Annotated in this window: 47 protein-coding genes (1 of these 47 running past the window's edge); 25 read left to right on the plus strand and 22 right to left on the minus strand. The window is 34.5% G+C overall.

What is annotated here, in order from left to right; genetic code table 11:
- Positions 1 to 158: 158 nt before the first annotated feature.
- Positions 159 to 905 (minus strand): 3-oxoacyl-[acyl-carrier-protein] reductase, encoded by a 747-nt coding sequence (fabG, locus tag IC221_RS21520; protein ID WP_188170937.1) that lies wholly within the window; start codon positions 903 to 905, stop codon positions 159 to 161.
- Between the two features lie 249 nt (positions 906 to 1,154).
- Here fabG and pepT point away from each other — a divergent pair, with 249 nt between their 5' ends.
- The 9 genes from pepT (at position 1,155) to IC221_RS21565 (ending at position 16,011) form a co-directional block, all read left to right on the plus strand.
- The gene (gene pepT, locus IC221_RS21525; RefSeq protein WP_188170938.1) at positions 1,155 to 2,381 is read left to right on the plus strand and encodes a peptidase T; all 1,227 of its coding nucleotides are present in this window, start codon (positions 1,155 to 1,157) and stop codon (positions 2,379 to 2,381) included.
- Positions 2,382 to 3,208: 827 nt separating this feature from the next.
- Entirely contained in the window at positions 3,209 to 3,403 is a 195-nt protein-coding gene (locus IC221_RS21530; RefSeq protein ID WP_367397782.1) for a group II intron maturase-specific domain-containing protein, read from the plus strand.
- Between the two features lie 324 nt (positions 3,404 to 3,727).
- Entirely contained in the window at positions 3,728 to 5,101 is a 1,374-nt protein-coding gene (locus IC221_RS21535) for a hypothetical protein (protein WP_188170940.1), read from the plus strand.
- 55 nt (positions 5,102 to 5,156) lie between these two features.
- The gene (locus IC221_RS21540; protein WP_188170941.1) at positions 5,157 to 7,328 is read left to right on the plus strand and encodes a methyl-accepting chemotaxis protein; all 2,172 of its coding nucleotides are present in this window, start codon (positions 5,157 to 5,159) and stop codon (positions 7,326 to 7,328) included.
- The gene (locus IC221_RS21545; RefSeq protein WP_188170942.1) at positions 7,321 to 7,992 is read left to right on the plus strand and encodes an OmpA family protein; all 672 of its coding nucleotides are present in this window, start codon (positions 7,321 to 7,323) and stop codon (positions 7,990 to 7,992) included. Before IC221_RS21540 ends, IC221_RS21545 begins: the two co-directional genes overlap by 8 nt.
- A 3-nt stretch (positions 7,993 to 7,995) precedes the next feature.
- The gene (locus IC221_RS21550; RefSeq protein ID WP_188170943.1) at positions 7,996 to 9,411 is read left to right on the plus strand and encodes an EH signature domain-containing protein; all 1,416 of its coding nucleotides are present in this window, start codon (positions 7,996 to 7,998) and stop codon (positions 9,409 to 9,411) included.
- Positions 9,412 to 9,417: 6 nt separating this feature from the next.
- Positions 9,418 to 12,615, plus strand: coding sequence for a DEAD/DEAH box helicase (locus IC221_RS21555; protein WP_188170944.1), 3,198 nt, complete (start codon positions 9,418 to 9,420; stop codon positions 12,613 to 12,615).
- 207 nt (positions 12,616 to 12,822) lie between these two features.
- The gene (locus IC221_RS21560) at positions 12,823 to 14,988 is read left to right on the plus strand and encodes a 7TM diverse intracellular signaling domain-containing protein (protein ID WP_188170945.1); all 2,166 of its coding nucleotides are present in this window, start codon (positions 12,823 to 12,825) and stop codon (positions 14,986 to 14,988) included.
- Between the two features lie 108 nt (positions 14,989 to 15,096).
- Positions 15,097 to 16,011 (plus strand): oxidoreductase, encoded by a 915-nt coding sequence (locus IC221_RS21565; RefSeq protein WP_188170946.1) that lies wholly within the window; start codon positions 15,097 to 15,099, stop codon positions 16,009 to 16,011.
- A gap of 444 nt (positions 16,012 to 16,455) precedes the next feature.
- Here the strand turns inward: IC221_RS21565 and IC221_RS21570 are convergent, their stop codons facing one another.
- Positions 16,456 to 17,097 carry a peroxiredoxin gene (locus IC221_RS21570; RefSeq protein WP_188170947.1) on the minus strand — a complete coding sequence of 214 codons (642 nt, stop codon included), beginning with the start codon at positions 17,095 to 17,097 and terminating at the stop codon, positions 16,456 to 16,458.
- Between the two features lie 179 nt (positions 17,098 to 17,276).
- Between IC221_RS21570 and IC221_RS21575 the strand changes: the two genes are divergently transcribed.
- Both IC221_RS21575 and lepA read left to right on the plus strand, forming a co-directional pair.
- On the plus strand, positions 17,277 to 18,320 hold the full coding sequence (locus tag IC221_RS21575) for a dimethylarginine dimethylaminohydrolase family protein (protein ID WP_188170948.1): 1,044 nt from the start codon (positions 17,277 to 17,279) through the stop codon (positions 18,318 to 18,320).
- A 1,748-nt stretch (positions 18,321 to 20,068) separates the two neighbouring features.
- Positions 20,069 to 21,862 (plus strand): translation elongation factor 4, encoded by a 1,794-nt coding sequence (gene lepA, locus IC221_RS21580; protein ID WP_062617662.1) that lies wholly within the window; start codon positions 20,069 to 20,071, stop codon positions 21,860 to 21,862.
- A 385-nt stretch (positions 21,863 to 22,247) separates the two neighbouring features.
- Here lepA and IC221_RS21585 read toward each other — a convergent pair whose 3' ends face one another.
- Positions 22,248 to 22,607: a hypothetical protein gene (locus IC221_RS21585; RefSeq protein ID WP_188170949.1), complete on the minus strand. Its 360-nt coding sequence runs from the start codon at positions 22,605 to 22,607 to the stop codon at positions 22,248 to 22,250.
- A gap of 284 nt (positions 22,608 to 22,891) precedes the next feature.
- On the opposite strand from IC221_RS21585, the gene IC221_RS21590 reads away from it, so the two are divergent.
- Both IC221_RS21590 and IC221_RS21595 read left to right on the plus strand, forming a co-directional pair.
- Positions 22,892 to 24,505: a glycosyltransferase family 39 protein gene (locus IC221_RS21590; RefSeq protein ID WP_188170950.1), complete on the plus strand. Its 1,614-nt coding sequence runs from the start codon at positions 22,892 to 22,894 to the stop codon at positions 24,503 to 24,505.
- A gap of 1 nt (position 24,506) precedes the next feature.
- On the plus strand, positions 24,507 to 25,082 hold the full coding sequence (locus IC221_RS21595) for a phosphatase PAP2 family protein (RefSeq protein WP_188170951.1): 576 nt from the start codon (positions 24,507 to 24,509) through the stop codon (positions 25,080 to 25,082).
- 341 nt (positions 25,083 to 25,423) lie between these two features.
- Here the strand turns inward: IC221_RS21595 and IC221_RS21600 are convergent, their stop codons facing one another.
- The 4 genes from IC221_RS21600 to IC221_RS21615 are packed head-to-tail and all read right to left on the minus strand — an operon-like array spanning position 25,424 to position 28,479.
- On the minus strand, positions 25,424 to 26,263 hold the full coding sequence (locus tag IC221_RS21600) for a hypothetical protein (RefSeq protein ID WP_188170952.1): 840 nt from the start codon (positions 26,261 to 26,263) through the stop codon (positions 25,424 to 25,426).
- Positions 26,241 to 27,041, minus strand: a complete 801-nt coding sequence (locus tag IC221_RS21605) for an EI24 domain-containing protein (RefSeq protein ID WP_188170953.1) — start codon at positions 27,039 to 27,041, stop codon at positions 26,241 to 26,243. Before IC221_RS21605 ends, IC221_RS21600 begins: the two co-directional genes overlap by 23 nt.
- 1 nt (position 27,042) lies before the next feature.
- Positions 27,043 to 27,642, minus strand: a complete 600-nt coding sequence (locus IC221_RS21610; protein ID WP_044209607.1) for a YigZ family protein — start codon at positions 27,640 to 27,642, stop codon at positions 27,043 to 27,045.
- Positions 27,643 to 28,479, minus strand: a complete 837-nt coding sequence (locus IC221_RS21615; protein ID WP_188170954.1) for a S9 family peptidase — start codon at positions 28,477 to 28,479, stop codon at positions 27,643 to 27,645.
- A gap of 352 nt (positions 28,480 to 28,831) precedes the next feature.
- Here IC221_RS21615 and IC221_RS21620 point away from each other — a divergent pair, with 352 nt between their 5' ends.
- The 6 genes from IC221_RS21620 (at position 28,832) to IC221_RS21645 (ending at position 34,528) form a co-directional block, all read left to right on the plus strand.
- The gene (locus tag IC221_RS21620; protein WP_188170955.1) at positions 28,832 to 29,800 is read left to right on the plus strand and encodes an SDR family NAD(P)-dependent oxidoreductase; all 969 of its coding nucleotides are present in this window, start codon (positions 28,832 to 28,834) and stop codon (positions 29,798 to 29,800) included.
- Between the two features lie 8 nt (positions 29,801 to 29,808).
- Complete coding sequence (locus IC221_RS21625) at positions 29,809 to 30,726, plus strand: AraC family transcriptional regulator (RefSeq protein WP_044209602.1); 918 nt, start codon at positions 29,809 to 29,811, stop codon at positions 30,724 to 30,726.
- 228 nt (positions 30,727 to 30,954) lie between these two features.
- A complete protein-coding gene (locus IC221_RS21630) occupies positions 30,955 to 31,776 on the plus strand; it encodes an SDR family oxidoreductase (RefSeq protein WP_188170956.1) in 822 nt (273 codons plus the stop codon).
- A 196-nt stretch (positions 31,777 to 31,972) separates the two neighbouring features.
- A complete protein-coding gene (locus tag IC221_RS21635; RefSeq protein ID WP_188170957.1) occupies positions 31,973 to 32,932 on the plus strand; it encodes a hypothetical protein in 960 nt (319 codons plus the stop codon).
- 44 nt (positions 32,933 to 32,976) lie between these two features.
- On the plus strand, positions 32,977 to 33,774 hold the full coding sequence (locus IC221_RS21640; RefSeq protein ID WP_188170958.1) for a hypothetical protein: 798 nt from the start codon (positions 32,977 to 32,979) through the stop codon (positions 33,772 to 33,774).
- Between the two features lie 10 nt (positions 33,775 to 33,784).
- Complete coding sequence (locus tag IC221_RS21645) at positions 33,785 to 34,528, plus strand: CPBP family intramembrane glutamic endopeptidase (RefSeq protein WP_188170959.1); 744 nt, start codon at positions 33,785 to 33,787, stop codon at positions 34,526 to 34,528.
- Positions 34,529 to 34,884: 356 nt separating this feature from the next.
- Here IC221_RS21645 and IC221_RS21650 read toward each other — a convergent pair whose 3' ends face one another.
- The 8 genes from IC221_RS21650 to IC221_RS21685 all read right to left on the minus strand — a co-directional run bounded on the left by IC221_RS21650 (position 34,885) and on the right by IC221_RS21685 (position 41,978).
- Positions 34,885 to 36,750 carry a DNA topoisomerase IV subunit B gene (locus IC221_RS21650; protein ID WP_188170960.1) on the minus strand — a complete coding sequence of 622 codons (1,866 nt, stop codon included), beginning with the start codon at positions 36,748 to 36,750 and terminating at the stop codon, positions 34,885 to 34,887.
- Between the two features lie 161 nt (positions 36,751 to 36,911).
- Complete coding sequence (locus tag IC221_RS21655; protein ID WP_188170961.1) at positions 36,912 to 37,406, minus strand: C40 family peptidase; 495 nt, start codon at positions 37,404 to 37,406, stop codon at positions 36,912 to 36,914.
- A 216-nt stretch (positions 37,407 to 37,622) separates the two neighbouring features.
- On the minus strand, positions 37,623 to 38,258 hold the full coding sequence (locus IC221_RS21660) for a C40 family peptidase (RefSeq protein ID WP_188170962.1): 636 nt from the start codon (positions 38,256 to 38,258) through the stop codon (positions 37,623 to 37,625).
- Positions 38,259 to 38,430: 172 nt separating this feature from the next.
- On the minus strand, positions 38,431 to 39,174 hold the full coding sequence (gene rnc, locus IC221_RS21665; protein WP_044209547.1) for a ribonuclease III: 744 nt from the start codon (positions 39,172 to 39,174) through the stop codon (positions 38,431 to 38,433).
- A 200-nt stretch (positions 39,175 to 39,374) separates the two neighbouring features.
- Positions 39,375 to 40,628 (minus strand): beta-ketoacyl-ACP synthase II, encoded by a 1,254-nt coding sequence (fabF, locus tag IC221_RS21670; protein ID WP_188170963.1) that lies wholly within the window; start codon positions 40,626 to 40,628, stop codon positions 39,375 to 39,377.
- A gap of 125 nt (positions 40,629 to 40,753) precedes the next feature.
- Positions 40,754 to 40,990 carry an acyl carrier protein gene (locus IC221_RS21675; RefSeq protein ID WP_044209543.1) on the minus strand — a complete coding sequence of 79 codons (237 nt, stop codon included), beginning with the start codon at positions 40,988 to 40,990 and terminating at the stop codon, positions 40,754 to 40,756.
- A gap of 139 nt (positions 40,991 to 41,129) precedes the next feature.
- Positions 41,130 to 41,555 (minus strand): hypothetical protein, encoded by a 426-nt coding sequence (locus tag IC221_RS21680; protein WP_188170964.1) that lies wholly within the window; start codon positions 41,553 to 41,555, stop codon positions 41,130 to 41,132.
- Positions 41,556 to 41,567: 12 nt separating this feature from the next.
- Positions 41,568 to 41,978: a phage holin family protein gene (locus IC221_RS21685; protein WP_044209538.1), complete on the minus strand. Its 411-nt coding sequence runs from the start codon at positions 41,976 to 41,978 to the stop codon at positions 41,568 to 41,570.
- A gap of 233 nt (positions 41,979 to 42,211) precedes the next feature.
- Here IC221_RS21685 and IC221_RS21690 point away from each other — a divergent pair, with 233 nt between their 5' ends.
- The 4 genes from IC221_RS21690 to IC221_RS21705 all read left to right on the plus strand — a co-directional run bounded on the left by IC221_RS21690 (position 42,212) and on the right by IC221_RS21705 (position 49,213).
- Complete coding sequence (locus tag IC221_RS21690) at positions 42,212 to 45,754, plus strand: caspase family protein (protein ID WP_188170965.1); 3,543 nt, start codon at positions 42,212 to 42,214, stop codon at positions 45,752 to 45,754.
- A 96-nt stretch (positions 45,755 to 45,850) separates the two neighbouring features.
- Positions 45,851 to 47,818 (plus strand): 1-acyl-sn-glycerol-3-phosphate acyltransferase, encoded by a 1,968-nt coding sequence (locus tag IC221_RS21695; RefSeq protein ID WP_188170966.1) that lies wholly within the window; start codon positions 45,851 to 45,853, stop codon positions 47,816 to 47,818.
- A 7-nt stretch (positions 47,819 to 47,825) separates the two neighbouring features.
- Positions 47,826 to 48,434 carry a GDSL-type esterase/lipase family protein gene (locus IC221_RS21700; RefSeq protein ID WP_188170967.1) on the plus strand — a complete coding sequence of 203 codons (609 nt, stop codon included), beginning with the start codon at positions 47,826 to 47,828 and terminating at the stop codon, positions 48,432 to 48,434.
- Between the two features lie 203 nt (positions 48,435 to 48,637).
- Positions 48,638 to 49,213: a hypothetical protein gene (locus tag IC221_RS21705; RefSeq protein ID WP_188170968.1), complete on the plus strand. Its 576-nt coding sequence runs from the start codon at positions 48,638 to 48,640 to the stop codon at positions 49,211 to 49,213.
- Between the two features lie 255 nt (positions 49,214 to 49,468).
- Here the strand turns inward: IC221_RS21705 and eno are convergent, their stop codons facing one another.
- From eno to IC221_RS21720, 3 genes are read right to left on the minus strand one after another with little or no spacing between them, the layout of a single operon-like run.
- Entirely contained in the window at positions 49,469 to 50,764 is a 1,296-nt protein-coding gene (gene eno, locus IC221_RS21710) for a phosphopyruvate hydratase (RefSeq protein WP_188170969.1), read from the minus strand.
- A complete protein-coding gene (locus IC221_RS21715) occupies positions 50,754 to 51,758 on the minus strand; it encodes an aminoglycoside phosphotransferase family protein (protein WP_188170970.1) in 1,005 nt (334 codons plus the stop codon). The genes eno and IC221_RS21715 overlap by 11 nt, the downstream gene beginning before the upstream one ends.
- Positions 51,759 to 53,231, minus strand: coding sequence for an aldehyde dehydrogenase (locus IC221_RS21720; protein WP_188170971.1), 1,473 nt, complete (start codon positions 53,229 to 53,231; stop codon positions 51,759 to 51,761).
- 381 nt (positions 53,232 to 53,612) lie between these two features.
- Here IC221_RS21720 and IC221_RS21725 point away from each other — a divergent pair, with 381 nt between their 5' ends.
- Positions 53,613 to 54,110 (plus strand): Lrp/AsnC family transcriptional regulator, encoded by a 498-nt coding sequence (locus IC221_RS21725; RefSeq protein ID WP_367397781.1) that lies wholly within the window; start codon positions 53,613 to 53,615, stop codon positions 54,108 to 54,110.
- Positions 54,111 to 54,398: 288 nt separating this feature from the next.
- Here IC221_RS21725 and IC221_RS21730 read toward each other — a convergent pair whose 3' ends face one another.
- From IC221_RS21730 to IC221_RS21745, 4 genes are all read right to left on the minus strand, one after another.
- Positions 54,399 to 54,716 (minus strand): hypothetical protein, encoded by a 318-nt coding sequence (locus IC221_RS21730; RefSeq protein WP_044209516.1) that lies wholly within the window; start codon positions 54,714 to 54,716, stop codon positions 54,399 to 54,401.
- A 238-nt stretch (positions 54,717 to 54,954) separates the two neighbouring features.
- Complete coding sequence (locus IC221_RS21735; RefSeq protein ID WP_188170972.1) at positions 54,955 to 55,101, minus strand: DUF2256 domain-containing protein; 147 nt, start codon at positions 55,099 to 55,101, stop codon at positions 54,955 to 54,957.
- The gene (locus IC221_RS21740) at positions 55,101 to 55,739 is read right to left on the minus strand and encodes a flavin reductase family protein (RefSeq protein WP_188170973.1); all 639 of its coding nucleotides are present in this window, start codon (positions 55,737 to 55,739) and stop codon (positions 55,101 to 55,103) included. The genes IC221_RS21735 and IC221_RS21740 overlap by 1 nt, the downstream gene beginning before the upstream one ends.
- Entirely contained in the window at positions 55,726 to 56,844 is a 1,119-nt protein-coding gene (locus IC221_RS21745; RefSeq protein ID WP_188170974.1) for an FAD-binding domain-containing protein, read from the minus strand. Before IC221_RS21745 ends, IC221_RS21740 begins: the two co-directional genes overlap by 14 nt.
- A gap of 226 nt (positions 56,845 to 57,070) precedes the next feature.
- Between IC221_RS21745 and IC221_RS21750 the strand changes: the two genes are divergently transcribed.
- Positions 57,071 to 57,671, plus strand: partial view of a TerD family protein gene (locus IC221_RS21750; RefSeq protein WP_188170975.1) — the 5' portion only. The gene runs 23 nt beyond the window's last position; the window shows 601 of its 624 coding nt (coding positions 1-601); the start codon lies at positions 57,071 to 57,073; its stop codon lies beyond the right edge, outside the window.

Raw genomic sequence — 57,671 nt, forward strand, 5'->3', positions numbered from 1 at the left:
CTAAAAACAGCTTAATTTAGCATCCTTATATTTATACTTTTACCATTCGCAAATTTTTGGTGAGCGAAAGGTCAGTACTTAAATTAAAAAAATAAAGGTTTGATGAAGTACCAAAGTATATTCATCAAACCTTTTATATTTTTAGAAAACTAAAATTATTAGCTCTTCATACCACCGTGAATCTCAAGTGTTTGAGCAGTAATGTAAGTAGACATATCAGAGATTAAGAAGATACATAAATCTGCAACTTCTTCTGGTTTACCACCTCTCTTCATTGGAATATCAGCAATCCAAACATCCTTTACTTTTTCATCTAAAGTAGCAGTCATTTCAGTTTCAATAAATCCTGGAGCTACTGCATTACAGCGAACGCCTCTAGCTGCCAATTCTTTTGCTACTGATTGAGTAAACCCAAGGATACCTGCTTTTGAAGCAGCGTAGTTAGCTTGCCCTGCATTACCATGCACACCTACTACTGAACTCATGTTTACAATAGAACCGCTACGTTGCTTTAAGAATGTTCTTGTAGCTGCTTTTGTTAAGTTGAAAACTGACTTTAAGTTTACTCTGATTACATCGTCAAATTGCTCTTCTGACATACGCATTAATAACGTATCTTTTGTAATACCAGCGTTGTTAATTAAACCATCAAGAGAATCAAAATCAGTTGTGAAATCTTTGATTAATTGTTCAGCTGCAGCAAAGTCAGAAGCGTCAGAACGGTAGCCTTTGGCTTTTATTCCGTATGCTTCTAATTCAGCTACCAAAGCTTCACCTTTCTCAACACTTGAGAGATAAGTGAACCCTATATTTGCGCCATGCTCCGCGCAACGAATTGCGATTGAACGTCCAATACCTTTAGACGCACCTGTAATCAAAACGTTTTTGCCTTCTAGCAGTTTCATGGTGTGTGTATTTCTAAGTTGTTAGAATAAATTCAGGTCGCAAGTTACAAAAAAGTCATTATGAACAAGTTTAATTCTTATTTATCCTTTAGAAAAGGCCATTTTTTTTCAAAGTTTTATCAAGTATTGTAAATTCGAACTTCATAAATGAAAACAATACCTTATTAGAGCCTTTTTGAAATCTATAATTTGGAGAAGAAAATACGCTTTTAGGTAGATATATAAGCATAAATTATTAATCAAAGATTCATGGAAAAGTTATTAGAAAGATTTTTACGTTATGTAAAAATTGACACGGAGTCTGTTCCTGGTATTGAGCAAATTCCTAGTACAAAAAAGCAATTTGACTTAGCAAACTTATTGGTAGAAGAGTTGAAAGAAATTGGAATGCAAGACGTAACTATTGATGAAAATTGCTACGTAATGGCTACTCTTCCTTCGAATATTGAAAAAGAAGTGCCTACAATTGGTTTTGTAGCTCACGTTGATACGACTCCTGATTTAACAGGTGCCAATGTAAACCCTATTGTTTGGGAGAATTATGATGGTAATGATTTGGTTTTAAATAAGGAGAAAAATATTGTACTTTCTACAGAAGAGTTTCCAGAAATTAAAGCTTACAAGGGACAACAGATTGTAACGACAGATGGTACTACTCTTTTAGGTGCAGATGATAAAGCGGGCGTTGCAGAGATTGTAACTGCGATGGATTACCTTATTCAACATCCAGAAATTAAGCATGGTAAAATCAGAATTTGTTTCACTCCTGATGAGGAGGTAGGAAAAGGAGCAGATTTATTTGATGTAGAAAAATTTGGTGCAGAATGGGCTTACACAATGGACGGAGGTCCTATGGGTGAATTTGAATACGAAAACTTCAATGCAGCTTATGCTGAAGTAACTTTTAAGGGACAAAATGTACACCCAGGTACCGCAAAAGGGAAAATGGTCAACTCGATGAACATTGCGGCAAAGTTTGCTACAAAGTTCCCTGATAACGAAACACCGGAGCAGACAGAAAAATATGAAGGTTTCTACCATTTATTGACTATGAGTGGCTCTGTGGAGGAGTCTAAGTTACAATACATTATTAGAGACCACGATGGCGAGCTTTTCAAAGCAAGAAAAGCACACGTGGAGGCGTTAGTAAAAGACTTCCAAAGAGAATTCGGAGAAGACAAAGTACAACTTTCTCTAGTAGATCAATATTACAATATGAAAGAAAAGGTAGAGCCAAATATGCATATTGTTGATATTGCTTTGGAAGCAATGAAAGCTTTAGAAATAGAGCCAGATGTAAAAGCTATTCGTGGAGGAACTGACGGTGCAAGATTATCATTTATGGGCTTACCTTGTCCTAATATTTTTGCAGGAGGGCATAATATGCATGCTCGCTATGAATACGTTCCTGTTCCTACAATGGAGGCAGCGACAAAAGTAATTGTGAAAATTGCAGAAATTGTTGGAAGAGGTTAGTGATAAACTTCAATAATAGATGATCAAATCGTCGTAGCGTATTCGAATCATAACAATAAAAAAGGCCGAAACATTATCTTTAGTGTTTCGGCCTTTTTGTTTGCCCTGCATGCAAACTATCCCAACAGTTTAAAAATAAAGTTGTTTTGCCCCTCGGAGGGAAGAAAATGAGGCTTAAAGTGTGAAGGAAGAATTAGCAAGTTTACTGTACATAGCGAAAATGTACTTATTTTGGCGTGTAGTAGTAAGTGAGGTTGTAAAATATGCCGAAGCCCTAATTTCAAGATTACTCTATACGGTATAACAGATGTGTTAGTAAACAGGGAAGTTTATGAAGCCTTTATTGTTCATGTTTTTTAGTATGAGCTAAGGTTTAAGGTAAGTCTGAACTTATGGAAATGAAGGTGGCAGATGAACTCTTAGTAGTTAAAAAGTCCTTGCAAGAGATCTTCTGGTAACAGAAGTTAGGATAAAACTTGGATGACTCTTGTACATGAATGGCACATCAGCTACACAGACAGTTGTTTCACAAAAGGATGCAACCTATGCGAAGGTGTGAAGTTAGAACTGAAAGTGAAAATGTATACACAGTTATTGTTAAAGTATAAGTAAAAAAATAGCTGTTGAGATACAACTAGGAATTTTTAGTGAAGAAGCTTCCTCTGTAAGAATCTTACCACTTTTAATCCGCAGGAGTACTCAGTAAGCGAGTTTTCTAATCGATCTTCAAGGAGTATCTGGGAGCCCTAAAAGTATTACAACCTTTAAGGTTAAAGTAAGGAAAATGACAAGACGTAGCCAAGGTCACTACCCCACTTAAAATCTATATTTTGGATTTATCTCAGTTGATGCAAGGTTATTCGATGTATTATCGATTAGGGTTGAATAAGCGTTTATTTGGTACTCTTCAAGGTTGGACTCTTAGTCGTCTTCGTATGATAATCATGAAACCTTGGAAAAGACTCAACGAGCAACTATGGTATATGAATCATAAAGGAACATTTGGGTTGCTAGTGGTGTAATTAAAGCTGTTATCTGATTCATCTAGCATTACTTGATAAGTGGTTTAGTGATCAAGGGTTATTCGATTTGAGCAAGGTAATTACAAATACAATACACCAATTTAGGGATAAGGTTCGTATTCAAGATTCTATGAGAGGGTTAATATGGAATGAAATTTATTTACTATTCATTCGTTTGATTTTTTTTATGTAACGGATAGGGTTTCTCTCTATTTCTTGTCCTTATATGTATATAGATAGTTCATGTATAAGAAGTAATGATTTTGATAAAGTCGATAGCCTTCTGTAATACATTTAATTTTGATTAAGCTTTAAATTACTGCGATGCAAAAAATTCAATCTTTTGATGTCAAAACGTATAAAGACATCTTGAAATACAACAAAAACCTTTATATCCCATTTCGAAAGAATGCCTTGGGTCAAAGGGAGTATTTGAGTGTATTACAAATCAAGGTAGACCTTCTAAAAGATGAGATGTACAAGTACAGAAGAGATCTGAATAAGGAGGAAATGAATCAACTCACCACAATAGGCAAAAGACTTCAGGAAGTACTATTAAGAGAAAAAGTGGCAGAAGTAGAAGGTGCTCCTCTGAAAGGTGGCTATTTTATCACTTCTTCACCTTTTAATGAAAACTTATATTCAGTTTCAACTTTCTTAGACAAGTACTGCCCAAGGAAAAGTTTTTATGATCAGGTAATTTCATCAACTGATAGGTCTTATAAAGATAATTATGATGACGTAGAAATAAATTTCTGCTTGGATGCTTCAGCCTCTTACTGCGATGATGACATTATTGATTTACGAAATGAATATCGTAAACAGGAATATCTAGCGATTCATCTTGGAACCGGAGCTTTTATTAAAGTGACAAAGGAAGAAGAAACCTATAAGTACCTAAAAGAATTAGATCCAGTTTCAGATATTGAACCGTTAGGTTTAGAGTACAAACTGAAAGTTCCAAACCAAGAATTCAATGGTCTTTTAGTAGAAGAGAGCTATTTGAAATTCTTCAATAAATATGCAGAACAAGTTTTTAGTACATACAGAGATGATGAAGCGGTATTTTCAATTTACCTATTCTCTGAATCATTTTTCGAAACTTTATTGAAAGGAATAGAGGTACTTGATGAAATGCATTCGAGAGGTGAAATCCATGGTAATTTTTATGCAGGGTGTATCGATTTTCAATCAGATCAATGGGTTCTGAAAGATAGTTTAAACATAAAAATTGGAGGTGTTAGCCCTTCAAAATATGATAAGTACTTTGCTCCAGAACAACTTCTTCTTCAAGGTTTGGATGAGAGAACAGATGTTTATTTTATAGGTCTTGTAATCCTAAATTACATTGATGCACTGCAATTTGGGAAAACTTCTGATTACTATATTCCCGATACAAATGGGAATGTAAAGCATCAAATTTTATTAGATGAGCCCCATGTTTTCATCTCACCAAAAACTAAAATATTTGAGGATGGAACCGAAGGTAGAACGAAATGGCGAGTCTTCTTAGAACAATGCCTTGCATTTGATAAAAACGATAGATTTAACTCCATAGAAGAGCTCAAGTCGGAATTAACCACACTATTGGAACATTATCCGATTAGTAAAGTAGACCAACGTTCTTTGGCTTCTTTAGGGGTGATGACTGATGTGGCTATGCTTGAAGGTGAAGTGGTGTATGGGTATGATGTGTAGAATTTAAATTTTAACAAGACTTATTTCAGATACAATTTAATTGATTTAATATATTATGGATATCACAGTAGGTTTATGGATTACCATAGCTTTCATTACTTTTATCATATCCGTTGGACTATATGGATATAAACAAATAAGTTCAAAAATAACTCCGATAAAAGAAGATTTAGAGAAGATAAATGAAAACTATGATGAAGAATTTTTAATGAATAGTTTACTTCAAAAATCTTGGCAAAATTATGAAAGAACTTTTATCAATAGGAAAACTCATTCTTCAGCTAATAATTTCTTCAATGAATATGATATAGTGCTAGATAGGTCGAATCTAGCTAATTACACCAATATTTTAGTTGGGTTAGGTATTATTGGAACTTTTGCGGGTTTAGCTTTTGGATTATCAGACTTTAATATTGATAGCGTTAAAGAAATTACTAGTAGTATTCAAGGTTTATTAACAGGTGTTGATACAGCATTCTGGACTTCAATAGCAGGTATGTTATGTTCACTCTTATATGGTTGGTATTTTAAAAGAACAATGTCTTATACCAATAATTTAATAGGAGAATTATGCCATTTTCTAGATGCTAAATATAAATTTACAGAAGAAGATAAACTTCGAAGAGAGTTTGAAACTTATTACAAAGTACAGAAAACGATTGTAGAGGAGTACTATTGTTCTATGGATGAAAGTGGAAATATTATTTACCCAAAGGATAGATTAAAACATATTCATGAACAACTTACCCATAACACTGCATCAATTAAAAGTATGTCAACTGATCTTAATGGAGTATTAGAAAATGGATTAGAAGTCATGGTTGAGGGGATAAATAATTCCTTAGAAGAAATGCTAGATCGTTTAATGAAAATGACAAGTGGTCAAACCGATGCAAGTCTAAAAGAAGCATTGGAATCGATTAAACTGTTATTGGCGAATTTTAATTCATCCCTTGCAGAACCTTTAAATGAATTAGCTAAAAAAATGGATACGGTAGGTAGCTCTGTTAATGAACTACCATCAATTGTGACACAAATGAAGAGTTCTTTTGATGATATAATTATAAAATTTGAGCACTCTATTTCAAAGTTGATAGGAGAGAATGAAGAAGTATATAAGAAGACAGGTGAAACAACTGACAAAATAATAGGAAAAACTACTCAAATAACGGAAGAGTTAACTGTATCATTTGAGAAGTTGTTAGAAGAAATCAAGGGCGTAATTGATTCTACAAAATCGACAACAAAAGATATGAATGATACGGCAGGTAAATTCAATGATTCAGGTAAAACTATTTTGGAAGCTACTAATGGTTTAACAACTACATCTAAAAGCTTTGAAAAAACTTCAGAGCATTTAGAAAGTTCGACTAATGATTTTACTTCTAAGATAGAAAAAATTTCAGACAAGCAAAGTGTAGTTTTCTCCCAATTAAACTCTCTTACAAGCGAGTTCTCGAAAGTGGCTGAAAGTATAGATAAATTGCCAATGACAATTGACCTTTTAAAGGCAACTGTTGAAGATATCTTAAGTAAATTTGATGCTCAAACGACAAAGGGTAGAGTAGAAGGAGCTAAAATTAACCAAGAAACAGCAAATCAATTAAGAGAAATAGGAAAGTTATTGGGAGATACAAAAGGATCATATCACTCAGAAATTAATAAAGTGATGGGTGAGTTTAATAAGATGTTGGAAAACACGAAGAACGTCGCAAAAGAGATGGGATCTAGTGCAACAAAATTTAATTCTTCAGGAGAACAGTTTAAGTCATTAACTAATGATATGTTGGGTTCTGCTGGATTATTGGAAGAGTCATCATCAAAATTGAAAGATTTTGGGGAGATTGCAAATCAGACAATTCAAAAACAGGCAGATATAACAGAGAAAATTACAGCGAATGTCAATTCATCTATTACAAACATGAAAAATGCAGGAGAGAAAGTACAGAATAATATTCAGACTTCAGTAGATGGAATGAAAAACTATACTGAAGGGTTGTCATTAGCTGAGCAAAAAATGGGAGAAGCTTTTACAGTTTTGCATAATAATATAGAAAACTATAATGCTGCAACTAAAGATTCTCTCAATGATCAATTGACAAACTTCACTCAACAGTTTACAGATGCGACTTCAATACTTCATGATGCTGTAGGTAACCTTACAGAAATTTTAAGTGAAAAAGGTGAAACAATTTCTAGAAAAAAGATAAGACAATACAATGAGTAAAAATACAGTTGAAGAAGGTGTTTTCTCCCTTTCCTTAGGTGATTTGATGGCTGCTTTACTTTTGATTTTTATCTTAATGTTATCGGCAACTCTTTTAAAATTGAAAGATCAAGATCCTACAGGAGTTTATTTTAATAAAAGGGAAAGTCTTATTGATTCCTTAAATCAAGAATTTAAAGATGATTTACCTAAATGGGGAGCAGAATTTCATCCTGAGAAAATATCTATTGTTTTTACCTCTCCGGATGTATTATTTGAAACAGGTAAAGCAACAGTAAAGCCTCATTTTAAGAAAATATTAGATGATTTTATTCCTCGATATTTAAAAGTGTTATCCGATGAAAAGTTTAAAGAATATATCGATGAAATTAGGGTTGAGGGTCACTCATCATTAGGCTTTGGTAAACTTACACAAATAGAAGCCTATTATATGAATATGGATTTGTCTCAAGAGAGGACAAGGAATGTATTGAGATATATTTTGACAAACAATGTAAAAGCAACATTGTTGGAGTGGACTAGAGCAAATATTACAGCGAATGGATTATCATCAAGTAAACCGATTTTAATCAATGGTGAGTATAGTGCTAAATATTCCAAAAGAGTAGAATTCAGAGTGAGGTTAAACGCTAATTCAATATTAAACGAAGCTTTAGAAAATTAGAATATGAAAAGTTTGGAGGAAAATATTATTGGTTTATCAAACATTACTTTGCCTTATCGACCTGATTTTAAAGAAGAATCTAGGAGGAAGATTAATGATCAAATAAAAAAACTGGGTAAAATAATCACATACAGTCCTAAACCTCCCAAAGTAGATAAAAAGATTAATATTGAAACTGTTAATCGATTTAATTCTGATACACTTCTGAGCAAAGATATTAGAGTCTTTTCATGGAACTTAGAGGCAATCTTTTTTAATGAAAAACTCTTATCTAAAGAATATATTGACGAAGTATTAGCTTTGATTGATGATAATTGGAGGTTGACTTATTATAACGGAATACTGAACTCTTTATTAGGTATTTGGGAGTGTAATACAACAAGAAAGAAAGTACAATCGCTCATCAGGTCAAAAGTAATTAAAACCAATAGTGAAATTGAAAAAGGTCTTATTAGAACTAATTCTAGATTAAATAATCAGCTAGAAAGTTCTATTTACTTTTTGGATCAAAGTGGAGCAAATAAATTGGCAAAGGAAGTTTTATTAGGTAAGTTAGATATAAACAAAATCACAGAATTTATTCAGCTTCCTCCGTCTTTATTTAGTAGCACCTATTTTGATAAAGTGCTTATTCACTATGTAGACTGTTTATTTTATGTTGAGAATGCTTCTTTAAGAAATAAAGATCAAGTAAACCAGATTATGGACTTTATAAAGTTTAGAAGGAAAAGAGTCAAGGTTCTTATCATTTCTAAATTGATACTAGAGGTGAATAAAGGACATTTTAATGAACATAAATCTGAACTAAAATCCTATGCGTTTACAGAGATTGGAGATCCAAATATTGAGACTAATTGGATGTCGATACATTTCAATGAAAAAGAACAGGAAAGAGCTGATGAGGCAAGAAGAATGGTTCTTTACTGGATAAATCAAGAATTTATTGAGTCTTTTTTCAGCCTTATTGATGATGCTTCAAGAAGATTGTATTGGTTGAATTTCTTTAAGAAGAAAGGAGGGTATATGAAAGACTTTAAAATGCTTTTGGATCACGATCATAAATCTGATTTAAGAAAACTGTTAAATGGTTTGAGACCTCATATCAGTAAAAGAATTTCTCATTTCTCTAAAGATTGTGCTTTGACTTTTGTTATTAATGGTTACCGATTTATAGAATTTGGAGCTTATGGGGGAGGGACTTTAAATGTTCATAAAGTTGATAGTCGTAAAGAATTTAGGATTCAAAATGTATTAAAAAGATCATACATAGATAAAGGAGATATTTATTACAAACAAGGGGAAATACCAGAACTTGTAGATGGTATGCATTTTAGTTCGGAAGGAGGTAGATTAGCTCATAGAGGTGAAAAATGGAAATCGGATTTAGATAAATGGTTACGTAAAATAGCAAAAGTATAGTAGAATATGGAGGGTATAAAAGTGTTCAAAAGCGATATACGAGCTTATCAAAAAAATAAAACGTATATAGAGGAATATTTAGAAAATGGTCAATTAGAAGACCTAGGAGAACAACTCTTTATTCCAAATAAAACATTAATGTTTTTCTCCTCAAAAGACAGACAAATGTTTCAGCTACCCAATTTGTATCATGGAATCATTCATATAGAAGGAAAAGGGATTCTAGGTAAACCAGATTTTAGGTATCATTTAAAGTATTATAATTTTTTTAATGGTACAGAAAAATTCTTAGAACGTAAAGGTTTTTTCTTATTTGAGAATGGTAAAATAAGGTATATTTTGTCAGAACATTTTTATCAATTACATGAGACTGTAGATAAACTTAATCAAGATATTATTGATGGTGAAAATTCCCTTATTACTTTATGTCATTTAAAGAATAATTTTGCCAATCAGAAAAATATTTCATTAGATCAATATTTACAAAATGAAAACGTCAATGTTCCTGATGCATTGAATCTTGAAATTAACTCTTCTGAAGAGGGTGCGATTACCCTACAACCACAACTAAAAGGTGACTTTGTTGGTATAGAAGAGCTAAATGAAGGCTTTCAACAATCATTTGCTAAATCTCGCAGAGTAAAAAACACCTATTCAATGCGAGATGAAAATGGACATAGAGAAAGAATTTATATAAAGGATAAAGTAAAAGAAGGATTGTCTCAAATTTTACCTTACGCAAGAGGAGAGAAAACAGAAGAAGAGATTCAAAAGGTATTTAAACATCCTCAGATTTATTTCGATCCTAATATTATTGATTTAGACCGGTTCTCGGCAAGGGTATTAGAACTAGGGTATTACCAACCAGAATATCAAGGTATAGTAATCAAAAAAGGGAATGATTGGGTGCCCGGTTTGATTATAGAAGAAATGGATGGAGAGAGAAACCAAATTTTAATTACCACTCTCGATGCATTAGAACACTTTGAAGGAGAGATCCAAGAAGCGGAGATCAATCATAAAGATCATATTGAAGCGCAAGCCAAGAAAATACCTTTATCAGAAGCTAAAAAAGCTGCAGAAATAGCTAGAGAAGTCCTCACTTTTGAACCAAAAGAAGGGGATAACGAATTACCCCAATCACTAAAAGATAAAGGAGTAATCCTTATCATTAAAGAAGAGTTTGAGGTACAAGAAACTAAATCTTTAAAAGACTTTGAATATCATGCTCCCCCTAATTTAAGGAGTCATATTCAATTGTATAATTATCAAAAAGAGGGGATTGCATGGATGCAGGCCTTATCGAACTCATCTTCAAACATCGGAGGTTTATTAGGTGATGATATGGGTTTGGGTAAAACACTACAAGTTTTGTCGTACATAGATTGGCATCAACAGTTACAGGTAAATCAAAGTACAAATTTGCCTTACCTTATTGTTGCTCCTGTCACTTTATTAGAAAACTGGCAAAATGAATTCTATAAGTTTTTCGATTCGGATATTCATTTCATCCCTTTTTATGGAAGCGATGCGAAATCAATCAACCTAGAAAAATTAACGAACAAACATGTACTTCTCACTACTTACGAAACTTTAAGGAGCAAACATATCATCTTAAAAGATGATGGCGAACCAGACTACACTCAGAGTTTAAGTTCAGTAAAATGGGCTGGGTGTTTTTTAGATGAAGCACAAAGAATTAAGACCCCGGGAACATTAATTACTAATGCGGCTAAATCGCTTAATGCACAATTAAGAATTGCCATGACCGGCACCCCCGTAGAAAACTCCTTGGTCGATTTATGGTGTATCATGGATTTCTTAATGCCGGGTTTATTAGGAAGTAAAAACGAGTTTAAAAAGACTTTTAATAAGAATACCGACGATGAAAGTGAGTTTGCCAAGCTAGGTGAAGCCCTTAGACAAAAGATTGATTTCTATTTAATCCGACGATTAAAATTAGGCAACTTGGAGGGACTTCCGAAGAAAAACTTATATCCTTTGATGTACTTGAACGATGGTGTGGTTAATGTAGAAAACGATGAGCTTTCTATGATGCAACAAATGCCAGAGTTACAAAAAAAGAAATACCTAGGGTATATTAAAGCTGTATTAACCGATAAAGAAAACAAACAAAATAAAGGCTTGAAAATGATTTGGGGTATCAAACAAATTTCTGATCACCCCTATATTTTGGATCAGAATATTCAGAGTATCCTATCAAAATCAAGTACTGATTTAATAGAAAGTTCTGCAAAATTAACATCTACGATAAAGATTCTAGACAAAATTCAATTGAATGACGAAAAAGTAATTGTATTCACCGAATCAGGGAAGATGCAACGTCTATTGAAAAAGGTTTTGGAGGAAAAATATCAATTACCTCATATCTCTATCATCAACGGTCAAACCTCTACTAGAGGCGAAGAAAGTCGTCAAAAAACAGTAGATAAGTTTCAATGTATTGATGGTTTTAATATCATTATCATGTCTCCTATTGCGGCAGGTTATGGTCTGAATGTCACTGGGGCAAATCATGTGATCCATTATACAAGGCATTGGAATCCGGCCAAAGAAGCTCAAGCGACAGATAGAGTATATAGGATTGGTCAGAAGAAAGAGGTTCATATTTATTACCCGATGTCAACGTTAACCAATACAGAATCTTTTGACCTAAAATTAGCCAAGCTTTTAGGTTTCAAAATGATGCTATCAGATTCATCAATGTTTCCTTCAACAAAATTAGATATCAAAGAAGAACAATTAATTTCTGAAGATATTTCTATTGAAGAAGGAGAATTAGAAAAGGTGAGAATAACTTCAAAGGATTTAGGAGAGAAAGATGATGTAAATAAGAAAAATATTATTGCATTAATTCTTCAAAAGCAGTTCAATTTGTCCCATTTAAAAGTAAAGAAAAGAATGGGGAAAGTGCAGATTTATGGAACAAATATGGATGGTTTAAATTTGGGTTTTGCATTACTAGGAGATGAATTCAATGCAGTGAATAACCCTGAAAGTTTAAAAGAGTTGTTATTGCAACAAGAAAATCAAAAAGAACAAATTTTGGATAAAGTAGTTTTGGTATCAACAACGTTGACTATTGATGATGACATTTCTGCACCCGATATTAAATATGTCGATCTAGAGAACTTTTTAATGAAAAATGAAATTTATGATGAAGACACTTATGTCTTAATATAAGAAATCATAACAACCGAAATACAGCAATTGATTTCGGTGCATCATACAGAGTTAATATAAATAACCGTTATCACCCACTAAAAAAGTAAAGAGTTAGGAAAGATTTTTGATTGCTATTATTTCACCCTCATTACTGCTTTTAAAATATTTTTTTTGAGGGACATTTTTGCTTTCTATTATTTATAATTACCAACTTGCACTTAGGCTATGAATCTGACTTTACTTAAGGTGAAGAAATTGTTTACACTACTATTAATTATCAATATCTATACGCTGTTTGCTGCACATGCTCAGGAGAATAGGGTTGTGATAAACGATAAGTTAGATATTCGAAATATCGAGAATGAAATGTTATTTCTTCCTGTAGAGAAGGAATATAAAATTGATGACATTTTAAGTCAATACCATAATAACAACTTCATTAGTTATTCGAATTTAGATTTTCCGGAGGGAAAGTCTACAATTTGGTTTTCTGTTGTTTTGGAAAATACTACCGATAAAACAAAAGAAATATTTATTGGAACAAGTCTTTTTGACTTTATGGAAATGTATGTTCCAACCGCCCATTCTTTTGAAGTATTTAAGGGAGGAATACTGGAGGAAAATGAAATGAAAAAGTTCAAGAAAGGGAGTTTTTCATTTGGTAGGGTGAAGCTTGATGCATTATCTACTAAAAGAGTTTTTATCAGGGGTGAGTATGAGGATGGAAAGTATTTTCAATTTACGGCATTACCATTTACCGTCTATGGTGCTGAAGAATTTCATAAACTACATGAACCTCAAGACATGTTTCACTTCCTCTTTATAGGGGCGATGCTGATTATGACGTTTTACAATCTGTTTTTATTTATGATTGTAAAGGATAAGACTTATCTATACTATGTGGGGTACAATATTTCAATTACGATTTACTGTTTAGGCTTATCCGGTTTTATTTCAGAAAAATGGCTTTCCTCAGCATACCTTCAAGAAGATTTGGTCAATATTCCAGGTATGTTTGGGTATCTATTTTATATCTTTTTTGCGCAGTCTTTTTTAAAATTCGGTAAGCATTTTCCAAAGCTAAACCAATTGCTTAAGATCAGTCAAGTTGGTATTGTAATCTCCCTTATATTATTTGTTTCTGGATTGAGAAATATTTCGATAGGATATAATTTTATAGCTGCTGGTTTAGGGTACTCTTTGGTAATTGTTAGTGCATATCGAGTTTCAAAATATTCTGTTTCAGGTCGTTATTTCTTCATTGCAGGAATCTTTTACTTCTTAGCAATGGGAATTTCTATTATGCAGATGTTAGAAGTTTTACCTCCATATTTTTGGTTGTTTAATTCCGCCAATGTTACAGAGTTAGGAGTGGTGTTGGAGCTTTCGTTATTCTCATTGGGTTTAGGCGAGAGAATCAATGAAGCGAGAAAAGCTGTACTGAAAAAAGAAGAGGAGAAAAAGGAATTGATAGAAGCTCAAAATAAAGAATTAGAAAAAAAAGTAAGAGACCGAACTTTCGAACTAGAGGAGATGAACAATGAGTTGGCAACAATGAATGAGGAATTGAGCTCTACAATGGAAACGGTATTTGAACAAAATAAAGTCATCGAGCAAAAAAATGAGAATATAACACAGAGTATCAACTATGCTAAAAGGATTCAAGCTGCAATGATGCCTGCGGATGATTATCTTGGGAAGTTTCTAAAAGATCATTTTGTGTTTTACAAACCAAAAGATATTGTGAGTGGTGACTTTTACTGGGCTTCTCATCTTGAAAATAAAACAGATCTATTTATTGCTGTAGTGGATTGTACAGGTCATGGAGTTCCTGGAGGTTTTATGTCAATGTTAGGAAGTGAATTACTAAGAGAGGTGATAGAGCATAGAAAAATAACAGATCCAGGTGAAATTCTTAATTGTTTGAATGATGGGATAGAACAGGCATTAAAACAATCCGATTCTCAGAATAAAGACGGCATGGATATGTCTTTGTTAAGGGTGAATTTAGTAGAAAGAAAAATCTATTATGCAGGAGCAAAAAGGCCATTGGTGATTATAAAAAGTAATGGAGATACACAAGTAATTAAAGGCTCCAAATTATCGATTGGTGGAATGGTAAGAACTGACCTGTATTCATATGAAACTACTATTATCGATGTGGCTGATGGTGATAAGTTTTATGTTTATTCTGATGGTTTCCCAGATCTGATTGGAGGACCGGACATAAGAAAATATATGAATAAAAACTTTAGGGAGCTATTGAACAATATTAGCCACTTACCAATGAAAGAGCAATCACAAATTTTAGATAACACGCTAAAAGAATGGGTAGAAACTTTCAAATACGGGCAGATTGATGATATAGTTGTTTTAGGGTTTGAAATATAGATTAATAAATAAAGTAGGCCGAAACATTCTCCCAATGTTTCGGTTTTTCTTTTACGAACAATCTAGAAATTCAGTATCTTAAAGAACACAAACTAAATCACCCTAAAAATGAACATCCAAGATATCAAAAACATGCCTTCTCAGAAAGGTCGAGTAGCTATTGTCACAGGAGCCAACATCGGGTTGGGGTTAGAAACTTCCCGTTTTTTTGCTTTGAAAGAGATGAAAGTAATTCTTGCTTGTAGAAATATGCAAAAGGCGGAAAGTGCCATTGAAGAAATCAAGAAGACAACACCAAATGCCGATTTACTAGCTATGCCTCTTGATTTAAGTGATCTACAATCCGTAAGAGATTTTGCCCAATCCTTTACAGAACAGTTTGACAGGCTGGATATTTTAATCAATAATGCGGGTATTATGGTACCTCCATTTTCAAAGACAAAAGACGGTTTTGAAAGTCAGATGGGGGTGAACTATTTTGCTCATTTCTTGTTGACAGGATTATTGTTGCCGTTACTTGAGAAGACAGAAGGTTCAAGAATAGTGGCATTAGGAAGTATGGCACATAAAAGTGGAAAGATAGATTTTGATAATCTGAATGCTGAAAAAAAATATTCCAAATTTGGGGCCTATAGTATGAGTAAATTATCGTGTATTATGTTTGCTTACGAGCTACAAAGACGTTTGACGGCTCATAATTATCAAGTAAAAGCAGTGGCTGCACACCCGGGAGGATCGATGACCAATTTGATGCAACATATACCAAGCTTTATGGTACTTTTGATGGAAAACTTATTTTCTGGGTTGTTTAATACAGCACAAATGGGAGCGTTACCGACTGTTTATGTCGCGTTAGGAGAAGATATAAAAGGAGGAGATTATACAGGACCTGATGGATTTAGAGAAGTAAAAGGAAATAATGCCATCAAAGTTCCTTCAACAGATTATTCACACCGTGAAGATTTAAGTAAGACTTTATGGGAAGTTTCTGAACGATTGACACACTTTAACTATTCATTCTGATAAATTTTTATACTTTTGCAATCCTTTTATCATAATGGAGGGAAGAAATGTTGATAACTTTTTTATTTTGAAGGTTTCACAGTCCTTGTTTTTAGAAAGTTGTCAACATAAGTACGTGGAAAGAAGGAAAAGGATAATTTTAGATTGTTATTTTTATTCTAATTGAGGCAGATTTGCAGAGCATAGTCCTAGCTACGTGATAAAAATCTAACGATAAGTAGGATAAAAAAGATAAGATAAAATATCCATTTACTTTATTCCAAGTACTTTAAGACTTGAGAAGTGTTTTTTGGTACTTAAGTCATAAAAGACGAAAGAGGTTTTCAACATTATATTCACAATCAACATAGTTTGTGAATAAATAATGAGTGAAAACCTCCTTTTTTGAATAAACTTATCTGCAGATGTTGATAAGTAATTACCAAGATAAATTTATTTAATCTCTTAGTTTAGGTTTGGCTGAGGAGTTAACCTTAAATAGGGTTTCACTTCAGTATAACCTTTAGGGAAGATTGCTGGAATATCTTCTGTTTTGACAGCAGGAACAACCACACAGTCGTCACCGTTTTCCCAATTGGCTGGTGTAGCTACTTTATGATAAGCTGTTAATTGAAGCGAGTCGATAACTCTTAAAAGCTCATCAAAATTTCTACCTGTAGAAGCAGGGTAAGTAATAATCAATTTTACTGTCTTGTCATTTCCAATCACAAATACAGAACGGACAGTCAATTTGCTATCAGCATTTGGGTGGATCATATCATACAATTCAGATACTTTTCGATCTTCATCTGCTATGATAGGAAAGTTGACAGTAGTGTTTTGTGTTTCATTAATGTCATTGATCCAACCTTTATGAGATTCTAACCCATCAACGCTAAGTGCTGCCACTTTTACGTTTCTTTTGTCGAATTCGTCCTTGTACTTTGCTACAGTACCTAGTTCAGTTGTGCACACTGGAGTGTAATCAGCCGGGTGAGAAAAAAGGATTCCCCATCCTTCACCAAGCCATTCATGAAAATTGATTTCCCCTTCTGTTGTTTGAGCCGTGAAGTCGGGTGCAACATCACCCAATCGAATAGTTGCCATGTTATAAATAGTTTAAGGTGTATAAAATATGTATGCATGGACGCATACAGAGAATAGTCAGAACTTTTTGTTTAACTACCGTAATTTAAAATTTTAAAATAAATATTTAAAGCGGATAGGGTTTTTCATTTCCATTTTCCCTTCTAAGAGTGAATCAGGAAATTAAAAAATAAACTATTATGAAATATAGAAGCAACTTAATCGCTATTATTTGTTTATCAATTTTCGCGTTTGTAGCGTTCAGTACGGTTGAGAAACCAAATACAAATAAAGAAATACAAAATAATCATGAGTGGGATCAAGTAGAAGAAATCGTTGTTGGTCGTTGGGTAACAGATGCATTGGAAGTTCCTATGATCAATGAGAACGTGAAAAATTTATATCCTTATATCTCTGATAGTTCTTTTAATTATATGGGAAGAGCACAAGGGCATATTTTGTCTGATATCTATCCTCAAGATGATCAAGAGTTTTATGCAGAGCAAGAAAACTTGGTCAAAGTAGTAGAGTCTTTAGGAGTGAAAGTAAGAAGACCTGATGAGTTGGAAGTACACTCAATCGCTACTTCTCAGCCTTACTCTAGAGATCCAATTATTACTATTGGTAATAAAGTAATCATAGCCAATATGAACTTGGAGGCTTGTAGATTAGAGACTGCAAACTATAGAAGAATTGCGTTGGATTTGGCCAAAAACTACAATGGTGAAGTAGTGGATATGCCTGCTAACAAAGCGGGTTTACATGAAGACAATATCTACTTAGAAGGTGGAGATGTATTTGTAAACGGAAAAGAAATTTATGTAGGTCTTTCTGGCAACGCTTCTAATGAAGCTGGTGTAGAGTGGTTACAGAAAGAACTTGGTGACGATTATAAGGTATATGGCATTCAATTACAGCATCATGTATTGCATTTAGATTGTGCAATGATGCTACTAAATGATCACCAAGGAGTGGTTTGTAAAGACGATTTTGTAGACTTCGACGCATTACCAGAGTCATTAAAGAATTATGAGTGGGTGGAGGTGAAACCTGAAGAAGCCCAACGTATGGCAACAAATGGTATGGTGATTAATGATCATACAGTTATCGTTTCAAATGAATTTCCAGAAGTAAATAAAAGAATTAAAGCTTTAGGAATTGATGTTATTGAGATCCCATTTAGAAAGGCAAATTACTTCGGAGGTGGTATTAGATGTAGCTATCAACCGATATACCGTCAGTAAGTTTTCTGAGTTTATTATTAATGATGTAGTTAACGAGGTGTGATTTTCATACCTCGTTTTTTGTATGAAAGAATTTAGTACTCTGTAAATATATTGTAAACTAAATTATCGTTAATTACAGTAATTCCTTTTGTGAAGGATAAATGGTAGTGTATTATGGCTCGTGCGGACGTTTTACTAAAACGTCTCCACAAAACTGCATTTTAGAAGATAATTACAAAACCTTTTTCTTTTGTAATCAGGTAATCATTTAGTAGTATCTTCTTCGGCCTTGAAGGGAAAAGCGTGAAGAATTTCATGGATTGAGCCGTTAAAAATGATTTTGTTGTTTGAGCGCAGCGAGTTTAAAATCATTTAGGTGAGAGAAATGGAATTTAGCTTTTGACTTCTAAGCCTTGAATTTTTTGCTTCTTTTTGTTTCAAGACAAAAATGAAGAGGAAAGAACCTTGAAAGTAGACCCTATAATTACTTGTAGAAAGATCGATTGAAAGTTGGCGATAATTTAGTTGATCAAAATTTAGCTCTAAAATAGTATTATTCTTTGATGTGTTTCCGTTTTCTTTCTGATTGCTAACAAATGTAAATATCTAAAATATTAAAAAATAAAATGTAACTAATGTAATATTTTATATAAACTTATTAATGAAATGATATAAAAATAATGCAATGTTTTGGAGTAGAAATTTCTTTCACAAACCTTTGTAGTGCAATAAATAATTGCAGCAAACGCAAAAGCAAAAACTTCAAAAAAATCAAATGATATAACTAAAAATAAAACATATACAGAGCAAACTATTGTAATAATTTATCACACATTTTTAAATGGTATAAGGTCATAATCTAAAATTTAGAATTAGGATCTTATAAATACTCTATAAATCTAAATACTTAGATTTATTGCTCATGTAATATAGCTCATGAACAGTATTTCTATTTTAAATTAAAGCTTAAACTGTTGTTTTTTAGTAGTTTAGTGATGAGCTAATTACTAATATTTAAATGAAGGACGATAGCTATACAATAACAAAATAGACCAATTAACTTAAACGTTAGGGTTCTATTAGTTAGTACTAAAACCAGACAAGGTGAGTAGAAAGAGGGGGAGTGCCATAATGGTATCCCTTCTATCACCTTTTTTGAATTGATTAACCGATTACAAAAAAATATTTAGAAACAAATTCCTTAATATATATAGGTAATAACCTAAATTATACAACTATTACTCGATGGATAAATGCTATACACATTCAAAATCTTATAGATTCTTGAAGTGTTTTTAAATGAGAAGTGAAATGGCTTAATACTTCTATTTTGTATTAGTAGAGTGCTTTCCTTGAAATTGGATTTATTTTGGTTGAAAGGGGATAAAGTTCAATCATTATAAATTAGTCTCTACCTAATATCGGATGAAGACATCACTAAGACTTTTCACTTATTTTGCTTTTTAAAATTATAAGGCACATTCTAATTTGTTAAGAGTGTGCCTTAATTGTATCAATACGGTTACATGATTTTTCAAACAACAGATGAAAGTTTGCATTTCTTGGTACTTCTTTAAAACATTTATGATAAAGAAGTACTTAAAAAGATATAATACGTTTGAAGAAATAATGAGTAATACATCATTTTACTCTACTTTTGTGATTATTTTTGCGGTCCTAGTCAATTTTTAATAAAAACATTGTTAGATATTTACTAAGGATTTAAGAGTTATAAGAATTAGAAGTAACTTTGTCATATGGACAAGATGGAAAATATTCGCAACTTCTCGATTATTGCTCACATTGACCACGGTAAGAGTACGTTAGCAGACCGTCTGTTGGAATCGACTCAAACTGTAGCTCAGCGTGATATGCAGAGTCAGTTGCTAGACAATATGGATTTAGAGCGTGAACGTGGTATTACGATCAAGTCGCACGCTATTCAGATGAATTACCTCCAAGATGGAGAAGAGTATGTATTGAACTTAATTGATACTCCTGGTCACGTGGATTTCTCTTATGAGGTATCTAGATCAATTGCAGCATGTGAAGGTGCATTATTGATTGTGGATGCGTCTCAAGGTATTGAAGCACAAACCATCTCCAACTTATATTTGGCAATGGAGCACGATTTAGAGATCATTCCTGTAATGAACAAAATCGACCTTCCTCATGCCAACCCAGAAGTAGTAGCGGATCAGATCATGGATCTTTTAGGTTGTGAAAGAGAGGATATCGTTGAAGCTTCAGGTAAAACTGGTTTGGGTGTAGATAAGATTCTTGAAGCAATTGTAGACAGAATTCCTGCTCCAGAAGGAGATCCAAAGGAACCACTACAAGCATTGATCTTTGATTCAGTATATAATTCATTCCGTGGAGTAGAAGTATACTATAGAATTTTGAATGGTACACTTAATAAAGGTGACCTTGTAAAATTCGTCAACACTGGAAAAGAATATAAAGCAGATGAAATTGGTGTTTTAAAGTTAGACCAAGAGTCTAGAAAGTCAATTTCTGCAGGTAACGTAGGTTACATTATCTCAGGTATCAAGGAAGCGAAGGAAGTAAAAGTAGGTGATACTATTACTTTAACGGAACGTCCTTGCGAGGAAGCGATTCAAGGTTTCGAAGATGTGAAGCCAATGGTATTCGCGGGTATTTATCCTGTTGATACAACAGAGTATGAAGATCTTCGTGCCTCTTTAGAGAAATTACAATTGAACGATGCCTCTTTAGTATGGGAACCTGAAACATCAGTAGCCCTAGGTTTCGGTTTTAGATGTGGTTTCTTAGGGATGCTTCACTTGGAAATTGTACAGGAACGTTTGGAGAGAGAATTCAACATGACAGTAATTACTACTGCTCCTTCCGTACAATACCATGCATTTATGAATAATGCAGAAAAGGAACAAGTAATTATCAATGCTCCTTCAGATATGCCTGACCCTAGTAAGTTAGATCATATTGAAGAACCATATATTAAAGCCAACATCATCTCTAAAGCTGAATACGTAGGACCAATCATGTCATTATGTATGGAGAAAAGAGGTGAGTTGAAAAATCAGGTTTACTTAACAACAGATAGAGTAGAGTTGATTTTTGAAATTCCTTTGTCAGAAATTGTATTTGACTTCTTCGATAAGTTGAAAACTATCTCTAGAGGTTATGCTTCATTGGATTATGAATTGATTGGATTTAGAGCTTCTAAGTTAGTAAAACTAGATATTCTATTAAACAATGATCCAGTAGATGCTTTCTCAGCAATTGTGCATAGAGATGGTGCATATGATAGAGGTAAGAAGATTTGTGAAAAACTTCGTGAAGTGATCAATCGTCAGCAATTCGAAATTCCAATTCAAGCGGCAATTGGTACGAAGATTATTGCTAGAGAAACAATCAAAGCCCTTCGTAAAAACGTAATCGCGAAGTGTTATGGTGGTGATATCTCACGTAAGCGTAAGCTATTAGAAAAGCAGAAGAAAGGTAAGAAACGTATGCGTCAGTTGGGTAACGTAGAAGTGACTCAAGAAGCATTCATGTCAGTATTGAAAGTTGACTAGTCTTACATTCTAAGATATAAATAAAGGTTGCCTTATTTCGTTAGGGCAACCTTTTTTATTGGCGAAATTTTCATCAAAATTTTATACTTATGACTGTAGTTACACTCTCATTAGTGGCCTTTTTACCAATTTAGTTGCGTAGAACTTCTAATGGCCTTGAAGGGAAAAGCGTTAAGAATTTCATGTATTGAGCCGTTAAAAATGATTTTGCTGTTTGAGCGCAGCGAGTTTAAAATCATTTAGGCGAGAGGAATGAAATTTAGCTTTTGACTTCTAAGCCTAGATTTTTTGCTTCGTTTTTCATCAATGGAAAAATGAAGAAGAAAGCCTCTTGAAAGTAAGGCCTCGAAAGTTGGTAGAACTATCGTTGATTACAGTACAAAACTTATAACCCTTTTGGAGCTGTAAAAATAATTTCAGCACTATCTTGACCAATAGGAATAATGTACAATTCTTCAGGAATAGCATATTTTTCATCCGTCACTTTAGGGTTTTCCTGTACAATCAAATTACCTATTACACCGGGTACAACATCTGATTTATCTTCATTACCAAGAAAAATACGCATCAATCCAGCTTGATGAGATATTTGTATAGTACCAGAATCTAATCCAGCAATATTCGCCTCTTCCCAATTGTAAATTAGAGTTACCTCTCTTGGTGGAATCTTATCCACATCATCAACACATGAAGATAAAACGATGCCTGTAAGTAGAGCGAATAGGAATGTTAATTTAAAATTCATATTTACTTTTTTCAAATTAGTAATGCTCAGTACCGAATTAGAGTTCGATACCTAGTAGACCTGTTTTTATGGGCTACAAATAGTATTTTATGATAAAAAGACCTAATACTAAGACAATTTATCACTACTAAAAAACGATGAAATGGGAGGAGGAGTTCTAAAAACAACATTATTTAGTATTCCCCGAAAAATAACTTAATAAGAGCAATAAATAGTTAAGTTATTTTTGTTTGTATACTTAAGACTTTATTCATGAAATAAAGTACATTTGCAGCATGGAACAAATGAGTATTACAGAAAGTAGAGCAACTAAGATTGTTTTACGGATAATTGTTATCAGTTCCATTGTGCGTGCATTTATTGGGGGTACAATGGAGTTCAGTAATGACGAGGTTTATTATTGGACATATGCTTTATACCCAGAACTTAGTCATTTTGATCATCCTCCGATGGTCGGTTGGGTAATTCAGTTATTTACCTTAAACCTTCAATTGCCTTATGAATTATTTATGCGATTGGGAGGGGTAGTTTTTGCGGGTATAAACACTTTCTTAGCTTATAAAATTGCTTCAAAACTAAAAGACAGTATAGCAGGGATTTATGCTGCATTTTTATATACATCTTCTATTTATGCATCCATTTTAGCAGGTATTTTTATTATACCTGACACTCCACAAGTTCTTTTCTGGATGCTGAGTATTTACTTTTTACTAGAGTCACTTCCGGTAGAAAAAATCGATAGCCGAGCGAGAAAAAACCTTTTACTAGCAGGTTTGATGATTGGTTTGGCAGGTTTGTCAAAGTATCATGGAGCTTTCATTGGTTTAGGAGTAGCCTTGTATGTATTGGTATGCGATAGAAGATGGTTTGCGGATTGGAGTTTATGGGGTGCAGGAGCCATTGCAGTGTTGTGTTTATTCCCTGTTGTGTATTGGAACTATGCGAACGATTTTATTAGTTTCACTTTCCATTCTGATCGTGTGACACCTACGTTGGAGCTTAGATTGGATTATTTCTTTAGAGAATTTGGCGGTCAAATAGCTTATAATAACCCATGGAACTGGTACCTCATCGTAGCTGCTTTAGTAGGCATTGCTAAAGGCAAAAAAGTAATGGACAAGAAGTCTTTACAAGTCCTTTTATTCAATGGTCTACCACTCATCTTGGTGTTTACCTCTTTCGCTATTTTCAGGGAAACATTACCGCACTGGTCAGGGCCAGGGTATTTACCACTGATTATTATCGCTGCGGTTTATTGGAGAGTAAAATTAATTGACAGTAAAGCTAGAAATGCTTGGAGACTTTGGAAACCGAAAAGAATTGCGGGTTCTACAACTTTCCTTGCAGTAGTTTTAGCATTAGCGTATTGGCTAATTAATTTTAGTCCTATCAACTTGGGAAAAACGAATTTGGAAGATCCTCACAACTTTGGGGAGTGGGATTTTACTCAGGATATGTATGGCTGGAGACAAATCAATAAAAAATTGAAGCCAATTATTGAAAAGGATGTTCAAGAAGGGAAAATGAAACCTAATGCCAAGTTTGTCGGCTTTGAGTGGTTCCCTGGTACCCATATCGATTTTTATGTTGCACATCCTAATAATCACCCAATGATCATGATGGGGAATTGGGATCAGATTCATAAGTATGCTTGGATCAATCAATACAGAGGTGGATTAGAAAAAGGAGAGGACGTTTACTTTGTCAATGTGACCAATTGGGGCAGAGATGTAAACCGACAGTTTGCTGAATACTTCGAAGCCATTGAAGAGGCAGGAAGAGTAGAAGTGACAAGAGCAGGGAAACTGATGAGGTATGCCTATTTGTATCGTTTGAAAGGATATAAAGACAACTATCCTTTTCCAGATCCTTATGAAAAAACGCATAAAATAAATTAATATGGAGCCATTCGGTTGGGAAAGAGAATTATTTCTCTACTTAAATAGTCATCATACAGCATTATCAGATACGTTTTTTTGGTGGATTACTACGCCTATTAATTCGTGGCCCTTATACTTGTTCATCATTATTTTTTCTTACTTGAAGTTTGGTTGGAAAAAAACAGTATTTTGGTTGGTAGGTTTAGGTATCGCAATTGGATTAGCAGATGTGATTGCTTCTCAAATTTTCAAGCCTTTGGTCAATAGGCCAAGACCTACACATGATCCAGTAATTAAGGATATGGTACATTACCTCAATGATTACCGAGGTGGACCTTTAGGTTTTGTTTCCTCACACGCTTCAACCTCTATGGCTATTGCTTTATTTTTCTTTTTAGAATGGCATAAACAAGTGAAGTGGTCATGGATCTTTTTTATTTGGACCGCTTTGTATTCTTATAGTAGAATTGCAGTAGGAGTTCATTTCGTTGGAGATATTTTCGGAGGGTGGCTTGTCGGAATATTGTCAGTTTACCTAGCTAGAGAAATTATTTATTGGGTACAAAACAAGTATCAAATTCAATTGGATAAATAATCTGATGATTGAAAATAAAAGATAAGCCGATGCATGAAAGTGTATCGGTTTTTTTCGTTTTTATGTGTCTATGCTACTTAAAATGGGGTTTTGTAGTGAAAATGTAGTAATAAAAACGAATTAATGTGACTTGCAAAGCAGTGAAAATATCCAGTAAGTTAGCCATCTTTGAAATGACGATAGATTAAAAAATAAGTAGAGCTTTATAAAAGCAAGTAATTCACATAGGCGAACTTTTTATAAGCTGAATAGGTGAACAAACAGGTAATCTCATTAACGATAACAACAAATTTCTTACAATTGAAAAACAAGTCAGGGTCTTTTCCCTGGCTTTTTTTTATTTAGAAAGGAGTGATGTTATCATAATAGATATTATGGATCACTTGTTTGACAGGATTCTCATTTTCTCTATAGATCATTGAAATTGAACTGGGGTATCCTTCATCATTAAAGACCGTGCGGTAATCGATACTACTATTATTGACTCCCTCACTTGAACCTAAATTTACTTTAGAGTTGGAAGTTGTTATATATTGAGTCAATGGGAATTCATCAATTTCATCTAATAAAAATAGAGTACTGACTGGTAGAATTGATGAAAATAGAGCACTACCAAATGGACTATATGAAAAGTTGATGATCGATGAAGGAGTACCGTTTGTAAGAGTTTCACCGTTATCAAAAATTCGTTTTACAGACAGTTCACTCGATTCATATGTAAAGTAACTGATTTGTTTTTGCTCAAAATTTTCGATGCTATAGATAAATTGGTTGCTATGAAGTACTGCCTCCACCAATAGTACATTATCCTTATACATCAGCACTTTTGAAGAGTCTCTTGAAAAGGTATAGACTTTTTGGGTGATATTATTTTTCTTGATTTCTATTTTGGTGATGTTGCCAATAGCATCATATTGAAATTCCAATACAATGATTTCATTATTAGTAAGTAGACTATTAATCGAAGCTATTTTGTTCTCCTCATAGATGAACGTCAAATTTTTAGGATCTTCTGGCTGAGGCTCCACAAGATTGTAAAGGAAACCGATTTCAGAAGGAATCAACTCTTCCTGAATATCTACTTCAGGTGTATTTTCTTCATCAATAAAATTACATGAAGTACTAAATAGAATAAGGAAAGAAAAAATGAAATAGTATTTATACTGTGTGTACGTCTTCATAGACATCAAGTTCTTTGAGAATAAGTCCACCAGCTGTCAGGCTGATGATAGGTGAAAAAATACCTCCTATTATAGGGACAAGTGACAGCAGACTTCCGCCAAAACCAATACTGATAGAAAGAGATTTATGATTAGTAATATAGCGCTTACTATCTTTCACCTTAATATCCCAATTTTCAAAAAAGTTGTCTACAATGTCAAATCCGCTGTAATAACTGTTGATGACTAAACTGATAAATAAGAAAATAGGCCCCACAAATGGGATAAAAGTAAATGGTAATAACAGTAATGTGAAGAAAATACTTTTGAGTGCATTGGGTAAGGTAATGGACCAGGCCATCTTGAATAATCGACCTAAATCGAAATTACTGCCAGCATCTTTATCAAATAAAAGGAGATTGATTTTCTCTGTTAAGCGATCTAGAATAGGGAAGCTGAGTAAGTTCATCAGTGGTCCAAAAAGCAATAGACTGGTGATGAGTACCGGAATTTCAACAAAAATAAAGAGTACCCAATACAGCGAGTTTTCTGAGCTTTGAGTATCCACAAATGGAATGGAATTTACTACTGAATGAAAGCTTTCAGTAGTCTGAACCCATTCCATGATTTGATGGCTTACGTACAATCCCCCTCCCAATAAAACGACAGAGAGCATTAAACCAAAAATACCAATGAACCAGAAAAAAGACATCAGGTTGTTCTTTTTAATAAAGCTGAAGGCATTGAGGTATTGCTGAAAACCAGTTTTGTAAATCCGGAAGGAGGAATGCTTTTTCATTTTATAATTCTTTAAAAATAAGCGCTTCTACGTCTTCAAGTTTTTCCTTTACTTGCTCGAAAAGGCTATCTCTTACTAAAAATTCAATATGACATAATTCATCGAAACTTTGATTACCAAAGTCCAACTCATAATTTTTGGCTACTTTCATCACATCGTTCATCTCAGGATAGGCAAATGTGATTTTGATCTTTCGCTGTACAAATAACTCTTCAATTTCACCATTTTCAAGAGCATCTGCCGCTGAAGTTTTGTAGGCATGGATAAGACCGGGAACACCAAGCTTTGTTCCTCCAAAGTAACGAATCACGACAATCAAAGTATCCGTGACGTTAAAAGACCTTAGTTGTCCTAAAATCGGAAGACCTGCTGATCCACTGGGTTCGCCATCATCATTGGCTCTTGTTTTACTCTTATCCGCTCCAATGATATAAGCATAACACCAATGTCTGGCATCATAATATTCTTTTCTATATCCTTTGACTATGGCCTTCGCCTCTTCTTCGGTTGTAACATGATGGGCTAGGGCAATAAATTTACTTCCTTTCTCTTTGTAGATACCTTCGCTGGTACCTTTTAGGGTTAAATAGGCGTCTTCCATTTATTCTGAAAAATGATCTAAAACGTAATCAATTGCAGTTTGCATATTTTCTGACAAAGTATCCTCCGTCCAAGGGTGTTTTGTATTAAAAGTATGCGATGCTCCTTCAATTGTTTTACAGATAGATGTAGGGTTTAATTGATGTAAAAAGTCCATAGCTTTGATTGGTACCGTCTCATCCTGATCACCATGAATATGAAGAATAGGCTGCGTAACTGTTGGTAGTACTTTCATCATGGATAAGCGCTCTTCATGAGCATAATAATCTTCCACTGCTTGATAATACAATGGTAACTCCTCATTGGTTCTTCCGTTGACAACATGAATCACACCTTCCTTCTTCCAATGTTCCACTGTCTCTTCTGAGAAAGTATTGACTTGAGGAATAGAAGCCAAAGTAGCCACCTTTTTGATACGCTCATCTTCGGCAGTTTTCAGTAATACTACACCACCACCACGGCTATGTCCTAAAAGATAGAGTTTTGATAAATCAATGGTTCCGATAGGACATTCATCACTATGCAACCAATCAATCAACACGCCTAAATCATCCAATTCTTTGCTAAAATTATTATTACCAAAAGCTTCATGATCCGTCACTTCAAAAGGGTAATCTACCGTAGTGCCATCAGAACTGAAGTTTAATTTGACACAGCAATAGCCATTGTTCGCAAATTGGTCAGCGATTACATTAAAGGCACCCCAATCTTTGAAACCTTTAAAACCATGAACTAGAATGACAGTTGGCTTTTTAGTATGATTAGCAATCCATCTTGCGTCTGCCACAAAACGTCTGTTGTTATGCTTAGAGGTGAGTACAAATTCTATCTTTTTCATATTCAAAAATAGGAAAATCTTAATGCGGATAAAAGAATGAGAACTTTTCTATTGGCAGGAATTGAAAAATATTATGACTGACAAAAATCAAGAGAACTGTTGTTTTAAAAGAATATCATGTGTCAGTTTTTCAGCTAATAACATTGTGAATTTATGGATTAACCACCCCTTTTGTATTAGGGGAATAAGAATTCTTTTTATGATATTATTTGAATTTTTGGTTGTAATAATAAGGTAATCAATGAGGTATGAATTATCTCTTCGGTGAAATTGTTACAATTATCTGTAATTGTGTTAAGGAGAAAGCTATTAAAAATAGGACCTTTGAATTAGACAAAAACAAAAAATAAAAATGGCAAATAAAAACGTAATCTTTTGTGATCCAAAGTATTTGGAAAAGGACCTAAGTGGTAAAACATATATAGTTACAGGAGCAAATTCAGGAGTTGGTTTCGAAACTACCCAGCAATTGGTAAAACAAGGTGCTCATGTAGTAATGGCATGTAGAAGAGTGGATGCAGGAAATGAAGTGGCTCAACCTTTTTCAACACTAAAAGGAAGTTATGAAGTGATTAAGTGCGACTTAGCAGATCTTCAATCTGTTCGTGATTTTGTTGATGCCTTTCTTTCCAAACATTCTAAATTAGACGGTTTAGCTTGTAATGCTGGAATGGTCAACATGGAGAATACACCAAAATATACCAAGGACGGTTTCGAAATCACTATGGCAGCAAGTTTTTATGGACATTTCCTTTTAACCGAACTATTATTAGAGACTTTAAAAAATACTACCAATTCCCGAATGTTGATCTTGTCTTCAGTGGTACATGCAGGAAGTAAAAAGAAAAGACATCAGCTTCATTTTGATGATTTAGAGTGGAAGAACAGAAAATACAATAATTTTGATGCCTACAGCGAGGCAAAATTGGCATCAATATTATATGCCAAAGAACTAGCAGAGCGATTAAAAGAGACAAGTGTGACTACTTATTCTGTTCATCCAGGCTGGGCAAGATCAAATTTCGGGTCAGGAGGTAGTGCATTGATCAGAGGGATTATGGCACTTACAAAACCATTTGTGACCATGTTAAACTTCAGTGATAGTAGTTGGGAATCAGCACAAACATCATTACATTGTTTATTGTCTGATGAAGCTCCAAAACATTCAGGAAGATACTTTAGCCAACATAGTGTACTATACAGTGATAAAGAGTGTAGAAAAGGAGGTTGGCCAATGCAATCACCTAACCCTAATGCTGATAATATGAATGATGCTAAGAAAATGGTAGGAATTACAAGAGGGTTAGTAGGTCTAAATTAAAAAATGATATGTCTGATATTCTAAAAATTAAAAGTATTTCTCAGTTTCATGAAATACTAGGATTGCCAGCCCCTGAACATCCTTTGATTAGTTTTATCCATGAAAAGGTATTGCATAGAGATGATTTGGATGAGTCATTGTTTGGTATACGTTTCTCTTCATCCATGTATACTATTATGTACAAGGATAAGGTAAGTGGGTCTTTAGGTTATGGTCGTAATTCATATGATTTTCAGGAAGGGACATTGATTTTTTCTAGTCCTAACCAAGTATTCACATCGCCCGAAAAAGAGGATTTGAACGGACACGATGGCTGGACACTTGTGTTCCACCCTGACTTACTCCTTAAATCCAATTTATCGGATCAAATGGATAGTTATACTTATTTTAACTATGAAGTGACTGAAGCACTTCACTTATCACAAAAAGAAGAGGAGTTTATATTTCATATCACCAAGCAAATACAATTAGAATATTCTCAGAACATTGATAAACATAGTCAAAATCTTATTATCTCTAATTTAGAATTACTTCTTAATTATTGTATGCGATTTTATGACAGGCAATTTTATACTAGGTCAAATATGAATAACGATTTGGTATCAGAATTTGAATCAAAGTTAAAATCGTATTTCAAATCTGAACAAATCATTAAAAGTGGTCTTCCTACTTCCAATTACTTTGGAAAAGAACTGAATATGTCACCTAACTATTTAAGTGATTTATTAAAGAAAGAAACAGGCAATGGTATTAAGGAACATATTGATGCCTATGTTGTGAGGAAGGCTAAAAATATACTATTAAGTTCAAGCCAATCTGTTGGTGAAATAGCTTTCAGTTTAGGTTTTGAATACCCTCAGAGTTTTACGAGGATGTTCAAAAAGAAAACAGGCTATAGCCCCAACGAATATAGAGCGATGAATTAATCAAAGAGCTTGACACTTACTCATAAGAAGAACAGTGTCTCCTTGAATCAATCAATAAAAAGGCCTTTAACTTTCATGAAAATGAAGTTTTGGCCTTGCTTCTCACGTTAGAGTTTATGTAAAGTTAGAATTCAAGACTTATAAAAATGGATTTTGTTAGTTAACGAAAACTTAGTTTGCAATATACTTGGTGTGGAATTTTTTTAATTCATATTAACCATAGTTTTGATGGGGAAAACAATATTAATCACGGGTTGTAGTACCGGAATTGGCCGTATGGCAACCAAATATTTTCATCAGAAAGGGTGGAATGTGGTAGCAACAATTCGATCAAACCCTGAAAAAGATGAAGAGTTAAATGCATTAGAAAATGTACTTGTTGTAACCTTGGATGTTACGAAGGAGGAAAGCATTAAGGAAGCTGTAACTACAGCCATTGATTGGTTTGGAAAAATTGATGTCTTGGTCAATAATGCCGGATATGGCTCTTATGGACTTTTGGAGTCAACCCCTGAAAAGGCTATCAAAATGCAATTTGATGTAAATGTATTAGGAACGTTATTGGTTTCAAAGCATGTAATTCCTCATATGAGAAAGGAAAGTGAGGGAACAATCATCAATATATCTTCAATGGGAGGAAAAATAACATTTCCGTTAGGTACGTTATACCATGGTTCCAAATTCGCCGTAGAAGGATTGTCAGAAGCATTATCTTTTGAATTGGAAGCTTTGGGAATAAAGGTGAAAATGATTGAACCAGGAATGATCAATACTAATTTTGAAAAAACAGTAATGAGAAACCTCCATTTTGATCTGTCACTTCAAGAATATGGAGAATTTGTTCAAAGGGTACTATCAGGGATGAAGTATGTAGGAAGCAGTAGTTCTGAACCTATTATCGTCGCAGAAAAAATATTTGAAGCAGCTACAGACGGAAAAAAACAGTTAAGATACATCGCCGGTCCAGATGCTGAAGAAATTATTGCCACACGAAAACAATTAGATGATGATGCATATATGGTAATGATGAAACAGCAGATGGGGCTATAGATGGATAGAGTAAGTCGTGATTATATATCTGCCTAGTTCGTGTCAAAACGGACTAGGCTTTTTGTCTTACATTTATTTTTGTAAATAACATTGCTCTACATTAAAGACTTTCCTATTTTAAAGTCTAAATAGTAAACTAAAAGTATGATAAGATTTATTTTTGTGTCGATCTTTTTATTTACTTCTTACAGTAATTATGCTTAGAAACTTATTTTTGGAAGTCTTCTTCATTATCATCATACTCCTATTGATAAGTAATTCGGTGTATTCTCAAATTATTAAATCAGACTCATTAGACCTTAAAAAAATAAGGTTGATTGATGAACTGTTTTATGAATACTATAAAGTACTCATATCAGATCAGCAAAATAAAGTTTTCATCAATAGAAAAATTAAGGCCTATCAAGCATTTTTAGAAAACAATAAAGGTTCATGTTATACACCTTATGTATTGTATGAATTAGGAGCTTATTACAAATGGAATCAAGAAACTGAAAAAGCAATAGCATACCTAAATAAAGCAATCACAACAACAACGGATTTTAACTATAAAGTAACTGATAATTATCCTATTCTAGTGTATTGGCAGAATAGCTCTCTTCGTAATTCTTTTGAGTATAATTTACCGAAAGTCAAACATCAATCCTATTATACTTTGAGTCGGATATGTATTGAAAATAAGCAGTTTGAAGAAGCCCTAAGTTGGTTAGATTCTGCCGATTTATATCCAACTTTAAATCCAGATTGTTATCGTGATGAAGTTTCTTTTATAGAGGATAAAATTGAGATTTATTATGGTTTGAAAGACTTTAAAAAAGTAGATGAATTATTACAATACAAATATTTTGATCTTATGTTTGAGGAAGCCGATACCACTAATATTATAGCCGGTAAAACACTAAAAGAAGTATATCCTAAAGCATACTTGAAAAAGCATTTTATAGACCCGATTCAGAATATAAGTGATGTAAAAGAGGATTTATCTCTTTTAGGTGAAGAACAGGACCTTTGGGATAATTTGCATATTTATTATTCAGATGAGACTGATAAAGTGAAATCAATCAAAGAGTTAAATGAAGTCTTGAAAATTTGTAAGAGAGATCTGATCTCTTCTTATTTATATAAAACTATTGAGGAATATGTTTACAGTAAATGAAATTTCAGTGATTTATTCTTCTCCAAAAATTAACATAACAAACAATGAAACAAACTTTTAAAATATTCCTTTATTTCCTCTTCATTATTTTCCTTACAGCTATTACACAAATAGGAGGAATCGTTTACCTGCTCTTTTTAGTAGTGATCTATTTTTTGAAAACGAAAAATACACTTTTGAAGGTAGTTGTATTCAGTATGCTCTACTTATTTTTTATTTATGTGATCGTACCGCCAATAGCAAGATGGCAGGGCAGAGAACCAGTAGTTACTACTGAAAATATTTCTCCAACAAATTATATGACGGTGCTGTTGAACAGGAATTATGTAGTGCCTGAGATGAATACACTTTTATTGAATACTGCCAAACAATTAGAAGGAACAAAGATTAAAATAAAGTACCTAGATGCTTGTTTTCCTTTTGTCAACGGGTTTCCGTTATTGCCTCATTTAAGTCACAATGACGGAAGAAAGTTAGACCTTTCATTAGTCTATGAAAACCAAGAAAAAAAGATTACAGATTTACAAAAATCAATCAGTGGTTATGGTGTGTACGAAGAGGTCAAAAAAGGGGAATGGGATCAACCTGCAAAATGTTTAGAAGCAGGTAATTTTCAATATGATTTTCCACAATATCTCACCTTTGGAAGCATCAATAAGGAGCTGGTATTTTCAAATAGTGGGAATAGAAAACTAGTTAATATTTTATTAGCTCAGCCTAATTTAGGTAAATTGTTTATAGAGCCTCATTTAAAACAACGTCTGAAGTTGAATCACCCTAAAGTACGTTTTCATGGTTGTAGAGCAGTGAGGCACGATGATCATATTCATATACAATTATAATATTTAAGTAATGAACACAACTCCAAAACTAACAAGAAACCCCAATGTCAAATTAAACTGGGCGACGGGATTGACTTTGGTATTATTTATCTGTGTATCTCGGTTTATTTTGGTGCTCAATGCCAATGAAACCGCCAACTACAGTGCCATTGGAGGAATTATGTTTTTTTCTGCTATTCTTCCTTTTATGACCCTAACCAAGCAAGGTTTGAAAGCGATAGGTATCGTAAAGACCAATAAGTTTGGGATGCTGTTTCTAGCTTTGATTTTAGGAATTGGAGCAAGTCTGATATTGTATGTTTTAGGGGTGATGTTGTATGGAGGAAGTATCGAAAATTGGTATGTGTACATAGGAAAGTCTTACAATATTCCAGTAGGAATTTCGGGTGATGATAAGCTGATTTTGTTTACAGTAATGGCGATAACAGGAATGATTTTTAGCCCGATTGGTGAAGAGTTCTTCTTTAGAGGAATAGTGCATTATGCCTTTGCTCAATCATTAGATGACAAAAGAGCCTCATATATTGATAGTTCAGCTTTTGCCTTGACGCATATTTCACACTTTGGATATATCTATTACAATTCAGAATGGATATTCTTACCGTTCCCTACTCTTTTGTGGGTAATCAGTATGTTTTTGGTGAGTCTCTTATTTTTTCAAATGAAAAAGAAAACCCAATCGATATGGGGAGCAGTGCTTTGTCATTCTGGGTTTAATTTAGGGATGATATACTGTATTTTTTATTTGTTATAGTAGGTTAGCTGAAATTGTTCATTAAAAACCGTCCATAATCGAACAAAGTGATTGGAATCGATACATTAAAAATAAGATTAAAAAATTAATTAAAAGTGTAATATATTGATAGTTAGGTGTTTGTGGTTTTTAGGTCCGTTTTTGAATTATAATTGGTACAGTGTCAAATATATAGTATTAGTAGTTTAGCATTAGAGAACATTACGTTTATAATGTAAAAATTAAAAGTAATAAATAGTTACACGTTATTAGAAGAAGGGATGAGTGTTTCACCAAACTTTCTTAATTTAGTCCTAAAAAAAGAGGTAGGTATCTTTTAAGATTCCTACCTCTTTTTGATTGTAGTGGATTGCAATTTAGCTTGCTTCCTCTACTTCATCTCTTTCCACGCGAAGGTTATCAATGATAAAGCGTTGACGGTCCATGGTGTTTTTACCCATATAGTACTGAAGCAATTGTTTAGTATTGCTGTCCTCACTCATAATTACAGGTTCCAATCGGATGTCCTCACCAATAAAACCGCTGAACTCATCAGGGGAAATCTCACCAAGACCCTTAAAACGAGTAATCTCAGGCTTGTTTCCTAATTCATTGATGGCTTTAACACGCTCTTCATCAGAATAACAGTAAATGGTTTTCTTCTTGTTTCTAACTCTGAAAAGTGGTGTCTCAAGGATATAAACGTGTCCTTTTTCTACCAAATCAGGAAAGAACTGTAGGAAGAAAGTCAAGATCAACAAACGGATGTGCATACCGTCCACATCGGCATCGGTAGCAATCACCACTCTGTTGTATCTTAATCCATCAATTCCGTCTTCAATATTCAAGGCGTGTTGCAGGAGGTTGAATTCTTCGTTTTCGTACACCACTTTTTTAGTCAAACCAAAAGAGTTTAGTGGCTTACCTCTCAAACTGAATACTGCTTGAGATTGTACGTCACGAGATTTAGTAATACTACCACTTGCTGAGTCACCCTCGGTAATAAACAGTGTTGTATTTCTTTTATCTTCTTCCTCACCTTTTTTATCGTTGAAGTGCTTACGGCAATCTCTCAACTTTTTATTGTGAAGATTGGCCTTTTTCGCTCTTTCGTTGGCAATTTTCTTTACACCTGCAATTTCCTTACGCTCACGTTCCGATTGTTGGATACGCTTTAATAAAGCTTGAGCAACTTCAGCATTTTTATGTAAGAAGTTATCCAGTACTTTATGAACATATTCATTGACAAATGTTCTTAATGTAGGGCCGTCAGGAGCAATGTGAGTAGAACCTAATTTTGTTTTAGTCTGAGATTCGAAAACAGGCTCTTGTACTCTTACAGAAACAGCACCTACAATAGAGGCTCTGATATCAGCCGCATCAAAGTTCTTTCCGAAGAAATCACGAACAGTCTTTACAATCGCCTCACGGAATGCAGATAAGTGCGTACCGCCTTGCGTTGTATTCTGGCCATTGACAAAAGAGTGGTAGTTTTCACCGTATTGGTTAGAGTGTGTGAAAGCAAACTCTATGTCCTCTCCTTTGAAGTGAATGATAGGGTAGCGGATTTGTTCCGCATTTGTTTTTCTTTCTAAAAGATCACGAAGACCATTTTTAGAAAGATACATTTTATCATTAAGTTTTAATGATAAACCCGAATTAAGGTAAGCGTAGTTCCAGAATAAATCATCTAGGTAATCTGGAAGGAAACGGTAGTTTTTAAAAATAGTAGGGTCAGGTTTGAAGTAAACCGTTGTGCCGTTCTTTTCATTTGATTTTGCTATTGGAAAATCAGTTGTCAATTTACCAGCCTCAAACTCGGCCACTTTTTTCTCTCCATTTCTTACTGATTGTACTCTAAAGAAATTAGAAAGAGCGTTGACCGCTTTTGTACCCACACCGTTCAAACCTACAGATTTTTGGAAGGCGTTGGAATCGTATTTTGCACCTGTATTGATTTTGGACACACAGTCGATCACTTTCCCCAATGGAATACCTCTACCGTAATCTTTTACCAAAACGGCACCTTCGTCAACGGTAACATCAATCTGCTTACCGAATCCCATCATGTGTTCGTCGATACTGTTGTCCACCACTTCTTTAACAAGGACGTATATACCATCATCAGGAGCCGAACCGTCTCCTAATTTACCGATATACATACCCGGTCTTAAGCGTATATGATCACGAGGGTCCAGTGATTTAATACTGCTCTCGTCATAATTATGTGTAGTATCTGCCATATCTCGTTATGCTTTCTCCACAATAATAGTTCTTAAATTAAACAAAATGAACCTATGATGGTTAATTTGTCTTATTTTTAATCATTCATGATAGTAAATTATCAAAATTTGATCAAAAAAAGTATAGAACTTAAAATTATGCTGAATTTAAAAAAAAGCTTTTACTCTCCCAAACGTCTGATATCAACCAATCGGTCTTTCCAGTAAGGAGAATAGGCCACTTCTTTTACGCCATCTTTTGAAGAAGTATAGATAAAGTTGAAACCTTGTTTTGTGATTTTAGAAATAATGCCACAATTCGATACTTGATTACTTCCTTTACGTTGGCTAAAGAATACAAGATCACCCGCTTGAGGTTGATCCGCTGCTACTTTTGCACCTTGTCTTGCTTGTTCACGGCTGATTCTAGCTAATTTTACACCTGAAGCTTGCCACGACATCATCGTTAAGCCACTTGCGTCAATTCCTTCTTTTGAGTTACCGCCTGATTTGTAAGGAGTACCAATAAAGTCTCTTGCTGTAACTACTGCTAATTCTGCTTTTTCTGTTTGTGATTTTCCGTCAGTATTAGCTTCGCCCTCTTGCGAAGAAGTGCCACATGAAATGATAAATAAGGATAAGCAGAGGGAAATAATAATTTTTAAATGCTGATTCATTGTTCGATTGTTATATTAAAAAATTTGCTTTAAAATGTATAAGTACTAAGACAAAAGTATTTAATACTATGTTTATTGTTTTGTGATTACTTCTTTCCAAAAAAACTAAATAAAACCACTGTTCATACGTTTTTTAGCATTGTACTCACAAAAAATAAATTAGAATTAACTATGATCTATTTTTGATTTACTACTTATGCAATTTTTGTACATAGTTTAATGTATTCTTCTAGCTCTACTGAAAATACCTTTCCAGTAGGCACTAGTCAATTCACTTTCCATTACACCACGGGAAGTAGAAGCATGTATGAAATACATTTTGCCATCTTCCACCTCAGTGACCATTCCTACATGATTGATTCTAGTTCCTCCGTGCGGATGAAAAAAGACTAAATCACCAGGCTGTAGATTATTAAAGGAAACAGCCTTTCCCTTTTTTGCTTGTTCAGATGATACTCTTGGTAACTGTACATTGGCCGCTTGCCACGAAACAAGCATTAGACCAGAACAATCCATTCCTTTTTTGGTAGTACCTCCAGTAGCATACTTTACGCCTTCAAATGACCATGCCGTTTTAATAGCAATTTTAGCTTTACCTTCTGCTTTTACTGTTTTAACGGCCATTTCTGTTGCTACTGCAGTTGCTGTTTGAGCATTGGTATTCTGTAGTGCAGAATTTGCGGCCGCCGCAGTACTTTGTTGAGAGACACCCAATTCACTTAACTGCTTTTGTTTTACTTTGTCTAGGCGGTCTTGTCTGTTGGCGTAAGTATATTGTTTACCGAATTCGCAGGATTGAAAGGCGAAAGAAAAAAGTAACAAGATCAGTAATGTATATTGAGTATGTTTCATTTCTTCAAGAGTAATCTTATTGAAAATTAGGTGTTATGACCTCAAAAAGTGAATAGGAAAAACATCAAATCGTATTTAAACAATTTGAAATTTAATTAAAGATACGAAAAAGATAAAAGCCCTCTTAGAATTTTAGTTCTAAAAGGGCCTTTTTTAATGTGGTTGACAACAATTAAGCGAGTGTCAGCGCTTCACAAGTCTTACGGGCAGCGTCTTGTTCGGCTTTTTTCTTACTATAGCCTGAACCTACTGCTTGCACTTCTCCGTCAATGATTAAGTTGACTTTGAATTGTTTTCCGTCTTTTCCTCCTTGTTTTGAAATAGTAAAATCAACAGTTTTACTATTCTTCTGAGCCCACTCAATAATGAGACTTTTAAAATTGGTTGTTGTCGAGATGATTTCTTCAATGTCATAGTGCATCATCAATAATTTATGAATGATGAACCTGCGTGTGAAGTGAAATCCTCTGTCTAAATAAACAGCCCCAATGAAAGCTTCCATTGCATCACCATAAATTGATTTATGACTTAATGCAGAGTTTTTTCGACCTTCAAAAGCCACCATTTGACTCAAACCAATCTTAACAGCCAAGCGGTTAAGAGATTCTCGGTTTACAATTCTAGAACGAATTTCAGTTAGGAAACCCTCGTCTTTGTAAGGGTAGCGTTTGAAAAGATATTCTGCTACCACTGAACCTAAAACGGCGTCTCCCAAGTATTCAAGACGTTCGTTCGATTCTTTAAAACCTTTCATTGCTCCACTTTCAAAAGCAACAGATGTATGTTGCATTGCGAGGTGGTACAATTTGATGTTAAAAGGTTTTCTTCCGATAATTCTTGTTACAACCTTGGCTAATTTTTTCTCCTGCTCATTATAAGGCGTGACCCATCGTTTTAAGAATTTTCCTAAAATCATTGATCAGTATTATAGTCTCGATAAATTCGAGGAGTAAAAAACATTCCCCAAAAATGTAAAAAATATCTAAAACAAAGGTGTTTTATTTCAATTCTTTTTTTTGTAGGGAATACTAAAGATAACAGAGTTTTTTTTAAGGAAAACAAAAAACCCGTTAGAAATTAGGCTTACTAACGGGTTTCTGCTAAGAAAAGTACAAATTATTCAGCGTACTTTTTGAATACCATTGAGAAGTTATGACCTCCAAAACCAAACGTATTCGACAAGGCAATATTCACGTCGCGCTTTTGTGCCTCATTGAAAGTACAATTTAATTTAGGGTCCAATTTCTCGTCTGGAGTAGTATTGTTGATCGTTGGAGGGATCACACCTTTATTAAGAACTAATAAACATGCTAATGCTTCTACTGCACCTGCAGCACCCAAAAGGTGACCTGTCATAGATTTAGTAGAAGAGATACTTAAGTTATAAGCATCTTCTCCAAAGACTTTTTTGATTGCGTTTACTTCTCCGATATCACCAAGTGGAGTAGAAGTACCGTGAACGTTGATATAATCAACATCTTTCGGCTCGATTCCAGCATCTTTCATTGCCTCAGCCATTACTCTGCTTGAACCTTCTCCCTCTGGGTGAGGAGCAGTCATATGATAAGCATCAGCAGTCATACCACCACCAATTACTTCACCATAGATTTTTGCACCTCTCGCTTTTGCATGCTCTAATTCTTCGAAGATAAATGCACCGGCACCTTCACCAAGTACAAATCCATCTCTGTTTGCATCAAAAGGTCTTGAGGCAGTTGCAGGATCATCATTACGTGTTGATAATGCACGCAAAGCATTGAAACCACCGATACCCGCTTCGCAAACTGCAGCTTCAGAGCCACCAGTTACGAATAGGTCAGCCATTCCAAAACGAATATAATTGAAAGCATCTACCATTGCATTAGTCGCAGAAGCACATGCTGATACAGTCGTGAAGTTAGGTCCTTTTAGTCCCCAAGTCATAGAAATATGACCAGGTATTAAGTCAGGAATCATCTTCGGAATGAAGAAAGGATTAAAACGTGGTGTCCCGTCACCCAAAGCGAAGCCAGAAACCTCGTCTTGGAAGGATTTTAGACCACCGATTCCTGAACCCCAAATGACACCAAAACGCTCTTTATTAACAGCGTCTAAGTCCATTTCAGAATCTTCAATGGCTTGTTTAGCTACCGCAACACCATATTGGCTTACGAGATCCATTTTACGAACCTCTTTACGGTCAATATAATCAGTTGCTACGAAGTCTTTTACTTCGCAAGCAAATTGAGTTTTGAATTTCGAGGCATCAAACTTAGTGATTGGAGTAGCACCGCTAACCCCTTTTTCTAAATTTGCCCAATACTCTTCAACAGTGTTGCCTAGTGGTGTTAATGCACCAATTCCAGTTATTACAACTCTTCTAGCGTTCATAAGATTTTGATTTTGGAAGATCCCAAAAAAACAAACCTGACAGATTTAGCACCTAGAAAAAACTGAGGTACTTGCACTATCAGGTTCGCTAGCGTCTGATTCGCTTATTTTAAAGGGAGTGTAAATTACTTTACGTTCTCTTCAAGGTATTCGATTGCGTTACCTACAGTTGTGATGCTTTCTGCTTGATCATCAGGAATAGAAGTGTTGAATTCTTTTTCAAATTCCATGATTAACTCAACAGTGTCAAGTGAGTCTGCACCTAAATCGTTTGTGAATGAAGCCTCTGGTGTTACATCTGATTCTTCTACACCAAGCTTATCAACGATAATTTGTTTTACTTTTTCTGCAATTTCGGACATCTTAATAACTTTTAGTTGACCAATTTAACTGCAAAGAAATGAATTAGAATTTATAACTGCAAGTATCTTCATCATTAACAGATCGTATAAGTTATGCAAGCATACGTATACATCGTTAAGTATTTGAGAGTGAGTTACTTTATTTCTTCTTTTTTTCTTTGCGACTTTCTAAATAATTCAAAATTTCTTCTTTGGCCACTCCCATAAGGAAAACTGTGGCCTCTTCACGAAGCATTTTTCCAAAAGATGGAACCCTGCTTTCGTGCGTATCAGTACTTACAATTTTCTTACCTTTTTTGGTAGGAACTTCAAGTTTTGAAAGTTTTTTTAAGTATTTCTTTTGACTTCTACTTTTGTGAATACGCAGTGCCCATTGTGATAAGCCATAGGTAACTACTAACGCTGCACCGTACGTAAAAATCTTTTTTATATCTTGTTGTGTCTCAGAAACGGTTCCTTGTGCTAAATCTACTAATTCTTGTTTAGCTAATTTAGTTTGCTCTTTGAGCTGGATCTTTTCTGCTTTTAATTTTTCTCTAACTGTATTTGTTTTTTGCTCGCTCATAAGAAATATAGGTTATTCATTATTTTCTTCTTGCAATCTATCAATGGCTTCATCGATCCAAATAAGGAACTGATTACGCAAATGGGTAGTGTAATAAAGTGCTAGACCAAAAAGGCCTACACAAAATACCCCTACAATCGTAAATCCTGCAAAGGATGGCCATGAGAAAATGTAATTGACAAATAAAGCAAACCCCAATGCAAAAAAGGCAAAGGCAAGCGTTAAAAATGTCAGCATAATCACAAAAATTGCAATGACCGAAAGTGTTCCAGCCAAGCCTGTTTTAATCTGAATACTGAACAGTTTAGCATAAGTCTCTATCAGTTTTACAATGGCACTGATGATATTGTCAAACCGTTCTTTCTGACGGGCTTGTTCTTCTTCGGTAAATATTTTATTGCGTAATGAATTCCTTCTAGACATATAAAAAGATCAACCCTAAATGATGGTAGGATAAAAAATAATCTTAAAAATTAAAAGATAGACAAATATAGAAGAATACAGCTAATTTTATTGTATCATGACATAGTTTCTCGGTCCTTTTTAAATAAATCACCTAAGAGGTGGATTGATAGTGATACATGTGTTTATTATTAAGACCAAAGTTGTACATTACAAATACAAATGCAATCTATTTCATTTAAATACTTCTTCTTTTGAAAGTACGTTTATTACTCTTATTCCTTTTCTTTTATAATACGCTACATTATGCTCAAACGCTTCAATTGACTTTGTCAACTGGGCATTTAGGAAAGGTCAAGGATTTGGCGATCACCAATGATGCAAAATTATTGGCTACCGCTGGTGAGGACGCAGCAGTAAAAGTGTGGAATATTGATGATAAAAGACTACTTTATTCAGTTTATCCTCATGAATCTGGAATTACAGCACTATGTTTTTCTCAAGATAATCAATATTTAGCTACTGCTGGTATGGATGGAAAAGTAAAAATTATACATCTCAACTCACAGGAAGTAGTTTATGAATTTGATAACGTAGAAGGGGAAGTTTTTAAGATCAAATTTGTGACAGAGTTTCTTCTTTTTATAACAAAAGGTGGAATGATTTACCGGTTAGATTGGCAAAATAAGAAGTTGGCTCCTGACGGTTTAGAGATTAAATCTGACTTAGGTAATTTTTCTTCTTTAAACTATTCTTTTAAAATGAAATGGTTGACTGTAGGGAAAATGGAAGGCGATATTGTGGTATGGAGAGGGTATGATAGACCCAATGTTATTAAAAAGGGTTTGCATACAGATTGGATTTCGGCAATTGATTATATTCCTTCTGATTCTCTCATTGTGACAGCATCATGGGACAAAACGATCAAGATATGGGATATCAACGCAGATACTCTTGTAGATCAGATGACTTCTCCTGATAATACGCCTATTGTCGACTTAAAATACTCCTCCTTTTTTAATGTATTGGTTTTTGCTACTAAAGCACAAAAAATTTATTTCTATGCTTTTGAAAATGGAAAAATTAATAAAGAACCTTTGGGTGTTAGGCACGACTTTGAGAAAATGGTATTTACTGAAAGTACGCAATACGCCGCTTTCTCCAATAAAGATGGATCGATATCGGTTTGGAAATTAGAAGTTGGTAATTCTCAAACGAATGTAAGGTGGAGGCCTGTTAAAGGACACCTCGTAGATGGAGAGATCAATCTTTCTACCGGAGCGATTGCTTTTGTGTCAACGGATGGAATTTTTTATTCATGGGAACCCAATGAACACGTTGTTACAAGAAGCTGGAAAGTGCATAATGAATTTGCTTCAGCATTAGAATATACACTCAATGGTAATAAGTGGATTACTACCGGAGCAGATAGTTTAGTGAAAATATGGTCTGATCATGGAAAGTTATTAGATACATTACGGCTAGAGCATAAAGGAATGGCACTAACTAATATACCAATCATTGGTCAAGTGGCCATAGGAACAAAAGGTGGTGATGTATTATTGTGGAATAGTAAAAAATCGACTAGACGATTACTTTATCAACACAATGGAGAGGTCGTTTGTGTAGAAAATGATAGCGATGCTCAAACCATAGCTTCTATTGGCAGGGACCGGAAATTGATAGTATATAGTTTAGAAAAACAGAAAATCATTTTTGAAACAACAGTTGCTGATTTATGGCTAAATGATTTGAAATTTTCAGAAGATGGAAGGCAGTTAGTAGTCAGTGGTAAGAAAGGAATTTATGCTTGGAATTGTGAAGATTGGTCAGTCATAGAACATAACATACCTTCTGAGGATATTTTGGAAATTGATTATTTCTCCAAAAAACAGCAATGGATTTTCGGTAAAAGAGCGGGAGATATTAGTATTTGGAACGAACAATTGAATAGTAAAATAGAACAGTTTAAAGACTCTTCTATTCCAATGGTCGATATCATACCTTATATAGATCAAAATATATTTTTCACAATTAGAACCAATACCACCTTTGAAATATGGAATATTGAGAAGAAGAAGAAGGATGGTGAAATCATTGTGACAGATGAAGGGAAGTGGGTCATTGAACATCATTCGGGCTTGTTTGATGTGGGGGATCTCAACATGAGTGAACTTTATTATGTGTATGGTACAGAGACGATTGATTTTGATCAATTGAAAGATAAGTATTGGGAGCCGGGTTTGGCTTATGAAATTCTGCAAGGTAATCCTTTAAGAAAAGTGCCTCCTTTGAGTAATTTATCACTTTTTCCAAAAACAAATACTTTTGAAAGAGAGGGAAAACTATACATAGAAGTAATTGATAGAGGTGGAGGAATTGGAGGTGTAAGTCTTTATATCAATAATAAGGAAGTAATCACGGATGTGTTGAAGGAAGGTCAAAAAGAGATTTATGAGGGAAAAGAATATTATACTATCCTTTTGGATAAAGTGAAAATACACCTTATTCCTAATCAAGAAAATGATATTATGGTGCTTACTTCCAACAAGGCAGGAACACTGAATGGAAGAGGAATTAAACTAAAGTATAAGGGAAAGGAAATAGAATTGGAAGCTCCTCCAACATTGTACGGAGTCATCGTGGGCGTTTCGGATTACAGAGGACGTTTGTTGGATTTGAAGTATGCAGCAGAAGATGCCAAAGCAATGTATGAGGCCATTGATGTGGGAAGTGAAAAATTATTTGGTGTAAAAAATTCTGTCGTTCAACTGCTGACGACTGATGCCGAGGAAGAAGTGCTTCAACCTACAAAAGAAAATATTAAAGCGGCTTTTGAAAGCATTCAACAAAGAGCAAATTCTTCTGATATTCTATTTGTCTTTCTTGCTGGGCATGGAGCTGTTGCCGAAAACAAAGAAGGGGATAACGATTTCCATTTTCTAACCAAAGATATGAGTAACAGTGATCTTTCTGACCCTGATATCAAAAACAATTATACCATTAATGGAACTGAGCTTTTGGATTGGATCAAAGAAATTCCAATTTCGAAACAGGTGTTTGTAGTAGATGCTTGTCATGCAGGTTCTTTCTCCACAGAATTAATTACTTCGAGAGATTATAATGAGGAAGGAATGAAAAAAAGGGCCTTGGAAAGGATGAGAGCCAAGACAGGAATGTTCATGCTTTCAGGTGCTTCTTCTGATAAAGTCAGTTATGAATCTTCTTACCTAGAGCACGGTTTACTCACTTATTCTTTATTGGATTATTTGAAAAGAGGGGAGTTGGACGAAGGTCGATTCGTAGATGTACAAGATTTATTTGCACATGCCGTAGAGTCTGTTCCTCAATTAGCCTCAGCCATGAGTGGTGAACAACAGCCAGAATACAGAGTGCCGGTTGGTGCAGGGAGTTTTTATATTGCAGAATTACCTCAAGCCGTTAGAGACAGCATCACACTTTCGATTCAGAAAAATTTAATTTCGGCTATTTATTTAGAAGATGCCGAAACTTGGGCTGATCACCTCCGCCTCAGCCAGCAAGTGAAGACCTATTTTGTATTAAAGGCAGAGGAAAAGGAGCTGACAGTTCGCTACCAGAAAAATGCAAAAGGACCCAATACTTATATAATAAGGGGTAAATATGAGGTGCATAAAAATAATATTCTATTGAAATTACACTTAATATCCGAAAATCAAGTAATAGAAAAATGGACGGTCAAAGCTAAAGATATCAAGGACTGTCAAGAACAACTATTTCATAAAATCGAAGCCTACTTTAATTCATCAGAGAAATAATACTTAGTTTAAGTGTATTTTATCCTTTTGTTAAGTTCTTAAGAATCGGCTATTTTACGGGAAATTTTTTGAAAACTGTCCAAACTAGTACTATCTATGCCATTAACTACAACACTACTTGAACTACCATTTGCAGACAGGCTAAACGAATCAGAATTGGAGATTCTTTCGGAAAATGCAGAGTTAGTTACTTTTGAAGATGATGAAATTATCACTTTACAATTTGCATCAGCTGAACAGTTCTATATCCTTTACTCTGGGAAAGTAGAATACCATCTTAATGTAGGTGATCAGCGCGGTGGATTAACAGTGGGTGAGAATAATGAAAAAGGAACGCCAATTGGATGGTCAGGTTTTAGAGAACCTTACCGCTTTGCCACTACGGCCAAAGCAAAAGGAAAAACAAAGGTTGTTACATGGAACAACCAACTTTTGAGGGATCTTTTTGATAGTAACCCTCAAATTGGTATGCATTTTCTTTCCGCAACCTTATTATATAGTACTCATTTATTAAGAGATGCTCGAAATGTCTGGATTCAAGGTTCCATCCCAATGACCGTAGATTCATTGGAAGGAAATACCACTTATACCTCTTTCCAAGACAAAGGACCTGTAGAATCTAATTTGGAGTTTTTCAGACAAAGCAATTTCTTCAACCCTTTCTCTGATTGGCACCTCATGAAATTAGCCAATATCAGTGATACAAAATATTATAAACAAGGCGAGAAATTACTTTCCAAAGGGGAAGCTTCCAATAAATTTATGGTGCTCAAAAGTGGAAAAGTAGCTTTGAATTATGTGAAGGACAATGGAGAAATCTATACTTCTGATATTTTACAGGAAAGAGGACAAGTGATCCTTTGGAGTGCAGCAAGTTTTGATGCCATTCCTAACTTTATGGAATTAGTGGTATTGGAACCTATTGAAGTATTGGAAATTCAGAGAATAGATCTTTTAGTACTTTATGGTGAGTTTCCAAACCTCGGAATGGTCTTTATGTATAGACTATTATGGTTGTTGGGAAGTGCATTGAAAGCTGTTCGTGCTCAAGTCATCACGCAGACGTATGATCGAGAATTATTGACGATTCAGACCATGATTGATCAAGCGGGGGCACAATTGAGTGTGACATCTGATATCCATAAAATACCTTCATTATTATCAGAAAAACTGACACAAGGAATTGCTTTTGACCTTTTGGATCAATTAAGTAATACAGGAGTTGGTCAGGAAAGAAGCTTAGCCAACCTTTTTGTGAAAGTAACCGGTCCTTTACGTAAGGAGTACTTATTTATGGAAGGGTTAAAGAAAATGACGAATCATGTCATTAAAGCACCTAAAACTATTCCGGCAAGCCAGCTTAGAAACGAGTGTTCTGAGTTGTTTGAAAAAGCAATTGCTTACCTGGATATTAAAATTGAAGGGTTAGAAAATATACCAAAAGAGTCAGGAAATATCTTTATATATAATCACTTACTCAACCACCCGTATTATACACTGCCTAACAATTTCCAAATTACATTGGATTCTCATTTCATTTCAATGTTACTTTTTAAGTTTTACAAGGATTCAGGATTGAGAGTCGTAAGAATTGGAAAGGGACCAGAATACGGACACCAAGATTATTATAATAAATTGGGACATATTGGGGTAAGAACTGCAGATTCTGATCCGTCCAAAATGTCAGACGAAGAGAAAAGAAGAAATAGAAACCTGTTTTTCGATGAAGCGAGCTCTAAATTAAAAGAGGGTGTCAATTTGATTTTGAGTCCAGAAGGAACAAGTAGGGAGACACATCAATCTCCCGTAGATTTTAAGCCGGGTGCTTTTATGATTGCGAATCATTCTGGTATTGATCCTTTGATTGTTCCAATTGCTTTGTCGTTCTTTGACAAACGAATGAGTAAAGCGAAGTTAGGTGTTGTTATCAAACCCGCTTTCAGACTATCAGAAGTTATAGATACTACAAAACCCTTTAAAGAGGAACTAAGAGGGTTTTTAAAAAGTTATTCTAAAAAATATCGTTCCTATGTAGAGGAGGCCATTCAGTTGGTGGAAAATTAAATTAACAATGACAACAGAAGAAATCCAGTTTTATAAGAATGAAGGGCTACCAGAGTTGGCCGAAAATTTACGAAAACAGCCTTCAATTGATCAACCTATTGTTTTTTATGGCAGTTCATCTTTTAGACTTTGGGCAAAAGTAAGAGAAGATTTAGGAAATGAGGAAATCCTAAATATGGGTTTTGGAGGCTCTACTTTAGAAGCTTGTGCACTTTATTTCAATCAATTATTTAAAGACATTGAATCTCCTAAAAGTGTGTTTATTTATGCAGGAGACAATGATCTAGGTGGAGGACAAAAAGCTGAAGATATCTTATTCTCCTTTGAAAGTATTTATAATCAACTAAGGTTTAAATATGGAGAAGATCTTCCTATTTATTACATGTCTATTAAGCCGAGCCCAAGCAAGGATAATATTATGCATGAGATAGAGAAAGCAAATCTCCTGGTAAAGGAAGCAATGCATACACTGAAAAACATCACTTATGTTGATATTTTCACTCCAATGTTGGATGAGAATGCGAAAAGTAGACCGGACTTATTTGAAGAAGATATGCTTCATATGTTGCCTGCCGGTTATGACATTTGGGCAGATGTATTGAAAAAGTACTTATAGTTCAAAACTGAAAAATGGTAAGGGGATATCTTAAAACTTCTTACCATTTTTTTGATGTTTTTTCTTGAGATTGATTGAAATAAACTACTTTTGACTTAGTACTTAATCTTTAATAAGAGGGACAACTTTATTACAGATTGATTCGTACAAAAAAATAGTTCAATTGAATGAACTGAAAACTAAATAAAACAACTTAATTCAACATGAAAAATTGGCCATTGATTGTAGTACTTTTGTGTATTACTCATCTTTCAAATGCTCAGGTAATGGATAAAGTAAAAGGAGCTTTTATTGCCAAAACGCCTGTGACTACTGAGGGATTAGAAAATTTAAAAGAGAATAACGTTGATATATCTCAATTAGTGGTTTATATCTCAGAGGAAATTCATATCCAAAGAGATATTCCTAAAGATGCTGAAGTAATCAATAATAATGAAGGAAACATTATCTATGATAATGGAAAAAGGATTGAGAAAATAAAAATCGTTAAAGGAGCTACAGGTATTATTACTCAAAATTATCCAGATTCATTAAAGGTAAAATTTGAGAATAAGGAAGGGTATGAATTTACTTTTATCAAAGACAAAAGAGGAACGGATGGCTCTTCTGCATTTTACTTGGAAGTAACTCAAGATAGAGAAGTAGAATATGGCCCGTATACATGGTACTTGAACTGGGGTAGAGGTGCCAATGTATTATGGAAGTATAAAGAAATTACAAAGTCTGTAGCCAACACCAAAAGGGTGAAAGGTATAAAACCTAGTGGGACTCAGAAATAATATTGCCTGTAAACCCTTCAAGGTCGTAGGAAAACACTACCAAGCGGATTGGGTAAAAAGTCCACTGGCGCGAATGTTAAGCGTTAGCGTCATTCGTGTCTTGTAGATCATCAGAAATCTCCTGATTTCTAAATATCAAAAAGCTTAGTTTACAAGCACTAAGTAAGGGGACTCAAAATATAAAAAAGGGTTCGAGTGATAAAATATCGCACGAACCCTTTTTTATAACCATGGACCTATTTCGAAATTATTCTTTTATACAGAAGCTGTAGAGAAAATTTGATCATAAATTTTTCCTCCAATAAAAGTAGCCTTATCACCAAGGTGACGCTGTATTCTAAGGTTTTCATTCCATTTTACCATACGTTCACTTCTAGCAAATGAACCTACTTTCAATTGCCCCGCATTAGTAGCGATAGCTAAGTGCGAGATAAAAGCATCTTCAGTTTCGCCTGATCGAGCAGAAACAACCGGGAGCCAGCCAGCCTTTTGAGTTAGTGTAATTGCCTCTAAAGTTTCAGAAACAGAACCAATCTGATTGAGTTTAATCAAAACTGAATTAGCCAATTGCTGAGCAATCCCTTCTTCAATTCTTTTGATGTTTGTAGTGAATAAGTCATCCCCAATAACCTGTACACGGTGCCCGAATTCTTGAGTGAATTTTTGCCAATAGTCAAATTCTGTATCTGCGAAAGGGTCTTCAATGGAAACAATCGGATATTTCTCACACCAATCTTTCATTAAAGCATAGAATTCATCGGGGCTGAGTTTTTTGTTTTCTAGTCTCAAGTGATAGTTTTCACCATCGAACAAGTCACTTGCCGCAATGTCTAGAGAGATTGCCACATCATTACCAGCTTCATAACCTGCCCTTTGGATAGCTTCCATAAATACTTCAAAGGGCTCCTCGTTATTGGTATAATCGGGCCACCAGCCACCTTCATCAGCAATGCCCACACATTTCCCTTTTTCCTTCATGACTTTCCCCGCTTCATGGTAGATATTGTGCGTCATTTCTAGAGTTTCCTCGTATGTTTTTGCACCAATGGCAATCACTAGAAAATCTTGAATATCCGTTGCCCAGTCGGCGTGTGCTCCACCACCTAAAATTTGGATCTCATTGAGTGGAATCAGGTGTCCTTCACCATTGCCAAGATATTCATAGAGCTTTTGGTTTTTAGCATTTGCGGCTGCATTCGCTACTGCCATTGATGTTCCCAAAATAGCATTCGCACCCAATCTAGATTTATTAGGTGTGCCATCTAAAGCAATCATTTTTTGATCAATATTTTTCTGATCAAAAACACTATCACCTTTTAAAGCACCTGCAATTTCTCCTTTTACATTAGCGATGGCATTGAATACAGATTTTCCTCTAAATTTTGTAGGATCACCGTCTCTCAATTCCCAAGCCTCAAATTGTCCAGTAGAAGCACCTGAAGGAACAAGCCCTCGTCCTGTTGTACCATCTTCTAATTCTACTTCGACTTCTAAAGTAGGATATCCTCTAGAGTCATAGATTTGATAGGCGTCAATATTTTTAATATTCATTTTCTAATTGTATTGAGTTTACCCACAGATTTGAAAAAACATCAAGTGTTTTTATCTTTTTGGGTAATGTTTTGTAAACAAAGTTTCGTACTAAATCCTGTTGTTCTTCTTGCAGATACTCTACGGGAGATTTTCCATCAACTCTTGCCAACATCAATAATAATAGGAGGCGAACGGTTTGTTCCTCTAGCCTTTCTTTTGATGCAAAAGTGACTTTTGATTGATACGTTTGAAAGAATTGCTCTGCAAGATGCATCAACTGTTGCGATTGCTCAGGCATTAATAGTGCTTTCAACATAAAGTGGTTGATCAAGAAAGCAAGATCAAAAACAGGATCACCATACCAAGCTACTTCACAATCAAGGACTACAATACGGTGTGGTGATACCATTATATTTTTTGGGCTGAAATCACCATGCACCAAACATTTTTTAGTATTACTCAACCGCAATGCCTCCTCGCTGAAATAAGATAAAAGTTGAGGATGCTTTTGAGCTGTACTCAATAAGTAGGGGTCAATTCTCAGTTCATGAAAATTCTGAAGAGTGTCAAATTGAGAAGCTACCTCTTTTTTGTCAAAAGAGGTGTTGTGAATAAGACCAAGAATACGCCCCGCCTCACGAGCGTATTCAGTAGTGATCTTCCCCACCATTAATTCCTTTTTCCAATTCGAGAAATCACCTTCAATCATTTCCATACAGAAAAAATGATGTTCTTCGTCTTGGTACAGTATCTTCGGAACAGCTTCAGGCAATAAGTCACCTACATATTTTAAGTACTTCTGCTCCGTGTGGTTTCTACCAATATCAGCAAACCAATCTTCTTTTACTTTCAGTTTTTGCAAGGCTCGTTTTACCACAATCCTTTTCTGTCCATCATCCAAAAGAAGAATTTCACAAGACACCCCACCACTCAGTGGGGTAATCTTAAGGTTTCGACTACTGATAATTCCTTGATTCTGCAGGTACTCAACTAATTCTTTTTGATTCATCATCTATGCAATTGGTTCTGCAATCGTCAATCCCCTAGTATAATCAAATAGTGTTTCAATACTATTGACACCACCACCGTTTCCACTTCCGTTTACCCCTCCATAGGGCAGTCCATAAGCAAAGACATTGTGGGCGTTGACCCAGCTGTTACCCGATACCATTTCGAGAGCTACTCTTTGTGCTTTTTCAGTAGAAGTAGTCCATACGCTATTTGCTAAACCATAATCCAGACAGTTAACTTGTTGTATGGCTTCTTCTTCTGTTTTAAATGTGGTAATGTAAGCGATCGGTCCAAAGATTTCTTCTTTAAAACAGATATTGTTCTGGTCCCCCATCAATAACGTAGGAGGGATGTAATACCCTTCTTTTTCAGGTGCAGTATCAGTTCCTAAAATAAGCTTTGCACCCTCTTTTATGCCTTTTTGGATATAATCAATAATACTATCCTGTTGCTTTTTGCTAACCACAGGCCCCATTTCACACTCTTCCATCATACCCGGTTGAATGATTGTTTTTTGAAGATTAGACTTTACTTTTTCTACAAACTCATCTACAATATTTTCTTGGATGATCCATCGTGTCGCAGTACAGCAAACCTGTCCAGTGTTGAGGGTGATAGCACCTGCAAGACCTTCCGCAGCATGATCAATATCTGCGTCTTCAAAAACTACAGCTCCACCTTTCCCGCCAAGCTCAAGTTTAGCCGGTTTAAGGTGTACGCCGCAGTTCTGACCAATATGTCTCCCTACAGTTGAAGAACCCGTGAAAGAAACACATTTTACTTTAGGATGGGTAGTAATGACTTCTCCAGCCACTGACCCTTTTCCTGGAACTATATTAATTACTCCCTCAGGGATACCGGCTTCTTGCACTAGTTTTCCTAAGTAGAGTGTACTTAACGGTGTAATTTCAGCTGGTTTGATCACTACCGTATTTCCAGCTGCAAGTGCAGGGCCGATTCCCCACATGCAAAGTGTTAATGGGAAATTCCAAGGGAAAATAAAACCGACTACACCATAAGGGATTCTCACTTTTTTTCCGTTGATTCCTTCTATTTCAAGCTTTTGCTCAAAGTCTTTTTCAAGAATGAGGTTACTGAAATAGCGTATACATTCTATGCCAAAAGGAACATCAAAACCTCTTGCGTTATTGATGGCTTTTCCTACATCGAGTGCTTCTAGTTGAGCCAATTCTTCACTGTCTCTTTCACATAAATTAGCAAAGCGTTTCAGTACCTCTGCTCTTTGTTGTGGTGAATGTAATTTCCATTGTAAAAATGCCTTGTCAGCAGCTTCAATGGCATCTTCTACATCACTTTTTGAAGATAGGTTTACCTTGGCTAACACCTCTCTGTTGGCAGGGTTCTCTATTGCAGAAGTTTCTTCATATTCCCCCTTTTTCCAAGTTCCATTGACAAATGCAGGTATTGGGTCTTGTGCCAAAAAGGCTTTTACTTTATCTGTTAATTGGTTCATAGGTTATGTGGTTTATGTAATAATTCATTTACTAAAGATTGCATATCGATCTTTTTACAAATGTAGGGAGAGTAGGTAGGGGAGAATAAATGCTTTATTATCAGGTTTGTGTACTATATTTCCTTTTGAAGGAGATTTTTAAATTTTAAAAGACATTTGATACACAATCAATCTATTAATTGATTTTACAGTACAAATACGGTGTCCTACTTCATTTCTTATGATAAGCTAATTTAGATATAGATAAAGTGTAGATTTTATTTCTTTAAAAAGGTAAAAGTTTAGATTATTTTATTGCTGTAGTGTTTTTGATGTGATTTTATATCTGTCAGTATTTTTATAATTAGTTTATTTGTCTTTTGAATTGAATTTTGAAATACATTGTTAGAAAGATTATCTATGAAGGAATTAGACCGCTTAGACATACAGATATTGGACTTACTTCAAAAGAACTCCAATTTGAGTACGAAAGAGATTGGGCACAAAGTTCACCTTTCGACCACACCCGTTTATGAGAGGATTAAGAGAATGGAGAGGGAAGGTTATATCAAAAATTACGTAGCGGTTTTGGATGCAGAAAAACTAGATCGTTCACTCACTGTTTTTTGTAATGTGACGCTAAAAGAGCATTCCAAGGTCATCGGTCATCAATTTGTAAACGACATTCTATCATTAGATGAAATTACAGAGTGTTACAACATTTCAGGGGATTATGATTTCTTATTGAAAGTAATGGTGAAAGACATGAAAGCTTATCAGGATTTTGTATTGAATAAGCTAGGAGAGATTGCAAATATAGGTAGTGCCCATAGTACGTTTGTGATGGGAAAGATTAAAGAATCTATTCATGTTCCTTTGAAAGGATTAGGTAAAAAATAACCCGATAAATGTTGTATTTATCGGGTCAACTTCGTAGCGGTTGTTTGGAACCTCTCTTCTTGTGAATTTCTTTTCAAATGATGTTTCAGATATCAATTCTTACTACATTGTAAATAACTTCTCGATAAGCTTTCCAAGATCTTTTTTTAACTGCTTTCCTTTTTGTTTTGTCTTGAAACAAAAGGTAGCAAAAAACTCAAGGCATAGAAGTGAAAAGCTAAATCCATTTCTCTCGCCTAAATGATTTTTAACGATCATAGAGATTTGAAAACTTGATTTACAGTGTACTTACTCTCCTTTATTAAAGTAATTCGGGTTTTGTTGTAAGAAAAGCTCTGCATCTTCAGCAGTCATTCTGAACTTATTCATTAGCATTTGCAGTTCAGGACCAATTACTTTTTTAGGAGCCGCTTTTTTTCTAGCAGCTGTTGCTTTCTTCTTGATCTCTTTATTTTTCTTCTCCCTAGCGACAGATTCTTCCACTTCGTTTGTCACTACAGATCCACTACCACTAATAGTTTTACCTTTACATCTAACTAAGTGACTCGCAAATTCTGCATCAGGAATTCTTGCTTTACATCTAGGACAAGTTCTTGTTGAGGCCATATATAATAATTATGATTAAATGAGTGACTGCAAATATAAGGTAAAAAAAAACGAATTAGTTCGTTGAAAAATGAGTTTTTAGAAACATTCAAGAAATTGATAGTTATTACGCAAATGAATCTTTTTTTATCAATATGCTCTTCAATATTCTAATATAAAATCTAATAATTTTATATTTTAAGCCCGATTATTTGATAGTGAATTAATTAGATCAAAGTTAGATGGATTTACCCTATTATTAATCCTTGGTTTTTTGTTTATTTCTCCTGCATCGCTCGCTACAATATTTTACCTCTTCCCACACCTTCTCCCATTTTTTTCTCCAAGTAAAAGGTCGCTCACATACCACACAAACTTTAGTCGGGAGGTCTCTTTTCTTTTTCATTACTTCTCAGAAACTACAATGTTATCAGTGTGAGCAATAGGAAGAGTAGCTAGATTTTGAAAAGAATAATAGGAGCGTAGTCCTGAGATTCCTGCACTTTGTGCTTCAGAAAGATTGATATTCCCTTGATCATCTACTATTTTTTCTTCTTTGATATGAAGAAAATTGACTCTACCAATGACAATTTTCGTCTTATTGGCTTTTACATCCATAATATCTTCTAAAGTCATCCCGATTTGGATTTTACTTTCTTTGACGAATGGAGCATTGATTTCAGGGTGATATTCTGGGGTGAGATTGCAGGCATCGAATTCAGAAATTCCCTTGTCAAACTTTGCTGAAGTAAGGTGAGCATTTACAATTTTATCAGTAACGACATGATTGACGGTATACGATGAAGTTTCTAATATATTTTGTAGAGTATGTCGGGGAACTTCTTGGGATGGACGTGTAACAAATGCAATCAATGGAGGGTTACTTCCCAAGTGAAAAACCGAACTAAATATGGCGAGGTTTTCATTTCCTTCTTTATCCACTGTTCCAATTAAGTTTCCGGGTTTTATCCCTGTAATGGAATTGATAAGATTGATTTTAAATTTGAATTCCAAAGTGTCTATTTCTTGTTTATTCAGCTTCATGATAATTGGGGTTGAAAATTTCTTTTTTGACATATTTCCAAAACTTAAAGAATGAAGGGTAATATCCTTTGACATTGGAAATCCAATCTCTTTCCTCTTCAATTCCTTTATAGTGACTAACTGTTGGGTGCTCCTTGTAATAAATGCTTGAACCTTCTAATTGTTTTTCTAATTCATCAAATTCACCTACAAAAACTTGAATGTTTTCGATGTTTTCAGAAAGGTCAAGTATAAATTGAAGTACATGGTCACTGACAGGGTATTTTTCAAAATGTGAAGGTTCAAGTAACAAAACACGATTACCTTCTACTTCATGATTCCAAAGGGGATCAAGGTTATAAGAATTATAAATGAAAGAAGGAATAGAAGTATCAATTGTGATTGAAGTACTGTCGGGCAATTGGGTAGTGAACTCAGGCTGAAAGTGATCTTGAAGAATGGAAGGCGTTTCCATTTGTTCCAATTCTTCATAAGATTTATCAAGGAAAGTTTCTTTTTGAAACGTATGAGTATACTTATTGATATTCGACTGATTCGCAAAATATTTTTTATTACTGTTGGCACCAGCGACCCATTGCCAACTTAATGCATTACTTGCCCAATCATGATCCAGCAGATGATAATACATCCATTGGGCAGGGACTTTCCAATGTGATTTCCCAATATTACAAGTAAACATTGCAATGTACATTCTCATATGATTATGAAGGTATCCTTGCTTTCGGAGTTCAGTAAGATGCTCATCAATGACCTCAATACTTGTGTTTTCACGGAAAATAGCGGATGGAATACCATAATGTTCCACTTGAGGTTGTTGATGCTTAAGATCTTCATCAATATCTTTTTCAATCCATATCTGTTGCCAATAGTCTCTCCATGCTAATTCTTGAATAAACTTCTCATTTTTTCTGAGGCTGTAGCCATTTTTAATAAGTCTTGAGACTACATATTTGGTAGATATAACTCCTCTTGAAATGTAAGGTGATAAATAAGAAACTTCTCCATCAATATAATTTCTTGACCGAGCATAGTTTTCGGGTGAATACTGATCTACTATATTTTTGATCGCATCAAAAGTAGTAGGAAACTCAAAGGTTGTGATCATAATTGTTGTTTATTGCGGATTGAAGAGGCACTTGAATTTAGTAAGTGATCGTTTTTAAAAATTGTTCTTAATGTTAAATGGATGAATAAGAAAAATGTTTGAAAAAATGTAAAATGGTTCGAGCAATTGACAACCAATGTTAATCGTCTTCGTTAAACAATATTTTAAAACTACTTTTAAATAAATAGCAACATCAACTAATACTTTTTAACGACTATATATAAATATGAGTAATACCGAACTCCAAAAAAGGTCAAAAATCACATTGAAAAAAGGCAGTACTATTTCTTTGATCAAAGACAATGGTAGTTCTTTGGACTTTGTGCGGGTAGGTGTCAACTGGGGTGCTATCCAGAAAAAAGTGTTTTTTAATATGATCCCTTATACAACAAGTGTCGATTTGGATGCAAGTCTTTCCGCTTTTGACAAGGACAAGGAACATATATACACTGTTTACTATAATCAACTAACATCTCCGGATGAAGCGATAAAACATTTTGGAGATGACCTAGAGGGCGATTTAAATGGAAATGATGGCCTGGATAATGAAATAATCTGGGTAGACCTAAAAAATATCGACAAAAAAGTAAAGCAAATTTACTTGTACCTAAATTCTTACTCTCAACAAAACTTCTCACAAATCCCTTTTTCAGAGGTAAATATTTATTCTCAGAATGAATGCCTTGCCAATTTTAATCTATCTTCTTCTGAAGAATATGCAGATTATGTCTCAATGTTGATGGGGCGTTTGGTACTGAAAAATGACTGTTGGGAGTTTGAGGTAATTGGAACACCAATTGCGGCAAAGGATATTTCAGAAACTATTT

Origin of the sequence: Flammeovirga sp. EKP202 (assembly GCF_014534745.1) — a bacterium.
GTDB lineage: Bacteria > Bacteroidota > Bacteroidia > Cytophagales > Flammeovirgaceae > Flammeovirga.

Bases quoted from the DNA above. Each gene is read 5' to 3' on its own strand.
- IC221_RS21695 (WP_188170966.1), top strand. From the start codon at position 45,851: ATGCCATTAACTACAACACTACTTGAACTACCATTTGCAGACAGGCTA.
- IC221_RS21650 (WP_188170960.1), bottom strand. From the start codon at position 36,750: ATGGCAGATACTACACATAATTATGACGAGAGCAGTATTAAATCACTG.
- IC221_RS21735 (WP_188170972.1), bottom strand. From the start codon at position 55,101: ATGAAAAAGAAAAGAGACCTCCCGACTAAAGTTTGTGTGGTATGTGAG.
- IC221_RS21610 (WP_044209607.1), bottom strand. From the start codon at position 27,642: ATGGAAGACGCCTATTTAACCCTAAAAGGTACCAGCGAAGGTATCTAC.
- IC221_RS21640 (WP_188170958.1), top strand. From the start codon at position 32,977: ATGAAACAAACTTTTAAAATATTCCTTTATTTCCTCTTCATTATTTTC.
- IC221_RS21575 (WP_188170948.1), top strand. From the start codon at position 17,277: ATGAAATATAGAAGCAACTTAATCGCTATTATTTGTTTATCAATTTTC.
- IC221_RS21535 (WP_188170940.1), top strand. From the start codon at position 3,728: ATGCAAAAAATTCAATCTTTTGATGTCAAAACGTATAAAGACATCTTG.
- IC221_RS21585 (WP_188170949.1), bottom strand. From the start codon at position 22,607: ATGAATTTTAAATTAACATTCCTATTCGCTCTACTTACAGGCATCGTT.
- IC221_RS21740 (WP_188170973.1), bottom strand. From the start codon at position 55,739: ATGAAGCTGAATAAACAAGAAATAGACACTTTGGAATTCAAATTTAAA.
- IC221_RS21620 (WP_188170955.1), top strand. From the start codon at position 28,832: ATGGCAAATAAAAACGTAATCTTTTGTGATCCAAAGTATTTGGAAAAG.
- pepT (WP_188170938.1), top strand. From the start codon at position 1,155: ATGGAAAAGTTATTAGAAAGATTTTTACGTTATGTAAAAATTGACACG.
- IC221_RS21635 (WP_188170957.1), top strand. From the start codon at position 31,973: ATGCTTAGAAACTTATTTTTGGAAGTCTTCTTCATTATCATCATACTC.
- IC221_RS21565 (WP_188170946.1), top strand. From the start codon at position 15,097: ATGAACATCCAAGATATCAAAAACATGCCTTCTCAGAAAGGTCGAGTA.
- lepA (WP_062617662.1), top strand. From the start codon at position 20,069: ATGGAAAATATTCGCAACTTCTCGATTATTGCTCACATTGACCACGGT.
- IC221_RS21645 (WP_188170959.1), top strand. From the start codon at position 33,785: ATGAACACAACTCCAAAACTAACAAGAAACCCCAATGTCAAATTAAAC.
- IC221_RS21545 (WP_188170942.1), top strand. From the start codon at position 7,321: ATGAGTAAAAATACAGTTGAAGAAGGTGTTTTCTCCCTTTCCTTAGGT.
- eno (WP_188170969.1), bottom strand. From the start codon at position 50,764: ATGAATATTAAAAATATTGACGCCTATCAAATCTATGACTCTAGAGGA.
- IC221_RS21705 (WP_188170968.1), top strand. From the start codon at position 48,638: ATGAAAAATTGGCCATTGATTGTAGTACTTTTGTGTATTACTCATCTT.
- IC221_RS21630 (WP_188170956.1), top strand. From the start codon at position 30,955: ATGGGGAAAACAATATTAATCACGGGTTGTAGTACCGGAATTGGCCGT.
- IC221_RS21605 (WP_188170953.1), bottom strand. From the start codon at position 27,041: ATGAAAAAGCATTCCTCCTTCCGGATTTACAAAACTGGTTTTCAGCAA.
- IC221_RS21540 (WP_188170941.1), top strand. From the start codon at position 5,157: ATGGATATCACAGTAGGTTTATGGATTACCATAGCTTTCATTACTTTT.
- IC221_RS21715 (WP_188170970.1), bottom strand. From the start codon at position 51,758: ATGATGAATCAAAAAGAATTAGTTGAGTACCTGCAGAATCAAGGAATT.
- rnc (WP_044209547.1), bottom strand. From the start codon at position 39,174: ATGATTTTAGGAAAATTCTTAAAACGATGGGTCACGCCTTATAATGAG.
- IC221_RS21655 (WP_188170961.1), bottom strand. From the start codon at position 37,406: ATGAATCAGCATTTAAAAATTATTATTTCCCTCTGCTTATCCTTATTT.
- IC221_RS21595 (WP_188170951.1), top strand. From the start codon at position 24,507: ATGGAGCCATTCGGTTGGGAAAGAGAATTATTTCTCTACTTAAATAGT.
- IC221_RS21600 (WP_188170952.1), bottom strand. From the start codon at position 26,263: ATGAAGACGTACACACAGTATAAATACTATTTCATTTTTTCTTTCCTT.
- IC221_RS21685 (WP_044209538.1), bottom strand. From the start codon at position 41,978: ATGTCTAGAAGGAATTCATTACGCAATAAAATATTTACCGAAGAAGAA.
- IC221_RS21555 (WP_188170944.1), top strand. From the start codon at position 9,418: ATGGAGGGTATAAAAGTGTTCAAAAGCGATATACGAGCTTATCAAAAA.
- IC221_RS21615 (WP_188170954.1), bottom strand. From the start codon at position 28,479: ATGAAAAAGATAGAATTTGTACTCACCTCTAAGCATAACAACAGACGT.
- IC221_RS21745 (WP_188170974.1), bottom strand. From the start codon at position 56,844: ATGATCACAACCTTTGAGTTTCCTACTACTTTTGATGCGATCAAAAAT.
- IC221_RS21700 (WP_188170967.1), top strand. From the start codon at position 47,826: ATGACAACAGAAGAAATCCAGTTTTATAAGAATGAAGGGCTACCAGAG.
- IC221_RS21660 (WP_188170962.1), bottom strand. From the start codon at position 38,258: ATGAAACATACTCAATATACATTACTGATCTTGTTACTTTTTTCTTTC.
- IC221_RS21675 (WP_044209543.1), bottom strand. From the start codon at position 40,990: ATGTCCGAAATTGCAGAAAAAGTAAAACAAATTATCGTTGATAAGCTT.
- IC221_RS21625 (WP_044209602.1), top strand. From the start codon at position 29,809: ATGTCTGATATTCTAAAAATTAAAAGTATTTCTCAGTTTCATGAAATA.
- fabF (WP_188170963.1), bottom strand. From the start codon at position 40,628: ATGAACGCTAGAAGAGTTGTAATAACTGGAATTGGTGCATTAACACCA.
- IC221_RS21550 (WP_188170943.1), top strand. From the start codon at position 7,996: ATGAAAAGTTTGGAGGAAAATATTATTGGTTTATCAAACATTACTTTG.
- fabG (WP_188170937.1), bottom strand. From the start codon at position 905: ATGAAACTGCTAGAAGGCAAAAACGTTTTGATTACAGGTGCGTCTAAA.
- IC221_RS21570 (WP_188170947.1), bottom strand. From the start codon at position 17,097: ATGGCAACTATTCGATTGGGTGATGTTGCACCCGACTTCACGGCTCAA.
- IC221_RS21560 (WP_188170945.1), top strand. From the start codon at position 12,823: ATGAATCTGACTTTACTTAAGGTGAAGAAATTGTTTACACTACTATTA.
- IC221_RS21680 (WP_188170964.1), bottom strand. From the start codon at position 41,555: ATGAGCGAGCAAAAAACAAATACAGTTAGAGAAAAATTAAAAGCAGAA.
- IC221_RS21720 (WP_188170971.1), bottom strand. From the start codon at position 53,231: ATGAACCAATTAACAGATAAAGTAAAAGCCTTTTTGGCACAAGACCCA.
- IC221_RS21590 (WP_188170950.1), top strand. From the start codon at position 22,892: ATGAGTATTACAGAAAGTAGAGCAACTAAGATTGTTTTACGGATAATT.
- IC221_RS21730 (WP_044209516.1), bottom strand. From the start codon at position 54,716: ATGGCCTCAACAAGAACTTGTCCTAGATGTAAAGCAAGAATTCCTGAT.